Source organism: Candidatus Pelagibacter sp. PS_34, assembly GCF_059417845.1.
The window spans coordinates 1100228-1157898 of record NZ_CM182068.1 but is presented as its reverse complement, the minus strand read 5'-3'; the positions used below and the strand labels follow the sequence as shown (position 1 = coordinate 1157898).

The 57671-nt window shown below is 31.3% G+C and carries 59 protein-coding genes (2 of these 59 running past the window's edge); 41 read left to right on the top strand and 18 right to left on the bottom strand.

What is annotated here, in order from left to right; translation table 11 throughout:
• The 6 genes in view from AC5SL3_RS06200 to AC5SL3_RS06175 are tightly spaced (at most 58 nt apart) and all read left to right on the top strand, a layout consistent with a single transcriptional unit that may run on beyond the window.
• On the top strand, window positions 1-360 hold the 3' portion of the coding sequence (locus AC5SL3_RS06200; protein WP_494578795.1) for a TRAP transporter small permease subunit. 225 nt of this gene lie to the left of the window's left edge; 360 of the gene's 585 nt are visible here — the last part of the coding sequence; its start codon lies beyond the left edge, outside the window; the stop codon is at window positions 358-360.
• A complete protein-coding gene (locus AC5SL3_RS06195) occupies window positions 350-1711 on the top strand; it encodes a TRAP transporter large permease (protein ID WP_027306877.1) in 1362 nt (453 codons plus the stop codon). Before AC5SL3_RS06200 ends, AC5SL3_RS06195 begins: the two co-directional genes overlap by 11 nt.
• A 10-nt stretch (window positions 1712-1721) precedes the next feature.
• Entirely contained in the window at window positions 1722-3059 is a 1338-nt protein-coding gene (locus AC5SL3_RS06190) for an amidase (RefSeq protein ID WP_494577963.1), read from the top strand.
• Window positions 3049-3228 (top strand): hypothetical protein, encoded by a 180-nt coding sequence (locus AC5SL3_RS06185; protein WP_011281579.1) that lies wholly within the window; start codon window positions 3049-3051, stop codon window positions 3226-3228. Before AC5SL3_RS06190 ends, AC5SL3_RS06185 begins: the two co-directional genes overlap by 11 nt.
• A 12-nt stretch (window positions 3229-3240) precedes the next feature.
• Window positions 3241-4134: a DMT family transporter gene (locus AC5SL3_RS06180; protein ID WP_011281578.1), complete on the top strand. Its 894-nt coding sequence runs from the start codon at window positions 3241-3243 to the stop codon at window positions 4132-4134.
• Window positions 4135-4192: 58 nt separating this feature from the next.
• On the top strand, window positions 4193-4756 hold the full coding sequence (locus tag AC5SL3_RS06175; protein WP_006997650.1) for a hypothetical protein: 564 nt from the start codon (window positions 4193-4195) through the stop codon (window positions 4754-4756).
• On the opposite strand, the gene ftsY is transcribed toward AC5SL3_RS06175, so the two are convergent.
• Window positions 4749-5666, bottom strand: a complete 918-nt coding sequence (gene ftsY / locus AC5SL3_RS06170; protein WP_271616582.1) for a signal recognition particle-docking protein FtsY — start codon at window positions 5664-5666, stop codon at window positions 4749-4751. The genes AC5SL3_RS06175 and ftsY overlap by 8 nt on opposite strands.
• On the bottom strand, window positions 5666-6490 hold the full coding sequence (gene dapF / locus AC5SL3_RS06165) for a diaminopimelate epimerase (protein WP_018413629.1): 825 nt from the start codon (window positions 6488-6490) through the stop codon (window positions 5666-5668). The genes ftsY and dapF overlap by 1 nt, the downstream gene beginning before the upstream one ends.
• Window positions 6491-6649: 159 nt before the next feature.
• Here dapF and ffh point away from each other — a divergent pair, with 159 nt between their 5' ends.
• From ffh to AC5SL3_RS06085, 16 genes are read left to right on the top strand one after another with little or no spacing between them, the layout of a single operon-like run.
• Entirely contained in the window at window positions 6650-8008 is a 1359-nt protein-coding gene (gene ffh / locus AC5SL3_RS06160; protein WP_018413628.1) for a signal recognition particle protein, read from the top strand.
• A gap of 14 nt (window positions 8009-8022) precedes the next feature.
• Complete coding sequence (gene rpsP / locus AC5SL3_RS06155; protein ID WP_011281575.1) at window positions 8023-8556, top strand: 30S ribosomal protein S16; 534 nt, start codon at window positions 8023-8025, stop codon at window positions 8554-8556.
• A gap of 8 nt (window positions 8557-8564) precedes the next feature.
• Window positions 8565-9251: a tRNA (guanosine(37)-N1)-methyltransferase TrmD gene (gene trmD, locus AC5SL3_RS06150; RefSeq protein ID WP_271499528.1), complete on the top strand. Its 687-nt coding sequence runs from the start codon at window positions 8565-8567 to the stop codon at window positions 9249-9251.
• Window positions 9252-9267: 16 nt separating this feature from the next.
• Window positions 9268-9792: a 50S ribosomal protein L19 gene (gene rplS, locus AC5SL3_RS06145; protein ID WP_018413625.1), complete on the top strand. Its 525-nt coding sequence runs from the start codon at window positions 9268-9270 to the stop codon at window positions 9790-9792.
• A gap of 11 nt (window positions 9793-9803) precedes the next feature.
• On the top strand, window positions 9804-11207 hold the full coding sequence (leuC, locus tag AC5SL3_RS06140; protein ID WP_494577961.1) for a 3-isopropylmalate dehydratase large subunit: 1404 nt from the start codon (window positions 9804-9806) through the stop codon (window positions 11205-11207).
• Between the two features lies 1 nt (window position 11208).
• Window positions 11209-11820: a 3-isopropylmalate dehydratase small subunit gene (gene leuD, locus AC5SL3_RS06135; protein ID WP_011281572.1), complete on the top strand. Its 612-nt coding sequence runs from the start codon at window positions 11209-11211 to the stop codon at window positions 11818-11820.
• Window positions 11807-12913: a 3-isopropylmalate dehydrogenase gene (gene leuB / locus AC5SL3_RS06130; protein WP_006997659.1), complete on the top strand. Its 1107-nt coding sequence runs from the start codon at window positions 11807-11809 to the stop codon at window positions 12911-12913. The genes leuD and leuB overlap by 14 nt, the downstream gene beginning before the upstream one ends.
• Before the next feature lie 26 nt (window positions 12914-12939).
• Window positions 12940-14703: an acyl-CoA dehydrogenase C-terminal domain-containing protein gene (locus tag AC5SL3_RS06125; RefSeq protein ID WP_018413623.1), complete on the top strand. Its 1764-nt coding sequence runs from the start codon at window positions 12940-12942 to the stop codon at window positions 14701-14703.
• 1 nt (window position 14704) lies between these two features.
• The gene (locus tag AC5SL3_RS06120) at window positions 14705-16333 is read left to right on the top strand and encodes an acyl-CoA synthetase (RefSeq protein WP_271499539.1); all 1629 of its coding nucleotides are present in this window, start codon (window positions 14705-14707) and stop codon (window positions 16331-16333) included.
• Window positions 16330-17106, top strand: a complete 777-nt coding sequence (locus AC5SL3_RS06115; protein WP_494577959.1) for an alpha/beta fold hydrolase — start codon at window positions 16330-16332, stop codon at window positions 17104-17106. Before AC5SL3_RS06120 ends, AC5SL3_RS06115 begins: the two co-directional genes overlap by 4 nt.
• Window positions 17103-18212, top strand: coding sequence for a dimethylsulfoniopropionate demethylase (locus AC5SL3_RS06110; protein WP_006997663.1), 1110 nt, complete (start codon window positions 17103-17105; stop codon window positions 18210-18212). Before AC5SL3_RS06115 ends, AC5SL3_RS06110 begins: the two co-directional genes overlap by 4 nt.
• Before the next feature lie 20 nt (window positions 18213-18232).
• Complete coding sequence (locus AC5SL3_RS06105) at window positions 18233-19234, top strand: aspartate-semialdehyde dehydrogenase (RefSeq protein WP_271564582.1); 1002 nt, start codon at window positions 18233-18235, stop codon at window positions 19232-19234.
• Window positions 19227-19610, top strand: a complete 384-nt coding sequence (gene sdhC, locus AC5SL3_RS06100) for a succinate dehydrogenase, cytochrome b556 subunit (RefSeq protein ID WP_006997665.1) — start codon at window positions 19227-19229, stop codon at window positions 19608-19610. The genes AC5SL3_RS06105 and sdhC overlap by 8 nt, the downstream gene beginning before the upstream one ends.
• Before the next feature lies 1 nt (window position 19611).
• Window positions 19612-19938 (top strand): succinate dehydrogenase, hydrophobic membrane anchor protein, encoded by a 327-nt coding sequence (gene sdhD, locus AC5SL3_RS06095; protein WP_018413620.1) that lies wholly within the window; start codon window positions 19612-19614, stop codon window positions 19936-19938.
• On the top strand, window positions 19938-21710 hold the full coding sequence (gene sdhA, locus AC5SL3_RS06090; protein ID WP_494577957.1) for a succinate dehydrogenase flavoprotein subunit: 1773 nt from the start codon (window positions 19938-19940) through the stop codon (window positions 21708-21710). Before sdhD ends, sdhA begins: the two co-directional genes overlap by 1 nt.
• Complete coding sequence (locus AC5SL3_RS06085) at window positions 21710-22483, top strand: succinate dehydrogenase iron-sulfur subunit (protein WP_494577956.1); 774 nt, start codon at window positions 21710-21712, stop codon at window positions 22481-22483. The genes sdhA and AC5SL3_RS06085 overlap by 1 nt, the downstream gene beginning before the upstream one ends.
• Here AC5SL3_RS06085 and AC5SL3_RS06080 read toward each other — a convergent pair.
• Window positions 22480-23241, bottom strand: a complete 762-nt coding sequence (locus AC5SL3_RS06080; RefSeq protein WP_494577954.1) for an IclR family transcriptional regulator — start codon at window positions 23239-23241, stop codon at window positions 22480-22482. The two genes, AC5SL3_RS06085 and AC5SL3_RS06080, sit on opposite strands and share 4 nt — an antisense overlap.
• Before the next feature lie 27 nt (window positions 23242-23268).
• The gene (locus AC5SL3_RS06075) at window positions 23269-24762 is read right to left on the bottom strand and encodes a CoA-acylating methylmalonate-semialdehyde dehydrogenase (RefSeq protein WP_494577952.1); all 1494 of its coding nucleotides are present in this window, start codon (window positions 24760-24762) and stop codon (window positions 23269-23271) included.
• A gap of 152 nt (window positions 24763-24914) precedes the next feature.
• Between AC5SL3_RS06075 and AC5SL3_RS06070 the strand changes: the two genes are divergently transcribed.
• The 17 genes from AC5SL3_RS06070 to atpC all read left to right on the top strand — a co-directional run bounded on the left by AC5SL3_RS06070 (window position 24915) and on the right by atpC (window position 45294).
• Window positions 24915-26117, top strand: coding sequence for an iron-containing alcohol dehydrogenase (locus AC5SL3_RS06070; protein WP_494577950.1), 1203 nt, complete (start codon window positions 24915-24917; stop codon window positions 26115-26117).
• A 61-nt stretch (window positions 26118-26178) separates the two neighbouring features.
• Entirely contained in the window at window positions 26179-27258 is a 1080-nt protein-coding gene (locus tag AC5SL3_RS06065; protein WP_494577948.1) for a TRAP transporter substrate-binding protein, read from the top strand.
• Window positions 27259-27342: 84 nt separating this feature from the next.
• Window positions 27343-27912: a TRAP transporter small permease subunit gene (locus AC5SL3_RS06060; protein WP_494577946.1), complete on the top strand. Its 570-nt coding sequence runs from the start codon at window positions 27343-27345 to the stop codon at window positions 27910-27912.
• Entirely contained in the window at window positions 27913-29274 is a 1362-nt protein-coding gene (locus AC5SL3_RS06055) for a TRAP transporter large permease (RefSeq protein WP_494577944.1), read from the top strand.
• A gap of 18 nt (window positions 29275-29292) precedes the next feature.
• The gene (locus tag AC5SL3_RS06050) at window positions 29293-29736 is read left to right on the top strand and encodes a hypothetical protein (protein WP_494577942.1); all 444 of its coding nucleotides are present in this window, start codon (window positions 29293-29295) and stop codon (window positions 29734-29736) included.
• Between the two features lie 59 nt (window positions 29737-29795).
• Window positions 29796-30761, top strand: coding sequence for a malate dehydrogenase (mdh, locus tag AC5SL3_RS06045; RefSeq protein ID WP_494577940.1), 966 nt, complete (start codon window positions 29796-29798; stop codon window positions 30759-30761).
• Window positions 30762-30763: 2 nt separating this feature from the next.
• Entirely contained in the window at window positions 30764-31924 is a 1161-nt protein-coding gene (gene sucC, locus AC5SL3_RS06040; protein ID WP_494577938.1) for an ADP-forming succinate--CoA ligase subunit beta, read from the top strand.
• Window position 31925: 1 nt separating this feature from the next.
• Window positions 31926-32801, top strand: a complete 876-nt coding sequence (gene sucD / locus AC5SL3_RS06035; protein ID WP_494577936.1) for a succinate--CoA ligase subunit alpha — start codon at window positions 31926-31928, stop codon at window positions 32799-32801.
• 34 nt (window positions 32802-32835) lie between these two features.
• Window positions 32836-35739, top strand: coding sequence for a 2-oxoglutarate dehydrogenase E1 component (locus AC5SL3_RS06030; protein ID WP_494577935.1), 2904 nt, complete (start codon window positions 32836-32838; stop codon window positions 35737-35739).
• A 2-nt stretch (window positions 35740-35741) separates the two neighbouring features.
• The gene (odhB, locus tag AC5SL3_RS06025; protein ID WP_494577934.1) at window positions 35742-37019 is read left to right on the top strand and encodes a 2-oxoglutarate dehydrogenase complex dihydrolipoyllysine-residue succinyltransferase; all 1278 of its coding nucleotides are present in this window, start codon (window positions 35742-35744) and stop codon (window positions 37017-37019) included.
• Entirely contained in the window at window positions 37020-38420 is a 1401-nt protein-coding gene (lpdA, locus tag AC5SL3_RS06020) for a dihydrolipoyl dehydrogenase (RefSeq protein WP_020168883.1), read from the top strand. It abuts the gene before it with no gap.
• A gap of 22 nt (window positions 38421-38442) precedes the next feature.
• On the top strand, window positions 38443-40398 hold the full coding sequence (priA, locus tag AC5SL3_RS06015; protein WP_494577933.1) for a replication restart helicase PriA: 1956 nt from the start codon (window positions 38443-38445) through the stop codon (window positions 40396-40398).
• A 110-nt stretch (window positions 40399-40508) separates the two neighbouring features.
• Window positions 40509-41066, top strand: coding sequence for an ATP synthase F1 subunit delta (atpH, locus tag AC5SL3_RS06010; RefSeq protein WP_018413614.1), 558 nt, complete (start codon window positions 40509-40511; stop codon window positions 41064-41066).
• The gene (atpA, locus tag AC5SL3_RS06005) at window positions 41067-42602 is read left to right on the top strand and encodes a F0F1 ATP synthase subunit alpha (RefSeq protein ID WP_006997678.1); all 1536 of its coding nucleotides are present in this window, start codon (window positions 41067-41069) and stop codon (window positions 42600-42602) included. It begins immediately after the preceding gene.
• A 3-nt stretch (window positions 42603-42605) separates the two neighbouring features.
• Window positions 42606-43481: a F0F1 ATP synthase subunit gamma gene (locus tag AC5SL3_RS06000; RefSeq protein ID WP_494577931.1), complete on the top strand. Its 876-nt coding sequence runs from the start codon at window positions 42606-42608 to the stop codon at window positions 43479-43481.
• A gap of 2 nt (window positions 43482-43483) precedes the next feature.
• Window positions 43484-44902 carry a F0F1 ATP synthase subunit beta gene (gene atpD / locus AC5SL3_RS05995; RefSeq protein ID WP_494577929.1) on the top strand — a complete coding sequence of 473 codons (1419 nt, stop codon included), beginning with the start codon at window positions 43484-43486 and terminating at the stop codon, window positions 44900-44902.
• Window positions 44902-45294 (top strand): ATP synthase F1 subunit epsilon, encoded by a 393-nt coding sequence (atpC, locus tag AC5SL3_RS05990; RefSeq protein WP_271766757.1) that lies wholly within the window; start codon window positions 44902-44904, stop codon window positions 45292-45294. The genes atpD and atpC overlap by 1 nt, the downstream gene beginning before the upstream one ends.
• Here the strand turns inward: atpC and AC5SL3_RS05985 are convergent.
• The 12 genes from AC5SL3_RS05985 to metX form a co-directional block, all read right to left on the bottom strand.
• The gene (locus tag AC5SL3_RS05985; RefSeq protein ID WP_020168880.1) at window positions 45287-45763 is read right to left on the bottom strand and encodes an RNA pyrophosphohydrolase; all 477 of its coding nucleotides are present in this window, start codon (window positions 45761-45763) and stop codon (window positions 45287-45289) included. The two genes, atpC and AC5SL3_RS05985, sit on opposite strands and share 8 nt — an antisense overlap.
• Window positions 45764-46903, bottom strand: a complete 1140-nt coding sequence (locus AC5SL3_RS05980; protein ID WP_018413611.1) for a S41 family peptidase — start codon at window positions 46901-46903, stop codon at window positions 45764-45766.
• Window positions 46900-47250, bottom strand: a complete 351-nt coding sequence (rsfS, locus tag AC5SL3_RS05975) for a ribosome silencing factor (RefSeq protein ID WP_006997684.1) — start codon at window positions 47248-47250, stop codon at window positions 46900-46902. The genes AC5SL3_RS05980 and rsfS overlap by 4 nt, the downstream gene beginning before the upstream one ends.
• A 17-nt stretch (window positions 47251-47267) precedes the next feature.
• On the bottom strand, window positions 47268-47810 hold the full coding sequence (nadD, locus tag AC5SL3_RS05970) for a nicotinate (nicotinamide) nucleotide adenylyltransferase (protein ID WP_494577927.1): 543 nt from the start codon (window positions 47808-47810) through the stop codon (window positions 47268-47270).
• A complete protein-coding gene (locus tag AC5SL3_RS05965; protein ID WP_494577926.1) occupies window positions 47791-49041 on the bottom strand; it encodes a glutamate-5-semialdehyde dehydrogenase in 1251 nt (416 codons plus the stop codon). Before AC5SL3_RS05965 ends, nadD begins: the two co-directional genes overlap by 20 nt.
• A 1-nt stretch (window position 49042) precedes the next feature.
• The gene (proB, locus tag AC5SL3_RS05960) at window positions 49043-50149 is read right to left on the bottom strand and encodes a glutamate 5-kinase (RefSeq protein ID WP_006997687.1); all 1107 of its coding nucleotides are present in this window, start codon (window positions 50147-50149) and stop codon (window positions 49043-49045) included.
• Window positions 50139-51122 carry an Obg family GTPase CgtA gene (gene cgtA, locus AC5SL3_RS05955; RefSeq protein ID WP_006997688.1) on the bottom strand — a complete coding sequence of 328 codons (984 nt, stop codon included), beginning with the start codon at window positions 51120-51122 and terminating at the stop codon, window positions 50139-50141. The genes proB and cgtA overlap by 11 nt, the downstream gene beginning before the upstream one ends.
• 30 nt (window positions 51123-51152) lie before the next feature.
• Window positions 51153-51407 carry a 50S ribosomal protein L27 gene (gene rpmA, locus AC5SL3_RS05950; RefSeq protein WP_006997689.1) on the bottom strand — a complete coding sequence of 85 codons (255 nt, stop codon included), beginning with the start codon at window positions 51405-51407 and terminating at the stop codon, window positions 51153-51155.
• A 12-nt stretch (window positions 51408-51419) separates the two neighbouring features.
• A complete protein-coding gene (rplU, locus tag AC5SL3_RS05945) occupies window positions 51420-51824 on the bottom strand; it encodes a 50S ribosomal protein L21 (protein WP_006997690.1) in 405 nt (134 codons plus the stop codon).
• A 65-nt stretch (window positions 51825-51889) separates the two neighbouring features.
• Window positions 51890-52609 (bottom strand): hydroxyacylglutathione hydrolase, encoded by a 720-nt coding sequence (gene gloB / locus AC5SL3_RS05940; RefSeq protein ID WP_494577923.1) that lies wholly within the window; start codon window positions 52607-52609, stop codon window positions 51890-51892.
• A complete protein-coding gene (gene metW, locus AC5SL3_RS05935) occupies window positions 52610-53206 on the bottom strand; it encodes a methionine biosynthesis protein MetW (protein WP_018413606.1) in 597 nt (198 codons plus the stop codon).
• Window positions 53207-53208: 2 nt separating this feature from the next.
• The gene (gene metX / locus AC5SL3_RS05930; RefSeq protein WP_020168877.1) at window positions 53209-54327 is read right to left on the bottom strand and encodes a homoserine O-acetyltransferase MetX; all 1119 of its coding nucleotides are present in this window, start codon (window positions 54325-54327) and stop codon (window positions 53209-53211) included.
• A gap of 191 nt (window positions 54328-54518) precedes the next feature.
• Between metX and hisC the strand changes: the two genes are divergently transcribed.
• Together hisC and AC5SL3_RS05920 are read left to right on the top strand one after the other, a co-directional pair.
• On the top strand, window positions 54519-55601 hold the full coding sequence (hisC, locus tag AC5SL3_RS05925; RefSeq protein WP_494577921.1) for a histidinol-phosphate transaminase: 1083 nt from the start codon (window positions 54519-54521) through the stop codon (window positions 55599-55601).
• Window positions 55602-55603: 2 nt separating this feature from the next.
• A complete protein-coding gene (locus AC5SL3_RS05920; RefSeq protein WP_484014002.1) occupies window positions 55604-56500 on the top strand; it encodes a prephenate dehydrogenase in 897 nt (298 codons plus the stop codon).
• Here AC5SL3_RS05920 and AC5SL3_RS05915 read toward each other — a convergent pair.
• On the bottom strand, window positions 56497-57243 hold the full coding sequence (locus AC5SL3_RS05915) for a C40 family peptidase (protein ID WP_494577919.1): 747 nt from the start codon (window positions 57241-57243) through the stop codon (window positions 56497-56499). The two genes, AC5SL3_RS05920 and AC5SL3_RS05915, sit on opposite strands and share 4 nt — an antisense overlap.
• Window positions 57233-57671 carry the end of an AmpG family muropeptide MFS transporter gene (locus tag AC5SL3_RS05910; RefSeq protein ID WP_494577917.1) on the bottom strand. Its footprint extends 938 nt past the window's final position, so 439 of the gene's 1377 nt are visible here — the last part of the coding sequence; its start codon lies beyond the right edge, outside the window; it ends in the stop codon at window positions 57233-57235. The genes AC5SL3_RS05915 and AC5SL3_RS05910 overlap by 11 nt, the downstream gene beginning before the upstream one ends.

The window sequence follows — 57671 nt, the reverse complement described above, 5'->3', positions numbered from 1 at the left end:
GATGTAATTTACAGATTATTTAAACCAAGAACACAAGGTTGGATTGATTTAGTGCTTTATTTTATCTTCTTTTTCCCAGGAGTAATAGCCTTAGCATTTTATGGGTATGAATATGCAGCACTTGCTTGGAAGATAAAAGAAACTAGTTGGAGTAGCCCAGCCCAAATTAATATTTATATGGTAAAATCTTTAATACCAGCTGCGGGAGTTTTTTTGGTTATTCAGGGAATTGCTGAAGTGTTTAGAGCAATTATTTGTATTAAAACTGGACATTGGCCAGCAAGAATGGTTGTTGCAGAAGAAACAGAACAAATCTTAATGAGAACAGCACAAGACGAGGATCAAAAAGATGTTATTTAGTCTAACAAACCCAGAAGTCGCCATCTTAATGATGGGGCTGTTTTTATTTGCAGTGCTATTAGGTTTTCCAATTGCCTTCACCTTGATGGCAATGGGAATAGGTTTTGGATATTATGCTTATTACGATCCTGCTTTAATGGATCACATATTTGATAATAGGATATTTTCATTATTTGTAAAAAATACATACACCGTTATGGACAATAACGTGCTCACCGCCGTCCCGCTATTTTTATTTATGGGATATTTAGTTGAAAGAGCCGGAATTGTATCAAAATTATTTTTTGCAATAAGACTTGCGGCTCACAGATTGCCAGCTTCAATGGCAGTAGCTGCTCTAATAACGTGTACTTTATTTTCAACAGCAACTGGAATTATTGGTGCTGTTGTAACCCTAATGGGTCTCCTTGCTTGGCCTGCGATGGTTAAAGCAGGATATGATAAAAAATTTGCTTCAGGAGTAATTTGTGCGGGTGGATGTTTGGGTATTTTAATACCACCTAGTATTATGTTAATTGTTTATTCGGTAATAGCTCAGCTATCTCCTTTGAGATTATTTGCTGCAGCAATTTTTCCAGGACTTTTACTTGCAGGACTTTATATAGCTTATGCAGTAGGTAGAGCTTGGCTCCAACCATCAATTGCACCTAAGCCAAGAGCAGAAGATATTCCGCCAAGAGCTGAAATTTTAAAAGAAGTATTAGTTTCTTTCGTCCCTCTTTTTGGATTAATTATGTTGGTTCTTGGAACAATCTTAGCAGGTATTGCAACGCCAGCAGAGGCAGCAGCAGCAGGAGCGTTTGGTGCTATATTGTTATCTTGGTTTTACAAAACACTTAAATGGCAAAGCTTTAAAGAGTCTGTTTTTCTAACAGCAAAAACTACAGCAATGATTATGTGGTTATTTATTGGTTCTTGGACTTTTTCTTCTGTATTTTCTTATTTAGGTGGTCATGAAATTTTTGAACATTTTTTTACATCAATTGAAATATCAACATGGCAATTTTTAATTATTACTCAAGTAATAATTTTTCTTTTAGGATGGCCATTAGAATGGACTGAAATTTTAATTATATTTGTTCCAATATTTTTACCCCTACTTGAAGTATTTAATGTTAATCCATATTTCTTTGCAATGTTAATTGCCTTAAATTTACAAACATCATTTTTAACGCCTCCTATGGCAATGTCAGCCTATTACTTAAAGGGCGTTCAAAAGAAGAATGTTGAATTGATGGAAATATTTGCAGGAATTATGCCGTTCCTAGGAATAGTAATATTCGCTATGTTTCTTATGTATATGTTTCCAGGTATTGCTTTGTGGCTGCCAGAAACATTATTTGCAAACTAGATAATTTTAAATGCTAAATATATTTACTCTAACAACTAATAAATTGGTTGATCACCTAAAATCGGGTCAGATTTCATCTGTGGAAGTTTGTAATCAATATATTGAGAGAATTGAAAAATTTGAAAAAGATGTAAAGGCGTGGGAATATTTTGATAAAAAAAAGCTTTTAGAAAAAGCGGCGGAGGCAGATGAATACAGAAAATCAGGAAAACCACTGGGATCTTTGCACGGCCTACCAATTGCAGTTAAAGATATAATAGGTACTTTTGAAATGCCTACTGAATGTGGCTCTCCTGTTAGAAAAAAAATGCCAAGCTCACAAGATTCTGAAGTTGTTAATCTACTTAAGATTGAGGGAGCAATAGTAATGGGAAAAACTGTAACTACTGAACTTGCATATTTTCACCCAGGCAAAACTACTAACCCACATGATAATTCAAGAACACCTGGGGGGTCATCAAGTGGTTCTGCAGCAGCTATAGCAGCACATATGGCGCCACTATCAATTGGATCACAAACTAATGGCTCAATTATTAGACCTGCTTCCTACTGTGGAGTTGTTGGTTATAAGCCATCTTATGGATTGATTTCACGAAGTGGTGTGATGAGACAATCTGATAAATTAGATCACATCGGAGTATTTGGAAAAACAGTAGAAGATGTTGCTCTGTTTGCAAAATCATTAATTAAAAAAGATTTATACGATTCATCAACTATTCATTATGCGGCAGATGAAATGTTAAATGTTTGTAAAAAAGGACCACTATATGAGCCTAAATTTATTTTTTATAAAACTAAAAACTGGAAAAATATTGATAAAGAATCACAAAAATCTTTTGAGTTCTTTTTAAAAACTTTTAAAAAAAATATTGAAGTATTTGATACCCCTTCTTATTTTGATGATATTCCAAAATATCATAAAATAATTCATGAAACAGATATGGCAAATAATTTTCAAGGTTATTATAAAAAATCTAAAAAACACCTTTCTAAAGAAATGGTTAGTGCAATTGAAAGAGGCTTAAAGTATTCAGCCAAAGAATATGCTGAAGCGATAGATTTTATGAAGAGAAGTTATGAATCTTATAAAGAAGTTTTTGAAGATTATCATGGAGTGTTAACTCCATCATCAGCAGGAGTTGCACCGAAGGGTCTTAAGAGTACTGGAAGTCCAGAATTTTGCACTGTTTGGACTTATATGGGTCTACCATCTATTTCATTACCTTTACTTGTTGGAGAAAATAATTTACCATTAGGTATACAGCTAATTGGAGACAGGCTAGATGATTTAAGATTTCTAGGTGTAGCCAACTGGCTAGAAAAAAATTGTAAAAAATATGCTAAATAAAATAACAACTCTAATCGGGTCAGGCCTTGCAACATTATTTCTTATTGGCCTTGCAACAACTTTAACTAGATCTTCGATGATAGGATTTTGGGATATATTGCCAGTGTTTATTTTAATGGCAGTAGCAATTTTTATGATGTTCTACGAAGCTTTTTTCGACAAGAATTAAATCTTCTTTTAAGTGAATAATTCTAAAAATAGCTATTTACCTTTCTTATTATTATTTATTCAACCAATTTTTATGGCTAGCAACTTAATCGTTGCAAGAGGTGGGGTTGAGTATGTTCCTCCAATATCTTTAGCTTTTTGGAGATGGACTGCAGTTTTTTTAATATTACTACCATTCACCTACAGTTCTTTAAAAAAAAATTTTAAGTTTGTAAAACAAGAATATAAAAGAATATTTTTCATTGGATCGATGGGTTGTGGAGTTTGTGGAGCTTTTCCATTTTTAGCTGGTCAAACAACAACGGTTACCAACATGGGAATTATATATTCCTCTTCTCCAATTTTTATAATCATAATCTCAAGTTTATTTTTTAAGGAAAAAATCAATCTTCTTAGGATTATTGGACTAGTTTCATGTTTAATAGGTGTTTTTGCCATTATTATTAAAGGTGATTTATCTTTATTAATTAGTCTTAAATTCACAATTGGTGACCTCTGGATGCTAGCTTCTGCAATAGGTTGGGCTCTTTATTCTATTTATCTATTTTATTGGAAAACTAATCTAAAAATTTTTGATAGATTTACTTTGATTGCATTTTTTGGAGTGGTTAGCTTGCTCCCATTTTATCTAATCGAAGAAGCTTTTTTTGTAAGAACTGTATTTAATTCTGATTTTTTTATGTGGGTTTTATTTGCAGCTATTTCACCGGGAATTATAGCTTTTACCTTGTATACAATGGCACAAAAAAAACTTGGGGCATCTATAACTGGATTTACTCTTTACATTTTTACAGTTTATAGTGCTATTTATGGAGTTTTATTCTTTAATGAGCAACTCGAGTATTATCATTATATAGGGACAGCCCTTGTTTTTGGTGGGGTATATATAGTTAAGAGAAAAGTTTAAATAAATTAAGCCACAATCTAAACAAATAATTTACAAATTTCATATTTATACAATAAGTATGAAAAAAATTGTTAGGACTTTATTTATTATAATCTTTGTAGCTAATTTTACTTATGCGGATGAAAAAGATTATTCTGCGGATAATTTTTTTCATATAGGTCAGATGAATTCACATGATGAAAATTTTAGTCTTTATTTTAAAACTAGAGAAAAACCTATTTTAGCACGAGGGGAAGAATCTAATTATATAACTGATTTTCCTCAGGATCTTTATATCTATAACTATAAAACAAAAACTTCACTTCCTCTAATTTCATACGAGTGGTTTCCTTCAAAGGCTAAATTTTTTTTAGAAGAGTATGATTTTCCAGTGTTCCCTGAAGATTTTGCTTATTATTTATTAAAAGATAATAATACATTAGTTATGATTAGTGCTATTAAAAATATTAATAAAAATTTTCAATTCGATATTACTAATAAAAAGTTAAATCAATATCCTTCTAGTGGAAAATTTGAATTTATAATTTCATCGATCGCAAAAAACTGTGGTCACTCACAATTAAAAGAAAATTATAAATGTAATTATTATAAACCTTTAATTTCGAATAATTTAATCAATTAATTTGAGTAAATGCTTCTGCAAATTTTTCTGCATTAAAAATTTGTAAATCATCCTCTTTTTCACCAAGTCCAAGAGCAATTATTGGAAGCTTATATTTTTTAGCAAGGGCTAATAAAATTCCTCCTTTTGCAGTACCATCTAATTTTGTCATTATCAAACCAGTAAGAGGTATAATTTTGTTAAACTCTTCAACTTGACTGATAACATTTTGGCCAGAGGTTGCGTCAAGCACTAGGATTACATCGTGAGGAGCATCTGGATCTATTTTTTTTGTTACATGGGCAATTTTTTTGTATTCTTCCATTAAATTTTTTTTATTTTGTAATCTCCCTGCCGTATCGATCAAAACATGGTTAAAATCGTTCTTTAATGCCTCTTCTATTGCCTTGTAGGCAACTGATGCCGGGTCGGATCCTTGAGTAGATTTTGTAATTTGCACATCAATTTTATTAGCCCAACTTTCTAATTGTTCTATAGCAGCTGCTCTAAACGTATCACAGGCAGAAAACATAACTTTATTACCATTAGATTTTAAAATTTTACCAACTTTTCCAATAGTTGTTGTTTTTCCAACCCCGTTAACTCCCGATACTAGGACTGCATTAAGTTTTTCTTTTTTATTAAAAAAATTCTCATTTTCCAAAGGTTTCATTAAAGTAACTATATAGTTTCTAAGAATCAAGTTTACCTCATTCATAATATCTTTTTTGGGGTCAATTTTTTCTTGAGCAATAATTTTTTTAATTTCTTCAGCTGCAACAAGACCAACATCTGATTGAATCAAATATTCTTCAATTTGATCTAATGTTTTGTCATCTATTTCTTTTTTTACAATTATATCTCTTAAACCAGATGTAAATGTAGAAGCACTTTTCTTAAAACCAATTTTAAATTTATCAAAAATTCCCATTACAACTTAATGTTGATATTTTTAATATCAGACACAGGTCCTTTCATATGAATGCTATTTCTTTCATCAATAGAAATTGTTAAACTACCTAATGCAAACTCTATATCTGTAGTTTTTTCTACCAGATTATTAATGTTAGCTGCAACAGCTGTTGCACAAGCTGCCGTCCCACAAGCCTTGGTAAGTCCAGCTCCTCTTTCCCAAACTTTTACTTTTATTAAATTTCTATTTATAACTTTGGCCAGGGTCACATTACATTTTTCAGGAAATAGAGGATGATTTTCAATTTTCGGACCAATATTTTTTAAGTCAAATGCTTCAATATCATCTACAAAAAAAATTATGTGCGGATTGCCAACATTTATGGCTATTCCACCAATATGTTTGGTAGTATTTCTATCTATAATTTCAATTTTTAAGTCTTGAGTATCTAGCTGCTTACTTAATGGAATTTCTTGCCAATTAACTTTTGGTATACCAATTTCAGTCTCGACTAAATTATTTCCTAAAATTTTTGATTTTAGTGAGCCAGAAGTTGTTAAGAGCGTTATTTCTTTTTTACCACTTTCTTTTGATAGAAGATCTGCAACACACCTAGTGCCATTTCCACAAGCACCAGATATGCTTCCATCTGAATTAAAAAATTCTACATTTGCATCTATTTCTTTATTTTTCTTAATTAGGATGAGTTGATCGCATCCAATAAAACTACGATCACATATCTTAATTATTTGATCTTTATCTAAATTAAAATCTTGGCTTCTTTGATCAATAATTACAAAATCATTGCCTAAACCATCCATTTTAAATGCTTTAATATCCATATACAGATATTTAACTTATTTATTGACTTTTTGAACCTCTATTATAGGTTGATTTCGTTTCCACAAAAACGTTAAATTTGTGGTGTCTTTGGAAACAAAGAGATCAACACTAGTCAGCGATATTCGCCCACTAGTGCGAAACTGCTGTGCGTAATAAATATGTTTGAAAACTTAACAAATAAATTCGAAGAAATTTTTTCTTCTTTAAAAAAAGCACCTTCACTTGACGAAAAGCAAGTAGATGAGGGTTTAAGGGCTATTAGGCAGGCCCTCTTAGAAGCTGATGTCTCTTTAGATGTAGCTAAAGATTTTATAACAAAAGTTAAACCTAAAGTATTAGGTCAAGAGATAATCAGATCAACTTCACCAGGAGATATGGTTGTTAAAATTGTTTATGATGAACTAGTAAGCCTTTTAGGCGAAAGCAACACAGATATTAATTTAAATGCAGTTCCGCCAGTTCCAATGATGCTAGTTGGTCTTCAAGGTTCTGGTAAAACTACAACAACAGCAAAATTAGCCAAATACTTAGAAAAAAATAAAAAGAAAAAGATAATGATGGTTAGCCTTGATGTTTACAGGCCTGCTGCCCAAGAACAATTAAGGTCTTTAGGAGAACAAAATAATATTTTAACACTTCCTATAATTGAAGGACAATTACCAGCAGACATTTGTAGAAGAGCAGTTAGTGCTGCAAGCTTAAATGGAGCAGAAATTATATTGTTTGATACAGCTGGTAGAACTCAAATTGACCTTCAGATGATGAGCGAAATTAAACAAATAGAGAATATAATCAATCCAACTGAAACATTTTTAGTTGCAGATTCTTTAACAGGGCAAGTTGCTGCAGAAGTTGCAAAAGAATTTAAAAATACGGTAAACTTAACAGGTATTGTTTTAACTAGAGCTGATGGTGATGCAAGAGGTGGTGCAGCTCTTAGTATGAAATATGTTTCTCAAGTACCAATTAAGTTTTTAGGGGTAGGAGAAAAAATAGAAAACTTAGAAGTTTTTCATCCAGATAGAATAGCAAATAGAATACTAGGAATGGGAGATATTGTTTCCCTTGTAGAAAAAGCAGCAGAAGATCTTGGTGAAGAAAATTTAAAAAAAGCTGAAGAAAATTTGAAAAAGGGACAATTTTCTATGGAGGACTATCTATCCCAACTAAGACAAATGAAAAAAATGGGTGGTATAGAAGGAATAATGTCATTTATGCCAGGTGTTTCAAAGATGAAGTCACAGATGGATGCTGCGGGAATTGATGAAAGTATTATTACTCAAAACGAAGCAATAATTTTGTCTATGACCAAAAAAGAAAGAGGGAATCCTAAAATCATAGATGGTTCTAGGAAAAAAAGAATTGCTAATGGCTCTGGAACAGATGCGGCCACTATCAATAAATTGCTTAAGCAATTTAAAATGATGTCTGAAATGATGAAGAAGATGTCAAAAGGAAACCTGAAGGGTATGTCTGATAAAGGAATACCTCCAGAGCTACTAAATCAACTTAAATAAAAAAAGGAAAAAAAATGATAAAAATAAGACTATCAAGAGGTGGAACAAAGAAAAGACCAGTATATAAAGTAGTTATAGCTGACAGTCGTCGTGCAAGAGATGGAAGATTTATTGAGAAGGTAGGATTCTTTAATCCACTTTTACCAAAAGATAAAAAAGAAAGAGTAGGACTAGAAGCAGAAAGAATTAAATATTGGTTAGGTCAAGGTGCTCAACCAACTACTAGAGTTGCAAGAATTTTAGGTGAAAATGGTATTATAGCAATGCCTGCAAACGGTAGTAATCCAAGTAAAGCTATTCCTAAAAAAGAAAGAAAAAAAGAAGGAGACGAAGCAGCACCAGCAGCAGCTCCTAAAGCAGAAGCAGCACCAGCAGCAGAAGCTCCAAAGGAAGAAGCTCCTAAAGCAGAAGCAGCACCAGCAGCAGAAGCTCCAAAGGAAGAAGCTCCTAAAGCAGAAGCAGCACCAGCAGCAGAAGCTCCAAAGGAAGAAGCTCCTAAAGCAGAAGCAGCACCAGCAGCAGAAGCTCCAAAGGAAGAAGCTAAATAGTTGGATTTATGTGGCAAGCTCAGATATTCACACTCTATCCTGATTTTTTTCCTGGCCCTTTAAATAAAGGGCTATATGGAAAAGCTTTAACAAATAAAATTTGGGATTTAAAAGTTGTAAATATTAGAGATGCTGCTGAGGATAAACACAAAACTGTAGACGACACTCCTTTTGGAGGTGGATCTGGAATGTTGTTGAAAGCTGATATTTTAGCAAAATCTCTTGATGAAAATAAAAAAGAAGGAGAAAGAATTTTTTATTTATCACCAAAAGGAAAAAAGCTTGATCAGAAATTAGCACTAGAACTGTCTAAAGAAAAATCTATTAGTTTAATTTGTGGTCATTTTGAAGGTGTTGATGAAAGGTTGTTATCTACAAGGAATATAGAAGAACTTAGCATAGGAGATTTTATTTTATCTGGAGGTGAAACAGCAGCATTTGTTGTACTAGATAGTGTTCTAAGATTGCTTCCAGGTGTCTTGGGAAATGAACAATCAAAGACTGATGAGAGTTTTGAGAACGGACTTTTGGAGTATCCTCAATACACAAAACCTCAAATTTGGGAGGAAAAAAGCGTTCCAGAAGTGCTATTATCAGGAGATCACAACAAAATTAAAGACTGGCGTTTATCACAATCAGAGGCTATAACACGCGTCCGAAGACCAGATTTATGGGAAAAATATAAGAAAAATTAATTTGATAAATACTAATATGAAAACAATTGAAGAAATAAATCAACTAAACGTTAAAAAAATACTATCAGAGAAGAAAATCCCAGATTTTTTTCCAGGAGATGTAATAAAAGTTGGTGTTAGAATTACAGAGGGTAAAAAAGATAGAATTCAATATTTTGAAGGTGTGTGTATAGCTAGAAAAAACAGAGATATAAATTCTTCATTCACAGTTAGAAAAATTTCATTTGGTGAAGGTGTTGAAAGAACATTTCCGCTATATGGTACTGTTATAGATACAATTACAGTTATCCGTCATGGTAAAGTTAGAAGAGCAAAATTATATTACCTAAGAGACAGAACAGGTAAATCAGCTAGAATTGCAGAAAAAATTAGAAAAAAAATTGGTATAGAAGTTGATGTTAAACCAGAAATGGTAACAGAAGAAACTTTAGCACCAGTAGCTGCAGAAGCAGAAAAACAAACAGAAGTTCAAGCAGAACCTGTAAAACAAGCAGAAGTTCAAGCAGAACCAAAAATAGAAAAATCAGAAGAAAAAAAATAATTTTTTTTTCAATGCCTTTAACTCTTTACGATAAAATTTGGAATGATCATTTAGTAGATCAACAAGATGATGGTACAGCACTATTATTTGTTGATCGACATTTAGTACATGAAGTAACAAGCCCACAAGCTTTTGAAGGATTAAGAAACTCTAATAGAAAAGTTAGACAACCTGGCTTAACACTAGCGGTTGCAGACCATAATGTTCCAACTACTGATAGATCTAAAGGAATAGCGGATGCAGAGTCTAAAATTCAAGTAGATACCTTAGAAAGCAATTGTAAGGAATTTGGAGTTCAATATTTAGGAATGAATGACAAGAGACAAGGAATTGTTCACATAATTGGTCCAGAACAAGGTTTTACACAACCTGGTACAGTAATTGTTTGTGGAGATAGCCACACAGCAACACATGGTGCATTTGGTGCTTTGGCATTTGGAATTGGGACCTCAGAAGTAGAACATGTTCTAGCAACACAAACATTAGTTCAAAAAAAAGCAAAAAATTTTAGAATCAATGTTAACGGAAAACTTCCTATTGGAGTTACCTCTAAAGATGTAATCTTACAAATTATAGGAAATATTGGAACTGCAGGAGGAACAGGATCAGTTATTGAATATGCCGGCAGTCTAATTTCATCCTTAAGCGTAGAGCAACGAATGACTATTTGCAATATGACTATTGAAGGAGGAGCAAGAGCAGGGTTAATTGCTCCTGATGAAAAAATATTTGAATATTTAAAGGGTAAACCGATGTCTCCAAAAAATGAAAATTGGGATAAGGCTATGAAATATTGGGAAAGTTTAAAAACTGATGATGGAGCTAAATTTGATAAAGAAATCAACTTAGTTGCAGAAGATATTTTACCGATGATTACTTGGGGAACCTCTCCACAAGATGTAATCACTATAGATGGCAAAGTTCCAAATCCTAAAAATGAACAAGATGAAGATAAAAAGAACTCTTTAGAAAGATCATTAAATTATATGGGCTTAAAAGCTGATACACTAGCTACAGATATTAAGATTGATAAGGTTTTCATAGGAAGTTGTACAAATGGTAGAATTGAAGATTTAAGGGAAGCTGCCAAAATATTAAAAGATAAAAAGAAAGCGTCCCATGTTCATGCAATGGTTGTTCCGGGCTCAGGTTTGGTTAAAGAACAAGCAGAGCAGGAAGGTTTAGATAAAATATTTATAGCTTCAGGTTTTGAATGGAGAGAGCCTGGCTGTTCAATGTGTCTTGCAATGAATGCTGATAAATTAAAACCAGGAGAAAGATGCGCCTCAACTTCAAACAGAAACTTTGAAGGAAGACAAGGTAGAGGTGGAAGAACACATTTAGTAAGTCCTGGAATGGCAGCTGCAGCTGCAATTTCTGGAAACTTAGATGATGTTAGAAAGTATCAAAACTAAAATGCAAAAATTTAATTCACTTACTAGTATCCCAGCATATTTACCAATAGTAAATATTGATACAGATATGATTATTCCAAAACAATTTCTTAAAACGATTAAAAGAACAGGGTTAGGAAAAAACTTATTTTTTGAAATGAGATACGATGATAATGGAAATGAAATTAAAGATTTTATTCTAAATCAAAAACCTCACAATCAATCAAAAATATTAATCGCAGGAAAAAATTTTGGCTGTGGCTCATCAAGAGAACATGCACCTTGGGCACTTCTAGATTTTGGAATAACATGTGTGATAAGCTCTAGTTATGCCGATATTTTTTACAGCAACTGTTTCAAAAATGGAATTTTACCAATTACTCTGCCAGAAGAAAAAATAAAAGAATTATCAGAGTATTCAAAAAGAAAAGAAGAAATTTCAATAGACTTAAATGAAGAAAAAATAATTTTTGGAAATAGTGAAATCAAGTTTGATATTGATCCTTTTAAGAAAAAATGTTTGTTAGAAGGACTTGATGATATTGCACTATCGTTAGCCAAAAAAGAAAAAATTATAACTTTTGAAGAAAATCTAAAAAATAATAAACCATGGATATTTAATGATAAAAATTAAAAAAAGAAAAATTTTACTTCTTCCAGGGGATGGTATTGGACCCGAGGTTATTCAAGAAGTTAAAAAAGTTATTTTATGGTTGAATTCAAATAAATCTCTAGATTTTGAAATTGATGAAGATTTAGCTGGAGGTTGTTCTTATGACAAGCATGGGACACCAATCACGGATGAAGTTTTTTACAAAGCTCTAGAAAGTGAATTTGTTATGTTAGGTGCAGTTGGTGGACCAAAATGGGATAACTTAGAGTTTTCAAAAAAGCCTGAAAGAGCCTTATTAAAATTAAGAAAAGAATTAAAACTATTTGCAAATTTAAGACCTGCAATTTGTTTTGAACAATTAGTTGATGCCTCAACCTTAAAACCAGAAATCGTGTCTGGATTAGATATTATGATAGTTAGAGAATTAACAGGTGGAATTTATTTTGGTGAACCAAGAGGAATTAAGCCGATAGAAAATGGTGAAAGAAAAGGGATTAATACCCATTCCTACACAACTAGCGAAATAGTTAGAGTTGCAAAAGTAGCTTTTGATTTAGCAAGAAAGAGATCAAATAGAGTTACTTCATGTGAAAAGTCAAATGTAATGGAAGCAGGACAACTTTGGAAAGAAGAAGTTCAAGAACTACACGACAAAGAATATAAAGATGTAGAATTAAGTCATATGCTTGCTGATAATTGTGCAATGCAATTATTAAAAAACCCAAAGCAGTTTGATGTAATTGTTACGGACAATTTATTTGGAGACATGCTTTCCGATCAAGCCTCAATGTTAACGGGATCTCTAGGTTTATTACCATCTGCTTCTTTAGGTGCAAAAAATAAAGATGGAGAAATGAGAGCTATGTATGAGCCTATTCATGGTTCTGCACCAGATATTGCTGGAAAAGAAATTGCAAACCCAATAGCCTCAATTTTAAGTTTTGCAATGGCTTTAAGATACTCTTTAGATTTAGATAGTGAAGCTGATGCTTTAGAAAAAGCTGTACAAGATGTCTTAAATGATGGTCTTAGAACAAAAGATATTCTTTCTCAGGGAAAAAAAGAAGTATCAACATCAGCTATGGGTGATGCAATCATTTCAAAATTGCAATAATTAAATAATTATTCTAGAGTTCTGGAATGCCAAATTATACTGCTCCAGTCGAAGACATGATGTTTCTTTTTGATAAATTAAGAAATAATAAAAATTATAATGATCTTGAAAAGTATAAAGAGGTTAATTCAGAATTAGTAAAAGATATTTTAGAAGAAGCAGCCAAGATTAATCAAAACTTAATATTACCATTAGCAAAATCAGGTGATGAAAATCCAACAGTTCTAGAGAATGGTGTGGTTAGAACACCGCCAGGCTACAAAGAAGCTTATTCTAAATATATAGAAGATGGTTGGACTTCACTTTCTTGTGATCCAAAATATGGAGGACAAGGAATGCCAAAAACCGTAAGTGCTTTTTTTGACGAAATGTTATCATCTGCAAGTTTATCATTTAAACTTTATAGTGAGTTAAGTATTGGTGCATATAATTGTATTTCTCATCACGCTACAGATGAAATAAAAGAAAAATACCTTCCAAAAATGGTTGAAGGAAAATGGAGTGGCACGATGTGCCTTACTGAACCAGTTTGTGGAACTGATTTAGGTCTTTTAAAAACCAAAGCTATTGAGCAATCTGATGGAACTTTTAAGTTAAGTGGACAGAAAATTTTTATTACATCAGGTGATCAAGATTTAACTGAAAATATTATCCACTTAGTTATTGCAAGAGCAGCTGACTCACCAGCAGGCACAAAAGGAATAAGTTTATTCTTAGTACCTAAATTTTTAGTAAATGAAGATGGATCTATTGGAGCTAGAAATGGAGTTTCTACAGGGTCTATAGAAAGTAAAATGGGAATTAAAGGTTCTGCTACATGTGTATTAAATTTTGATGATGCAACTGGTTATATGATCGGATTGAAGAATAAAGGCTTAAACGCAATGTTTACTATGATGAATTTAGAGAGAATTGTTGTAGGAATTCAAGGCTTGGGGATTTCCGAAATTGCCTATCAAAACTCTTTGAGTTACGCAAAAGAACGAAAACAAGGAAAAACAAATAATACAAAATCAACTAATGGAGCAGATTTTATAATTGAACATGCAGATATTAGAAAATCTTTGCTTAATATGAAATCTATTATTGAAGGCGAAAGAGCTTTATGTTTTTGGCTGTCTCAACAAACAGAAGTTAGCCTTTATCACCCAGATGAAAAAATTAAACAAGAAGCTTCAGATCTTGTGTCGTTAATGACACCTGTGGTTAAAACGATGTTTAGTGATATGGGAATGGAAATAACCAGTGAGGCTATGCAGGTTCATGGTGGTTATGGCTATACGAAAGATCAAGGTATAGAACAGTTGTATAGAGATAATAGAATCACCCCAATTTATGAAGGAACAAATTCTATCCAAGCAGCTGATTTAGTTTTTAGAAAATTGGTAAATAAAAATGGTGATATAATTGACAAATATTTGGAACTGATCAAGAATGATTGCAGTACTGAAAATGAAAAATTAAAACCTTTTATAAAAGAATTAAAAACGCATCTAGAGGTATTATCTACTTTTACTGATTGGATTAAAGAAAAAGTGCAAAACTCAAAAGACGATGCAAGCGCAGCATGCAATGACTATTTAAAAGCATTGGGGTTTGTGTCCATAGCACATGCGTGGATAAAAGTTTTAGAGGTAAGTTTTAAAGATTATGAACAAAACAAAGACTTTTATGAAGATAAAATACAGACTGCAAATTTTTATTTTAAAAGAGTTTTACCAAGAGCCGAAAGTCATTTTAAAACAGCCACATCAGGAAGTGACTATATAATGAATTTTAAATTTAGTTAATATGAGTCATTACGATACAAATTTAGATAAAAATGAGGCTAATTATGTTCCTCTTTCTCCTTTAACATTCTTAGAAAGAACTAAAGATATATATCCAAATTATGAAGCCTTAGTTTATGAAAGTAGGTCGTATACTTGGGAAGAAGTTTATAAAAGATGTGTTAAGTTTGCTAGCGCATTAGATAAATTGGGTGTGAAAACTGGAGATACAGTTTCTATAATGGCCTTCAATACACCAGAAATTTTTGAAGCACATTATTCAATACCTATGGTGGGGGCAGTAATTAATGCAATCAATACAAGACTAGACCCCAATACTATAAGTTATATTTTACAACATAGTGATGCAAAGGTTTTAATTGTAGATAGACAATTTCATGATGTAATTGAGAAGGCTTTAAAAAATGTTAAAAATAAGATTACAATTATTGATATTGACGACCAGGACATAGACACAAGTTCTTTTAAAAAAATAGGTGAACTTGAATATGAAAGTTTCTTAAACACAGGTAATGAAAATTATGAATGGAAAAAACCAAAAGATGAATGGGAAGCGATTTCATTAGGGTACACTTCAGGAACTACTGGAAACCCAAAAGGAGTAGTTTATCATCACAGAGGCTCATATTTGATGGCAACAGGTAGTGTTACAGCTTGGAATATGCCTAACAAATTAAATTTTTTATGTGTTGTTCCAATGTTTCATTGCAATGGTTGGTGTTATCCTTGGACATTAGCAATGCTGCACGCAAGAGTAATTTGTTTAAGAAATATTGATGTTAAAAAGATGTTTGAACTAATTGATAAATATGAAGTAACACATTTTGGTGGAGCTCCAATAGTTTTAAATATGATTGTTAATGCTCCTAAGGAAGATCAAAAAGCCTTAAAAAGAAAAGTCAATGTTTTAACTGCAGGTGCACCTCCACCAAGTATTATTTTTGAAAAAATGGAAAATCTTGGCTTTGAGGTTATGCATGTTTATGGATTAACAGAAACTTATGGCCATATGTTGCAGTGTGCGTGGAATGATGATTGGAATTCTTTAGAAAAAGATAAAAAGAATGAAATCAAAGCAAGGCAAGGTGTACGTTACCCAAACACAGAGGGTGCTATTGTAATGGATCCAGAAACAATGAAGCCAGTACCTAAAGATGGAAAGACTATGGGTGAAATTATGATTAGAGGGAATATTGTAATGAAGGGATATTACAAGGATAAAGAAGCAACAGATAAATCAATGGCAGGTGGATGGTTTCATTCAGGAGATTTAGCTGTGACCCATCCTGATGGATATATAAAAATTCAAGATAGATCTAAAGATATTATTATCTCTGGAGGAGAAAATATTTCTTCAATAGAAATTGAAAATGCAATTGCAAAACACCCTTCAGTTTCTTTAGCAGCTGTAGTTGCTAAACCAGATGAAAAATGGGGAGAAACACCTTGTGCTTTTGTTGAATTAATTAAAGATAAGCCAGCAACAGAAAAAGAAATAATAGATTTTTGTAGAGAAACATTGGCAGGATTTAAACTTCCTAAGAGTGTTATTTTTTGTGATTTACCAAAAACTTCAACAGGAAAAATTCAAAAATTTGAACTTAGAAAGAAAGTTAAGGAATTAAGTTGATCTTTCAAGTAGACAACAAAAAAGTCTTTGCATCGGATTCAGGCCAAGGTATTGATAAAAAAAAATCCACAATAGTTTTGCTGCATGGAAGTGGTCTCTCACATATTGTTTGGTCCTTAACAGAACAGTATTTATCAAATCAAAATTATAATGTTTTAGCAATAGATTTACCTGGACATGGAAATTCTGAAGGTGATTGTTTAAAATCAATAGAAGAAATTTCAGATTGGTTAGAAAAAGTTTTTAAAAAACTTAATGTTTCTGAATTAACAATAATAGGTCATTCCCAAGGGTGTTTGGAAGCATTGGAATATTCATTAAGGTATTCTAAAAGAGTTAAAAATTTAATATTTATAGGTGGTTCTTACAGAATGCCTGTTAATCAAGATTTAATTGATCTTGCTGAAAATGGAGATGATAAAGCAGTTCAGTTAATGATGAAATGGAGCTATGAGAATTATAAAAAATTCATTGGAGGTAATCCTGTGGAAAAAATTATTAATTCTCCAAGAAATATTAGAGAAGTTTTAGCTATCGATCTTATAGCATGTAATAATTATAAAAATGGATCTGAGACGTTAAAGTCAATCAAGTGTCCGACATTATTTATCTTTGGTGAGCTAGATAAGATGGTTAATATTGAAAAAGGTAAGAAATTTGCAGAGCTCGTTCTTAATTCAAAAACTCATATAATTAAAAATTGTGGACATATGATTATGTTTGAAAAAGCTTTTGAAATGAGAGAAAAGATCTCTGAATTTTTAAAAAAATGAAAAATTTTTCAATAGCAAAATCAAGAAGATTAAGAAGTACTCCTTATACCTCAAGAATAGAGAAACAAGGAGTTACAGCATACACAATATATAATCATATGTTGTTACCTGCTGCATTTGGATCAATAGAGGATAGCTACAAACATTTAAAAGAACATGTTCAGATATGGGATGTCGCTGCAGAAAGACAAGTAGAAATATCAGGAAAAGACTCGGCAGAGTTAGTACAATTGATGACATGTCGGGATCTATCAAAATCTAAAATAGGCAGATGTTATTATTGTCCAATAATAGACGAAAATGGAAATTTAATTAATGACCCAGTTGTTTTAAAACTTGATGAAAATAAATGGTGGATATCAATAGCAGATTCGGATGTAATCTTTTTTGCCAAAGGCTTAGCATCAGGACACAAATTTGATGTTAAAATTGTAGAACCAGTAGTTGATATTATGGCAATACAAGGTCCAAAATCCTTTGCGTTAATGGAAAAAGTTTTTGGAAAAAAAATTACTGAGCTAAAATTCTTTGGGTTTGATTATTTTGATTTTGAAGGCACAAAGCACCTTATAGCTAGGTCAGGATGGTCTAAACAAGGAGGATATGAAGTATACGTTGAAAACACACAGTCAGGACAAAAATTGTATGACCATCTTTTTGAAGTTGGAAAAGAATTTAATGTAGGGCCAGGATGTCCGAATTTAATAGAGAGAATTGAGAGTGCACTGTTATCTTATGGTAATGACTTTGATAATAACGACAATCCATTTGAATGTGGTTTTGATCAATATGTTAGCTTAGATAGTGATATAAATTTTTTAGGAAAAGAAAAATTGAAAGAAATAAAATTAAAAGGACCCCAAAAAAAATTAAGGGGAGTTAAAATTGATATAAAAGAAATTAGTCTTACTGGATCAAAAAACATATATGATGAAAATAATAATGTAATTGGTGAATTAAGATCGGCTTGTTATTCACCTCATTTTCAAAAGGTTATAGGCATAGCAATGATAAAGAAATCCCACTGGGAAGCATCTCAAGGCTTTAAAATTCAAATAAACGATAATACCATTAATGGAAACGTTTGTGATTTACCCTTCATCTAGTATAAAAGTAAAATAATATCATGAATATAGCAATTGTAGGAGCCACAGGTAATGTTGGAAGAAAAATGCTCGAAGTATTAGAGCAGAAAAAAATTTCAATAGACCAATTATTTTTAGTTGCCTCTCCAAGGAGTGCTGGTCAAAAAGTAAATTTTAATGGTAAGGAGCATGAGATTTTTAACTTAGAGACTTATGATTTCTCAAAAGCTGAAATTACCTTTTTTGCAGCTGGTGGAAAAATATCAGAAAAATATGCAGAAAAAGCAGCAAAACATACTACAGTAATTGATAATTCTAGCTTTTTCAGAATGGATCAAGATGTACCTTTAATTGTTCCACAAGTGAATCCAGAAGCAATTAATGTTTTAAAAAAAAATATTATTGCTAATCCAAACTGTTCTACAGCACAATTAGTAATAGCTCTAAAACCCTTACATGATGAATTTAATATAAAAAGAGTAGTTATATCAACTTATCAATCCGTATCTGGTGGTGGTAAAGCATCAATGGATGAATTGATTGAACAAACTAAATTATCATTAGATAAAAAGAAAATAAATTCTAAAAATTTTACTAAACAAATTGCATTTAATGCAATTCCTCACATAGATGTTTTTGCAGATGATGGTTACACAAAAGAAGAATTAAAGATGGTTAACGAAACAAAAAAGATTTTAGATGACAAAATTGAGCTAACTGCAACATGCGTAAGAATTCCAGTGCTAGTTTCTCATGCTGAATCTGTAAATATTGAATTTGAAAAACCATTTAGCTTACAAACAATACACTCTTTATTAGATAGTGCAGAGGGATGTGAGGTGTATGATAAAAGAGAAGATGGAGGCTACATTACTCCTTTAGAGGCAGAAGGTAAAAATGAAACTTATATTTCCAGGATTAGAGAAGATAAAACAAAAAAAAATACACTCAATATGTGGATAGTATCAGATAATTTATTAAGAGGTGCTGCACTGAATGCAGTAGAAATAGCTGAGCTTTTAATTAGGAAGAATAATGGATAATAACAACCCTTTATCACCACACATTCAAATTTATAGATGGCACATATCTTCTTTGGTTTCTATTTCTCATAGGATTACAGGAATAGTTAATATATTTGCAATAACAGTAATTTGTTTGTGGATATTTTCTTTGTTGTTAGGAGAATCTAGCTACGATCTAACAAAATTATTTTTGCAATCTATTTTTGGAAAATTTATTATTATTTGTTTAACTTGGTCTTTTAGCTTTCAGGTATTGAGTGAAATAAGACATTTAGTAATGGATCTTGGTTATGGTTTTGAACTAAAGACCACAAAGATTACAGGTTTATTGGTAATTTTTGGATCTATTTTTTTTACAATTCTATTTTATCTATTAGGAAGGAATTTTATTTAAAATGAACTCTGTAACAAAAAAATGGCTGTTCATGAAAATTAGTTCAGTAATTTTAGTACCTTTAATGATTTGGTTTATTCTAAATTTAGTTTCAATTTTTGATAAAGATTATATTGAGGTTGTTAATTTCTTTACCACTCAACCATCTAAAATTTTAGTTTCTTTAACACTAGTATTTGCTTACTTTTTTTCTGCCCTAAGTATTAGCGAGGTATTTGAAGATTATATTCAGAATGAAAAAATCAAAAATGCCGCAAACAAAGTACTTAATATTTTTGCTATAATAATGCCAATTATAACAATAACTGTAATATTGAATTTAAACTAATGAGCTCATATAAAATAATAGACCATGAATACGATGTCATCGTACTTGGTGCCGGAGGATCAGGTCTAAGAGCTGCTGTTGGTTTAAGTGAAGCTGGTTTAAAGACAGCCTGCATTTCAAAAGTATTTCCAACAAGAAGTCATACCTCAGCTGCTCAAGGAGGAATTTCTGCATCTTTAGGGAATATGGGTGAAGATGATTGGCGTTGGCATATGTATGATACTGTTAAAGGTGCTGACTGGTTAGGTGACCAAGATAGTATTGAGTATCTTTGTAAAGAAGCTCCAGCTGCTGTTATAGAGTTAGAAAAATATGGAGTTCCATTTAGCAGAACTGATGATGGCAAAATTTACCAAAGACCTTTTGGTGGAATGACAAAAAATTATGGTAATGGAATTGTTCAAAGAACATGTGCAGCTGCAGATAGAACTGGACACGCAATACTTCATACTCTTTATGGACAAGCTTTAAAACATAACACTGAATTTTTTATTGAATATTTTGCTTTAGATTTATTAATGAAGGATGGTGAATGCAAAGGTCTTATTGCTTGGAATTTAAATGATGGAACAATTCATAGATTTAGAGCGCACAGCACAATAATTGCAACAGGGGGTTATGGAAAAGCTTATTATTCTGCAACTTCAGCACACACTTGTACCGGAGATGGAAATGCAATGGTTTTAAGAGCAGGCTTACCATTACAAGATATGGAATTTGTACAATTTCATCCAACAGGAATTTATGGACATGGAACTTTAATTTCTGAAGGTGTTAGAGGTGAAGGTGGCTATTTAGTTAATTCAAAAGGTGAAAGATTTATGGAGCGTTATGCACCAAAAGCTAAAGACTTAGCATCTAGAGATGTAGTAAGTAGATCTATGTCAATTGAGATTAATGAAGGAAGAGGTGTGGGTAAAGAACAGGATCATGTTCATTTACACTTAAGTCATTTAGACAAAAGTATTATTGAAAGTAGACTTCCAGGAATAACTGAAGCAGCAAGATTATTTGCTAATGTTGATGTAACCAAAGAGCCAATACCCGTAGTGCCCACTGTTCATTATAATATGGGAGGTATCCCAACAAACTATAAAGCTGAAGTATTAACAGGAAATGATTCTGAAACAGTTCCAGGATTAATGGCAATTGGTGAGGCTGCTTGTGTTTCTGTTCATGGAGCAAATAGATTGGGATCTAATTCTTTAATTGATTTAGTCGTATTTGGAAGAGCTGCAGCCAAGAGAGCTGCAGAACTTGTAAAACCAGGAACTCCACATGAAGATATAGGAGAGACTGAAACAGAAAAATGCATAGAAAGATTTGATAAATTAAGAAACTCTAATGGTGAAAATAGTACTGCAGAACTTAGACTTTCAATGCAAAAAACTATGCAATCAAAGTGTGCTGTTTTTAGAACAGAAAAAACTCTTAAAGAGGGCGTTGATAATATTAGAAAAGCATACGATGGAATGCAATCAATTTCTGTAAAAGATAAGTCACTTGTTTTTAACACTGATTTAGTAGAAACATTGGAGTTTGATAACTTGATAAGACAGGCAATTACAACAGTAGATTCTGCTTATAATAGACAAGAGAGTAGAGGTGCGCATGCAAGAGAAGATTTCCCAAAAAGAGATGATGAAAAATTTATGCAACACACTATTGCTTGGTGTAATGGAAAAGATACAAAAATTGGTTACAGACCAGTTACCAAAACAACTTTAACAAATGAAGTTCAATACTTTCCACCCCAAGAAAGAGTTTACTAGTGGTTCAAATAAACTTACCTAAAAATTCAGAAGTTCAAAAAGGTAATTATTACCAAGATAAAACTGGATCAAAAAATATTAGAAAAGTAAATGTTTACAGATGGGATCCTTCAAATGGAGAAAACCCAAGAGTAGATACTTATGAAGTAGATATGGATAATTGTCCTTCAAAAGTATTGGATATTTTAAATAAGATAAAAAATGAAATTGACCCATCTTTAGCTTATCGTAGATCTTGTGCACATGGTGTTTGTGGATCTTGTGCAATGAATATGGATGGTAAAAATGGTTTGGCATGCACAAAACCTCATTCAGAAATTGAAGGTGATATAAATATTTATCCATTACCTCATTTAAAAGTTAAAAAAGATTTAATTGGTGATTTAAGTGGATTATACAAACAGTATGAATCAATTGAGCCATGGTTGAAAACAAATACAAAAGTCGAAACTACAGAAATTATACAATCTAAAAAGGATAGGGAAAAATTAGATGGTGCATATGAATGTATAATGTGTGCGTGCTGCTCTACTTCTTGTCCAAGTTATTGGTGGAACGGTGATAAGTATTTAGGCCCTGCTGTTTTGCTTCAAGCTTATAGATGGATAGTTGATAGTAGAGACGATGAAAGAAAAGAGAGATTAAAAAAAGTAGCTGATGAGCTTAAACTTTATAGATGCCATACTATTATGAATTGTACTAATGCTTGCCCAAAGGGATTAAATCCAGCAAAAGCTATAGCTGAATTGAAAAAAATGTTAGCCACCGGCTAATTTTTAAATAAAGCCTTTTTCAAATTTTTTGATGCAGAAAGCATTAAAGGTAGAATCTTCTTTAAATCATCAATATTTTTTCGACTTTTTGCTGTGTGTGTAGATAAACAAAAACATAACTCATTTTTTGCATTCGTTATAGGTAAAGATAAGCCCACCATTCCATTAAACCATTCCTCATCATCAAATGCATAACCCTGTTTTTTTATTTTATTTAATTCTTTTTTAAATTGAGAAATTTCAGTAATAGTATTTTTTGCAGATGCAGGAGTTTTAATATTATTAAAAATTTCTAATGCATCTTCTTTTTTAATAGACGAAAGATAAAGTTTTCCAGAAGCTGAAGCATGTAAGGGTAAATGATCTCCAGCTTCCAGATTTAATTGCATTGGCCAATGAAACTCAATTCTATCAAAATATACAAGTTTGGTTCCAATAGGTACCGATAAGCTGACTGTTTCTTTTATATCTGCTGTAAGTTTTCTTAAATATGATCTTCTAAGAGTAAAGTTTGGTTCATAAGGTAAACTATGTAGGATTATATTTCTAATTTTAGGTCCAGGAATATATTTTTTTGAATTGCTGGCAATCAAAAATCTTTCATCACACAGAGTTCCTATATGTCTATAAATTGTTGCTAGAGGTATATCTAATTTATGAGCTATTTTTTTAGCAGTAAAATTTTCTGGATCTAGTAAAATTTCTTCTAAAATATTTAATATTCGCCTAGGCGAAGTTCTGCTGTTTATTTCACTCACAATTCTTAAATTTTTTTATTAAAAAAATTATGACAAGACAGGAATTGTAAACTCAGGACCACTATTGTCCTCAGACCAGGTTACAGTAGCAGTCTTTAATTTAGTATAAAATCTTACTCCTTCAGGGCCATGCATTGAATGATCTCCGAATAGTGACCGTTTCCAGCCCCCAAAACTATGGTAAGCAACTGGTACTGGGATTGGAACATTTACTCCTATCATTCCAATTTTTGCATTTTCAGTAAAATGTTTTGCTATCATTCCACTTTTGGTAAATACAGCAGCACCATTTCCTAACTCATGATCATTAACCAACTTTAAAGCTTCTTCATAAGTGTCAGTTGTCATCATACTTAAAACTGGACCAAAAATTTCTTCTTTATATATCTTCATATCTGGCTTTACATCTTCAAAAATAGTTGGACCCACAAAGTATCCATTTTCATAACCTTGAAGTTTCATATTTCTTCCATCAGAAAGTAATTTTGCACCTTCTTTTTCACCTGTATCGATGTATCCCATAACTTTTTCGTAATGAGCCTTGTTGTTTAATGGTCCAAAATCACTTTTTTCATCTGTGTAAGGGCCAACATTTAACTTTAAAGTTTCTTCTAATAATTTAGTTTTTAAATTTTCGGCTGTCTTCTTTCCAACACATACAGCAACAGAAATGGCCATACATCTTTCACCTGCAGATCCAAAAGCTGAACCTATAAGGGCATCAGTTGTTTTATTAACATCTGCATCAGGCATAACAACCATATGGTTTTTTGCACCACCAAGTGCTTGAACTCTTTTATTATTTTTTGTTCCTGTGTGGTAAACATATTCTGCAATTGGAGTTGAACCTACAAAACTAATCGCCTGAACATCTTTGTTTTCTAATAATGTATCAACAGATTCTTTATCACCGTTAACAACATTTAAAACTCCCACTGGTAAACCAGCTTCAATTGCTAACTCAGCAAGTCTCATTGGGCAACTTGGGTCTTTTTCAGACGGTTTTAATATAAAAGTATTTCCACACGCTATAGAAACTGGATACATCCACATGGGAACCATAGCTGGAAAATTAAATGGAGTAATACCAGCACAAACACCAAGAGGTTGACGCAAATTATATGAATCAACATTAGTACCAACATTTGCAGAATGATCTCCTTTTAAAGATTCTGTAATACCTGTAGCATACTCAACAACTTCAATTCCTCTTTGAATAGAACCTTTGGCATCAGGAATAGTTTTTCCGTGTTCTTTAGAAACCATTACAGCTATTTCTTCCATATTCTTAATTAATAAATCTTTGTATTTTGATAAAATTCTTGATCTAGTAATTGGAGTAGTTTTTGACCATTTTATAAATGCTTTAGCAGAACTTTCTATTGCCATTTCAACAGTAGCTTTGCTTGCCAATTCAACTTCTGCTATCTGCTCACCAATTGCAGGGTTAAAAATTGGACCTATTCTAGATTTACTATCGCTATATATTTTTCCGTCTATAAAATGACTTATTTTTTTCATGGAACTCCTTTTATATTTAATGCCAAGTTATACTAGCTTTTTTTTCTTTGCAATCACTTATTCCTTAAATGAGAAAAATATTATCATTTAAAAGCTTTGAGTTGTTGACTCTTAAAATTACATAGGTTTAGATTGCAACTTAAACCAATTAGATGGAAAGAGAGAGAGGCCGTTTGATTAAAAGAGAAAATGTTCGTGTTTGTATACCAAGATATCTACAAATTGGAAAAGGTAGTTTAAATGAACTACCTGAAATTATAAAAATTCTAGGATCTATTAAATCATTATTAATTGTAACTGATAAACAAATGGTGGCATTTGGTTATGTTAAAAAGTTACAAGAAGTTCTTAGTAAAGCTGGATTAAAGTCAGATGTATTTGATGATACAGTTCCTGACCCAACTGACACAGTAGTTCTAAAGGGCATTGAATTTTTAGAAAAATGTAAAAATGATGCGGTAATAGGATTTGGTGGAGGAAGCCCAATGGATACAGCAAAAGCAATAGCTGCAATGGCAAAATATAGCAAAAATATTCAAGATTATAAACCACCCTCAATGTTTGATAAAAAAGGCTTACCAATAATTGCTATACCAACAACGGCTGGAACAGGATCGGAAGTAACACATCATGCGGTAATTATTGACTCAAATAATAGTGAAAAAATTTCATGTAGAGGAGAAGGATTTGTTCCAATTGTTGCAATAGTTGATTACGATTTAACATTATCAAAACCTAGAAGGTTAACTATTGATAGTGCAATTGATACTTTAACTCACGGTATAGAAGCTTATGTGAGTAAAAAAGCTACATTATTTTCAGATAGAATGGCTCTAGACACGATAAGACTTGTTATGAAAAATATATATGCTGTGGATAAAGATCCTAAGGATTTGAAAGCCAGAGAAGGACTAATGCTTGCAGCAACATTAGGAGGTTTGGCATTTTCTAATGCATCCATATGTTTAGTGCATGGAATGAGCAGACCATTAGGCAGTAATTTTAAAGTTCCGCATGGATTAAGTAATGCAATGCTATTACCAGATATAACAAAATTTTCAATCAACCAAGCTAAAAGTAGATATGCAGATTGTAGTCGTGCAGGTGAATTTGCCTTACCTGAAGATAGTGATGATGTTGCTTGTGAAAAATTAATTAAAGGTTTGTATAAAATTAATAAAGATTTTGAAGTCCCATCAATGAAAGACTTTGGAATTAATGAAAAAAATTTTGAGGATGAGTTAAAAAATATGGCAACTGATGCAGAAAATTCAGGAGCTCCAAACCTCAATCCAAGAGTGCCTTCTGTAAATGAGATGATCGATCTTTACAGACAAGCATGGAGAGCATCTTAATATGAGTTGGAGATGCTGTTCGTTAAGAAGAAACAACTTAAAAAATAACAGAGAGGGAAATATGAAAAACAATAAATCAAAATCTCTAATAAATTCGTTTATTAGTGTTTTTGCTGTTTTTGCTCTAATGATGACTTTTTCATTTCAGCAAGTTAGTGCAGCAGAAAAAATTAGATGGAAAGTACAGTCTACTTTCAATACTGGTTGGCCAGCACTTGGAGATCCAATTGCTCGTCTAGCAGATACTTTGGATAAAGCTACAGACGGAAGAATACAGCTAAAGGTTTATGAGCCTGGAAAAATTCTTCCTCCTTTAGAAATTTCACCGTCAATTAGTAAAGGTGATTTGCCTGCAGCTTACAACTATATGGCTTATGACCAAGGTAGAATTCCAGCAGCCGTTTTATTTGCAGCGGTACCGTTTGGAATGGAACCATGGGAATATGCTGCGTGGTGGTTTGAAGGAGAAGGTTCAAAACTAGCAAATGATATTTATAATAAGCAAAATATCAAAGTGTTGCTATGTAGTACAATTGGACCCGAAACTGCTGGTTGGTATAGAAACCCAATTACAAGTCTAGATGATCTTAAAGGTTTAAAGATTCGTTTCTCAGGTTTAGGGGGAATGGTTTTAAATGAAATAGGAGCATCTGCAACATTGATGGCTGGTGGTGAAATTTTTGCTGCTCTAGAAAAAGGAACTCTAGATGCAACAGAATATTCAATGCCTGCAATTGATGAAGTGCTTGGTTTTCACAAGATTACTAAGTTCAACCTATTTCCAGGTTGGCACCAAGTATCAACATCTACTCACTTTATGGTCAATTTAGACTTATGGAATAAAATAGGTCCAGCTGACCAAGCATTGTTTGAGATGGCTTGTACAGCAGCGGCTATGAGAGCCATTACTACTGGTGAATTTTTACAAGGAAAACAAATTGCAAGTTTCCCTTCTAAAGGTGTAACAGCTGCTAGATTACCTGATAGCGTATTGAGAGAACTTCAAAAAGTTAGTGCAAAAGTTATGGCAGAACAATCTGCTAAAGATGCTGACTTCAAAAAAGTTTGGAACTCTCAACAAGCATTTATGAAAGAGTATGATGTTTGGCAAAAATGGGGTTATTTACCTAGAAACTTTTAGTATTTAATACTTTAAAAGTTTATAATAAAGTTAAAAAGCAGTCGGTTTACCGGCTGCTTTTCTTTTTAATAAAAACAGATTTTTATGGCAAATGATTTCACAAAAATAGAAAATAGCTTAGACAAAAAGCTTCAACTAAAACATTTGCCTATTACAAAAAAAATAGATGGGTTTATAAATAGTGTAGGTGAAATATTTAATTGGATATGGGTTGTTTTAGTTGCTGTAATTATTCTTAATGTAATTCTTAGATATGTATTTAAGAGTGGCATGATTGAGTTAGAAGAACTGCAATGGCACCTTTATGCTGTGGGTTGGTTAGTTGGCCTGTCATCTACATACGTGGTAGATTTACATGTTAGAGTGGACGTTTTGACTGACAAAATGGCTTATAAAAGAAGGTTATGGTTTGAATTTTTTGGAATACTTTTATTGTTTTTACCGTTTATCATTTTAGTACTTATTTATTCAGTTCCATTTTTTGAGCTATCATGGGAAACAAATGAGAGATCTACTTCCGCAAATGGATTACCTGCAAGATGGATTGTAAAAGGCTTTCTGGTATTTAGTTTCTTTTTATTATTATTAGCTGGATTATCAAGAATAACTAGGGTTCTAGCAACTATACGATCAGGGTTTGAAAAATTAAAATAGATGGAATTAATTTCAGAATACTACATGTCCATATTGCTCTTTTTGAGTTTCATAATTTTAATTTTTATTGGTTTTCCTGTTGCGTGGACTATGGGAGGTCTAGCGGTATTATTTACTTTAATTGCAATGCTGTCTGATAATTATTTGGATACTTTTTTTGGAGTTGATTGGAAATTTTCTTCAATGGTAGTTTATAGATTGTATGGTGTTATGGCAAACTGGGTACTAGTTGCCCTTCCGATGTTTATTTTTATGGGAATAATGATGGATAAATCCGGAATTGCAGAAGACCTCATGACAGACTTAGCAAAATTATTTGGTCGTATGAGAGGTGGACTGGCGATAGCAGTTGTTTTTATTGGAGTATTATTAGCAGCCTCAACAGGAATTATAGGAGCATCTGTTGTTTTACTTACAATTTTAGGAGTTCCTTTAATGTTAAAAAATAATTATAACCCAGATCTTGCATGTGGAGTTGTTTGTGCAACTGGGACACTTGGAATTTTAATACCTCCTAGCATTATGCTTGTAATTATGGGTGATCAGGTAAGAATTTCTGTAGGTGATTTATTTATGGGAGCTGTATTTCCTGGTTTGATGCTTGGTTTATTATATACAATTTTTATTGTTGCTTATGCTTACTTAAAGCCAAAAGTTGCACCAGCTCCTAAAAGTGCAGAGCCTGTTTCTTTAGATATAATTTTAAGAGTATTTAAATCAATTATACCACCAGCTTTATTAATAATAGCAGTTTTAGGAAGTATTTTTATGGGGATAGCAACCCCAACAGAGGCATCAGGAGTAGGTGCGCTAGGTGCATCTATTTTAGCTCTAATAAGAGGAAGACTTTCTTTAAAGGATTTAAAAAGTGTAATTAGAAAAACTACTCATACAACATCATATATATTTGCATTATTTGTGGGAGCAACAATGTTTGCTTTAGTTTTAAGAGGACTGGGTGGAGATGAATTAATAGAAGGTGCCTTAAAAGGATTGCCTTATGGTCCAAATGGAGTTGTGATAGTTGTATTGTGTATTGCTTTTATACTAGGCTTCTTTTTAGACTGGATAGAGATTACATTAATTCTATTACCTTTTTTAGCCCCAGTTATGGTTGACCTTGGTGTTGATATGGTATGGTTTATAGTTATGTTTGCAGTTGTTCTACAAACTTCTTTTATAACTCCACCAGTTGGCTTTGCTTTATTTTATATGAAAGGTGTAGCTCCTCAAGGAATAACAATACAAAACATCTATAGAGGAATAATTCCATTTGTTATTTTACAAGCAATAGCAGTGGTAATTGTTTTTAATTTCCCTCAAATCGTTACATGGCTTCCAAAAGTAGCCTATGGTCCATAAAAGTTTAATATATAATTTATGAAAAAGATAATTTTATTAATCACTATATCATTTTTAGTAAGCTCTTTTAGTTTCGCCAGTGCTAATTCTAATACTTCTTTAAAAGATTATTTAGATAAAAAAGATATAGAAAATACCACAACCCAAATTTATTTATTGAATAGATGTAGTGCAATTTATGCTTATGCATCTGGTATTATTTTAAAAACAGATGCTCTAAGCTCTAAAAATTTTATTGAGATATCAAATAGTCTTTTATTTAAGTCGGTAGAATTAATGGTCATCGATGAAGAAAAAAAATTAGAAGAAGCTCAAAAAAAAGCTGAAGAAAATAGAAAACAGATATTCAATAATTACATAACTGATGGTAAAAAAAATTGGGAAAAGAATAAATCACATTTTAAAGGGTCATATATCGCTGATGACATGGCTATCTGTTCTAAACTTACTGAAGATAAATAGATAATAATTTAAAATTCTGTTGAATATTCATTAATTATCAATAAAAGATACTCGTATATATGAAAAAAAAGATTTCTTTAATAGGTGCGGGTCAAATTGGTGGCACTTTAGCACATTTAATTGGTACTAAAGAAGTAGCTGATGAGGTGGTACTTTTTGATGTTGCAAGTGGCGTAGCTAAAGGAAAAGCTTTAGATATAGCGCAATCTTCTTCTGTTGATGGTTTTAATGTAAAATTTTCAGGTACAGATAATTATGAAGATATAAAAGATTCAGATGTAATAATAATCACTGCGGGTGTACCAAGAAAACCAGGAATGAGCAGAGATGATTTATTAGGTATTAATTTAAAAATTATTAAACAAGTAGCAGAAGGTATTAAAAAAAATGCACCTAATGCATTTGTAATATGTATTACAAATCCACTAGACGTTATGGTGATGGCCTTTCAAAAATTTTCAGGGTTACCAGCAAACAAAGTAGTTGGAATGGCAGGAATTTTAGACAGCTCAAGATTTAAATTATTTTTATCTCTAGAGTTAAATGTTCCTGTAAAAGAAATTGAAGCAATGGTTATGGGAGGTCATGGAGATACAATGGTTCCTTTACCAAGATTTACAAAAGTTTTAGGTAAACCATTATTAGACTTAGTCAAAGAAGGAAAAATATCCTCAGAAAGACTAGAAGAAATTAATCAAAGAACTAGAGATGGAGGCGCTGAGATCGTTAAATATCTAGAAAAAGGTTCTGCATTTTATGCACCAGCAGCTTCAGGAGTGCAAATGGCAGAAGCATATTTAAAAGATGAAAAAAAATTACTTCCATGTGCAGTTCATTTAAATGGTGAATATGGAGTTAGCAATGTTTATGCTGGTGTACCAGTAATAATTGGTAAAGATGGTGTTGAAAAAATAGAGCAAATAGATTTGGATGAAAAAGAAAAAAAAGAATTTATGCACTCAATAGATGCTGTGAAAGCATTATGGGAAGCTGCATCTAAAATAGATCCAGATCTTTCTAAATAATAATGAATATCCACGAGCATCAAGCCAAAAAAATTTTAAAAAAATATGGAGCGGTAGTTCCTGAAGGAGTTTTTGCTTTTACAGTTGATGAGTTGATTGAAAAAGCAAAATCATTAAAAACAGAAAAGTTTGTATTAAAAGCACAAATCCATGCTGGTGGAAGAGGTAAAGCGGGAGGTGTAAAAATTTTAGATACTATTGAAGAATTAAGCGTTGCTGCAAAAGAATTATTGGGAAAAACACTTGTAACACACCAAACTGGCCCTGAAGGCAGAGAGGTAAAAAGATTATATGTGGAGGTATCTTCCAATATAGATAAAGAATTTTATTTATCCTGCTTAATTGACAGAGCAAGTTCAAAAATTGTATTTATTTCCAGCGATCAAGGTGGAATGGACATTGAAGAAGTTGCAGAAAAAACTCCAGAAAAAATTATAACAACTAAAATAGATATTACTGATGAAATTTCTGATGCTGACTGTGAAAAAATAATTAAAATTTATAGTTTAACTGATGATGCTAAAAAACAAGCAATAGCGCTAATTAAATCAGTATATAAGATGTTTCTAGGCACGGATGCTAATATGGTTGAAGTTAACCCGCTAATATTAACTAAAGAAAAAAATATAATCTGCTTAGACGCAAAGGTTAATTTTGATTCTAATGCATTATTTAGACATCCTGAAATAATCGAGCTTAGGGATTTAAATGAAGAAGATCCAGCAGAAATAGAAGCGAGCAAACATGATCTTGCTTATATAAAATTAGATGGCAGTATTGGTTGTATGGTTAATGGAGCAGGTCTTGCAATGGCAACAATGGATATAATTAAATTATATGGTGAAGAGCCAGCAAATTTTCTAGATGTTGGTGGTGGAGCTTCAAAAGAAAAAGTTTCTGCTGCGTTAAAAATAATTCTTTCAGATAAAAACGTTAAAGGCATATTAATAAACATTTTTGGCGGAATAATGAGATGTGATGTTCTTGCTCAAGGTGTTGTTGATGCTGCTAAAGAGATAAATATAAGTGTTCCATTAGTAGTTAGACTTGCGGGAACAAACTTTAAAGAAGGAAAAGAAATTTTAGATAACTCGGGACTAAAATTAATTTCAGCAGAAAATTTGGATGATGCTGCAAAAAAAATAGTTAAGGCTATAAAATAGAATGTCAGTTTTAATTAATAAAAACACCAAAGTTATATGCCAAGGTTTTACAGGTACACATGGTACTTTTCATTCTGAACAAGCATTAAAATACGGGACAAATCTTGTGGGTGGAGTTACTCCAAAAAAGGGAGGGCAAAAACATCTTGACCGTCCAGTATTTAATACTGTTGCTGAAGCAAAACAAGAAGTTGGTGCTGATGCAACTATGATTTATGTGCCAGCAAAATTTGCAGCAGCAGCTATTATAGAAGCAATTGATGCATCCATTGAGCTTATAGTTTGTATTACCGAAGGTGTACCAATTCAAGATATGCTTCGTGTAAAACAAAAGCTAAATAATTCAAAAAGCAGATTGATAGGACCTAATTGTCCTGGAATAATTACTCCTGATGAATGTAAGATTGGAATTATGCCTGGAAACATTCACAAGAAAGGTTCTGTTGGAATTGTTTCAAGATCTGGAACTTTAACTTATGAGGCAGTTGCACAAACAACTGAAAACGGATTAGGACAATCTACTTGTATAGGTATTGGTGGAGATCCAATAAATGGAACAAACTTTATTGATTGTTTAGATTTATTTTTAAATGATGATGAGACAGAATCTATTCTTATGATAGGAGAAATTGGTGGGTCTGCAGAGGAAGAAGCAGCTGAATTTGTTAAAAACCACAAAATAAAAAAGCCTATGGTTGGATTTGTAGCTGGAATAACAGCACCTCCTGGAAGAACTATGGGGCATGCTGGAGCCATCATCTCAGGTGGTAAGGGTGGAGCAGAGGATAAGATTAAAAAAATGGAAGAATGTGGGATTACAATTGCAAAATCACCATCTGAATTAGGCAAAACATTATTTAATAAATTATCTAATTGAAAATTATTTATCTGATATTATATCAATAAAATAGATGTCATCATCAAAAAATCTCGAATTCGAAAAAACGTCGTTTCTCAGCAAGTCTAACAGTGCATTTATAGAGCAAATGTATTTAAAGTTTATAAATAAAGACAAAGATCTCCCTGAAAGTTGGCAGCATTACTTTGAGGGTATAGGTGAAGATTTAAGTATGATTGCCAAGGAAATTAATGGACCATCATGGGGTATAAAACAAAAAATTGATATTGATGAAATTGAAAAAAAAATTGAAGAAGATGAAAAAAAACTTTCTAATGGAAGCAATGATGCAAAAGTTAATTCAAAAGATTTAATCAAAAGCAATCTTAATTCAATTAGAGCTGTTGCATTAATTAGAGCCTATAGACAAAGGGGACATTTATTAGCAAAACTTGACCCACTTGGAATGATGAAAACGGAATATTTAGAAGAATTACATCCTGAATATTATGGGTTCAAAAAAGAAAATTATAATGAGAAAATTTATTTAGATGGTGTAATAAATAAAGAGCATTCTACTGTAAAAGAAATATTAAGTTTTTTAAACAAAACTTATTGTGGGCCAATTGGTTATGAATATATGCATATATCAAACCCAACTGAAAGAAAATGGCTTAGAGATAGAATTGAGCAGGATGAAAACTCTCTTCAATTTACAAAGAATGGTAAAGAAGCTATTTTAAATAAACTTATTCAAGCTGAAGGATTTGAAAAATTTTTACATAAAAAATATGTTGGTACAAAAAGATTTGGACTAGATGGAGGAGAAAGCTTAATCCCTGCTTTAGAGCAAATTATTAAAATTGCCGGTCAATCAGAAGCTAAAGAAGTTAAAATTGGAATGTCTCACAGAGGTAGGCTCAATGTGTTAGCAAACGTTTTACAAAAATCATACAAAAGAATATTTAATGAATTTGCTGGAGACGTTCAAACAACAGGAGAAGAAGGAGCGGGAGACGTAAAATATCATTTAGGAGCATCATCAAATAGAGAGTTTGATGGCAATTCTGTGCATGTTAGTCTTACAGATAACCCTTCACATTTAGAAGCAGTCAACCCTGTGGTACTTGGACAAACTAGAGGAAAACAATTTTTTCATGAAGATAAAGAAAGAAATAAAGTTTTGCCTATTTTAATACATGGTGATGCAGCATTTGCAGGCCAAGGTGTTGTGGCTGAATGTTTTGCCATGTCTGGCTTACCAGGCCATAATACAGGTGGAACAATTCATTTCATTGTTAATAATCAAATAGGTTTTACTACAAGCCCAAGGTTTGCAAGATCATCACCATATCCATCAGATGTTGCAAAAATGGTAGATGCCCCAATACTTCATGTAAACGGTGATGACCCAGAAGCAGTTGTTTATGCGACTAGAATTGCAACGGAATTTAGATTAAAATTTAACAGAGACGTTGTTGTTGATATAATCTGTTACAGAAGGTTTGGCCATAATGAAGGAGATGAACCTTCATTTACTCAGCCACTAATGTATAAAAAAATTAGATCACACCCTACACCAGTAGAAGTGTATGGAAGCAAATTAGTAAATGAAAATACACTTTCAGAAGATGAGCTTAAAAATTTTAAATCTGACTTTAAAAATTTGCTTGATGATCAATACAAAAATGCGAAAGATTATAAACCAAAAATTGAATGGTATGAGGGAAGTTGGTCAAGATATAAACCAGAAAAAGGAAAAGATAAAAGAGGCGTAAGTGGTTTTGACCAAAAAAAACTTTTAGAAATTTCAGAAAAGATTAACTCAACACCAGAGGAATTAAACTTACACAAAACTATAATTAAAATTTTAAATACTAGAAGAGCATCAGTATCAAATGGAAAAGGTATAGATTGGTCAACAGCTGAAGCTTTGGCATTTGGCTCATTACTAGAAGAAGGTTATCCAGTAAGATTAGTTGGACAAGATTCAGGAAGAGGAACGTTTAGTCAAAGACACTCAGTTCTAAGAAATCAAGAAGATAACTCCAGATATATACCTTTAAATAATATTTCAAAAAATCAAATGAGATACGAAATAGTAGATAGTTTTTTATCAGAATTAGCAGTTTTAGGTTTTGAATATGGTTATAGTTTAGTTCAGCCAAACACTCTAACAATGTGGGAAGCACAATTTGGTGATTTTGCAAATGGCGCACAAGTAGTAATAGATCAATTTATTGCATCAGGAGAAAGAAAATGGACAAGGGCATCTGGGTTAGTAATGCTTCTGCCTCATGGTTATGAAGGTCAAGGACCAGAACACTCTTCAGCAAGACTAGAAAGGTTTTTACAACTATGTGCTAATGATAATATGCAGATAGTAAATTGCACAACACCAGCAAACTACTTTCATGCTTTGAGACGTCAAATGCATAGAGAGTTTAGAAAACCTCTAATAATTATGACACCAAAATCTTTATTAAGAAACAAGCATTGTGTTTCAAATATAGAAGACTTTGGTAAAGATACATTTTTCCACAGAATTTTATGGGATCATGCACTAGATGAAGAAAATGGATTTATAAAATTAAAAGAAAGCTCAAAAATTAAAAAAGTAATTCTATGTTCAGGAAAAGTTTATTTTGATCTACTAGAAGCGAGAGAAAAACTTAAGAAAGATGATGTAGTGTTGTACAGAGTTGAACAGCTTTATCCTTTTCCAGTAAAAAGTTTAGTTAGAGAAATCAAAAAGTATGCAAAAAATGCTAAATTTTATTGGTGCCAGGAAGAACCAAAAAATATGGGAGCATGGTTTTCCGTAAGGGACTATATACAATGGACATTAGAAACTATTAACGCTAATAATAAGGAAATTTCTTATATAGGAAGAAGTCCAGACGCATCTCCTGCAACAGGGTTTGCAAAAAGACATATTTCACAACAGCAAGAAATTATTAACAAGGTTTTTGAATAAAAATGAGTGAAAAAATTTTAGTACCGGTCTTGGGTGAGAGCATAACAGAAGCGACTGTTGCAAAATGGCTTAAGAAAGAGGGTGATTCAGTTGCAGCAGATGAGGCAATTGTAGAGCTAGAAACTGACAAAGTTAATTTAGAAGTTCCATCTCCGATAGATGGAGTTTTATCTGCAATAAATTCAAAAGATGGTGAAACAGTAGAAGTAGGAGCTCTTCTTGGTACAATAAGTCAAAATGGAACTCAACCATCTGAAAAAAAAATAATTACAAAAATTGAACCTAAAAGAACTGAAAATAATGTAGTTAATTTAGAAATTAAAAAAGAAGTTCCTAAAATTTTTAAAGAACCTGAAGAGGAAGAACCTTTAATATTAACCAATGAGGTTAAAGAAGAGAAAGCTGATTCTTCAAATCAAAACAATGAAGTACTTTCACCAGCAGTAAGAAAAATTGTAGTTGAAAATAAAATTGATTTAAAAAAAGTTAGTGGCTCTGGTAAAGAGGGTAGAATCCTTAAAGGTGACTTAATTAGTATGATGGGAGAAAATCCACAGCCGTCAGAAAGAAAAATTAAATATGGTCAAGAAGAGAGAATTAAGATGTCCAGGCTTAGACAGACAATTGCAAAAAGATTAAAACAAGCACAAGAAAATGCAGCATTATTAACTACCTTTAATGAAGTTGATATGACTGGCATAATGGAAATGAGAAAAGAGAACCAGGAAGATTTTCAAAGTAGATATGGCATTAAATTAGGGTTCATGTCATTTTTTGTAAAAGCATGTGTTGCTGCACTAAAAATGTATCCATCAGTTAATGCTGAAATTGATGGAGATGAAATTATTTATAAAAACTATTATAACATGAGTTTTGCAGTAGGAACGGAAAAGGGATTAGTAGTACCAGTATTAAGAGATGCTGATCAATTATCATTTGCTGATATTGAAAAAAATATTAAAACTATTTCTGAAAAAGCAAGAGATGGAAAAATAACCATAGAAGACCTTCAAGGTGGAACCTTTACAATTAGTAATGGTGGAGTTTATGGCTCAATGTTGTCTACCCCAATATTAAATTTACCTCAATCTGGTGTGTTAGGTATGCATAATATAGTCGAAAGACCAATAGTAGTTGATGGTGAGATTAAAATTAGACCCATTATGTATCTTGCCTTATCTTATGATCACAGAATTATAGATGGAAAAGAGTCAGTATCGTTCTTAAAAATGGTTAAAGAAAACTTAGAGGATCCAAGAAGGTTATTTTTAAATATTTAAATGTCAGATAAATTTCAAGCAGTTGTAATAGGTGGTGGTCCAGGAGGTTATGTGTGTGCAATAAGATTAGCACAATTGGGGCTTAAAACTGCATGTATAGAATCAAGAGGTTCATTAGGTGGAACCTGTTTAAATGTTGGGTGTATACCTTCTAAAAACTTATTAAACATTTCTGAAAATTATCATAAGGCGCAAAATTTTTCTAAACTTGGCATAGAGGTGGGTGAAGTGAAACTTAATCTTCAAAAAATGATGCAAAATAAGGATAAAGCAGTAACAATTTTGACTAAAGGTGTAGAATTTTTATTTAAGAAAAATAAAGTCACTTACTTTAAGGGTACAGGAAGCTTTAAATCTGCAAATAAAATTTCAATATTAGATGATCAAAAAAAAGAAACTATAATTGAAACAGATAAAACAGTTATTAGCACTGGGTCAGTTCCAGTTGCATTACCAGGTATTGAATTTGATGAAAAAATAATTGTATCTTCAACAGGAGCATTAACTTTAGAAACTGTGCCAAAAAAAATGGTTGTAGTTGGTGGTGGTTATATAGGGTTGGAGATGGGATCTGTTTGGTCTAGATTAGGTGCTGAGGTTCATGTGGTTGAATTTTTAGAGCATATTACTCCTGGTATGGATAGAGAAATATCTACAGAGTTTATGAAAATATTAAAGAAACAAGGAATTAATTTTCATATGCAGACAAAAGTAGAAGGAATTAAAAAAAATGCTAATGGTGCTATAGTTTCAACATCAGATAAAGATGGAAAAAAAGCAGATTTTGATTGTGATGTAGTTCTTATATCTGTTGGTAGAAAACCTAATACAACTAACTTAAATTTAGAAGCAATTGGTGTTGAATTAGATGAAAAGAAAAGAATTAAAACTGACAAAACATTTCAAACAAATGTTGAGAATGTATATGCTATTGGAGATGTAATTGATGGACCGATGCTTGCTCACAAAGCTGAGGACGAAGGTATTGCAGTTGCAGAAAATATTGCAGGACAATCAGGACATGTTAATTATGATATTATTCCTGGAGTTGTTTATACAACACCAGAGGTTGCTTCAATTGGAAAAACAGAAGAACAATTAAAAGAAGCAAATACTAAATATAAAATTGGTAAATTTTCATTTATGGCAAATTCAAGAGCTAAAGCAATTGATGAAGCAGAAGGTTTTGTGAAAATCTTAGCTGATGAAAAAACAGATAGAGTTTTAGGAGCACATATTATTGGACCTCATGCAGGTGAATTAATTGGAGAAATTGGAGTAGCAATGGAGTTTGGTGCTAGCGCTGAGGATATTGCAAGAACGTGTCATGCGCATCCAACATTCTCAGAAGCTGTAAAAGAAGCAGCTTTATCAGTAGATAAAAGAGCAATACACTCTTAAAGTATTTTCATATTATAAAAATATGAAAGTACCGATTCTTATACCAAATATTTTTAATCATCCATTTACCTATAATTCAGATTTAAATTTAAAAGTTGGAGACTACGTGGCAGTGCCTTTTGGAAAGTCAGAGGTGACTGGAGTTGTATGGGATGATTTTGAAAAAAAAACAAACAAAAATTTTGCTATTAAAAAAGTTTTAAGAAAATTAGATGTTCCACCCTTAAAGAAAAATACAATTAAATTCTTAAATTGGTTTTCTGAATACAATATGACCCCTAAAGGTATGGCATTAAAATTGTTATTATTAAGTAGTGGCGCCATAGAAAAGTTACCAATTGAAGCTTATGAGCCATTCAAAATTGATATCAAAGAAAATGAAATAAAACTTTCTAAAGAGCAAAGAGATTCATTAAAAAAAATGAATGTATTAAATCAAAAATTTAGAGTTCATGTTTTACAAGGTACTACAGGCTCAGGTAAAACAATGGTCTATTTTGAAGCTTTAAAAGAGATAATTAATAAGGGTTTTCAGGGGTTAATTCTATTACCAGAAATCGGATTAACAGGACAATTTCAAAATAAATTTATAGAATTTTTTGGTTTCAAGCCTGCTGTGTGGCACTCAGGTATTACAAAAAAAAATAAAGAAATTATTTGGAGTGGAATAGCAAATGATAAAATTAAAGTTGTAATTGGTGCTCGATCTTCATTATTTTTACCTTTTAAAAAACTAGGATTAATCATTGTTGATGAAGAACATGATCAATCTTATAAGCAAGATGAGGGAGTAACTTATAACGCAAGAGATATGGCAATTTCTAGAGCATCCTTTGAAAATATTCCAATCAATTTAATAACAGCCGTACCCTCTATTGAAACTTATGACAATATTAAAAAAGGCAAATATAGTTTATCAAAACTTGATCAAAGATATTTAAATGCATCTTTACCAAAATATGAAATAATTAATCTAAATAATTCCAAACTCGAATCTCAATCTTGGATAGCTAAAGAAACAATCGAGAAAGTAAAATTTCATCTTGAAAAAAAAGATCAAGTATTATTTTTTTTAAATAGAAGAGGATTTTCACCCCATGTTTTATGTAAAAAATGTTTTACTAGTTATTCATGTCCAAATTGTTCAATAAATTTAGTTTATCACAAAAACAAACAAAATTTATTATGTCACTACTGTGGATACAAAACTTTACTAAATAGGGACTGCTCAAAAGAAGGAAAATGTGATTTTATTTTTAGTGGGCCTGGAGTTGAAAGGATATCAGAAGAAGTAAAAAAAATTTTTCCCACCAAGGAAACAACTATATTTTCTAGCGATACAATGAATAAAAAAAGTTCAGCAGATGTTTTAGAAAAAATTATAGATAATAAAATTCAAATTTTAATTGGAACTCAATTAATTTCTAAAGGATTTCACTTTCCAAGTTTAAATTGTATTGTTGTTGTTGATATCGATTTATCATCACAAGGTCACGACCTAAGAGGTGCTGAAAAGAATTTACAATTATATCATCAACTTTCAGGTAGAGCAGGAAGAACAGGAAAGCCAGCAACTGTTTATTTTCAAACTTATAATTTAGATACCAAAATGATAACAGACATTACCAATAAAGATCCTGATATTTTTTTAGATAAAGAACTTGAAATTAGAAGGGAAAATAACCTTCCACCGTTTCAAAGATTTATTGCCTTAATAATTACCGGTAATAATGAAAGAGAACTTGAAAAAGAGGCTTATAAATTTAAAAGTTTTATAGAAAGTGCTGTTGATGGTAGAGTGCTTGGTCCTGTAAATGCACCTATATTTAGATTAAAAAGAAGGTTTAGAGTAAGACTTTTGATCAGGGGTCGAAAATCTCTCAAGGTTCAAAATTCCCTTTCAAAAGTCATTGAAAAATTCAAATTTCCAGCTGGAATGAAACTAACGGTTGATGTTGACCCAATAAACTTCAATTAACAAAGAAAAAACAAGACTTTTAGACAATGTGTGACTTGAAGAGCTAGGAGTCATATGTTAATTAAAACAAAATTTTAATAAATCTTCTAATATTTATAAGGAACAATAAATTGAGCAAAAATAAAGGTTTTTCTGAAACATCAGCAGGTAGATATTCCCTGGCACTTTATGAATTAGCTGTAGAAGCTAATAATTTGAGTGAGATCGAGGTTCATTCTGCTTCAATTATTAATTTAATTACTTCAAGTGAAGATTTTAAATCTTTAATCAAGGATCCAACGAATAACAAAGAAGACCAATTAAATGCTCTAAGTAAAATTTCAGAACAATATAAATTGAATGAATTATTAACTAAATTTTTAAGCTTTCTAATATCTAAAAGAAGATTCTTTTATGTGGATAAAATTCTAAAAAGCTTTGTTGAGACATGTTCAGTCAAAAGAGGTGAATTAAAAGCAGAATTAACTTCTGCAAAAGATCTTACTGAAAATGAAATTAACAATATAAAAGAAGAATTGACTAAAAACTTTAGTTCAAAAATAAAATTAAACTACAAACACGATGCAAGTTTAATTGGGGGTTTGATTGTGCAAGTCGGAAGCACAATGGTGGACACTTCCATTAAAAATAAATTACAACAAATCGAAAATAGGATGATAGAGGCATAAATGGATATAAACCCATCAGAAGTAACAAAGATATTAAAAGAGCAAATTAAAAAATTTGGCGATAAAGCAGAAGTGACTGAGGTTGGTCAAGTTTTGTCAGTAGGAGATGGTATTGCTAGAGTGTACGGATTAGACAATGTTCAAGCTGGAGAGATGGTAGAATTTTCTGATGGATCAAAAGGAATGGCTCTAAACTTAGAAAGTGAAAATGTTGGAGTTGTAATTTTCGGAGACGATAGAAAAATTAAAGAAGGTGACGTTGTTAAAAGAACAGGAAGTATTGTTGATACACCTGTTGGAAAAGAATTATTAGGAAGAGTTGTTGATGGATTAGGAAATCCAATTGATGGCAAAGGTGCTTTAGATAAAGCAACTAAAAGAAGTAGAGTTGAAGTAAAAGCTCCTGGAATTATTCCAAGACAATCTGTTAGTGAACCAATGCAAACAGGCTTAAAATCAATTGACAGTCTAGTTCCAGTTGGAAGAGGACAGCGTGAATTAATTATTGGGGATAGACAAACTGGAAAAACTGCAGTTGCTATCGATGCGATCATTAACCAGAAAAAAATAAATGAATCTGGTGATGAGAAGCAAAAACTTTATTGTATCTATGTTGCTATAGGTCAAAAAAGATCTACCGTTAGACAAATTCAAAAAACTTTAGAAGAAGCTGGTGCAATGGAATATACAACAATTGTTGCTGCTACTGCTTCAGATGCAGCGCCGCTTCAGTTTTTAGCACCATATACAGGCTGTACTATGGGTGAATATTATAGAGATAATGGTATGCATGCATTAATCATTTATGACGATTTATCTAAACAGGCTGTAGCTTATAGACAAATGTCACTTTTATTAAGAAGACCTCCAGGAAGAGAAGCTTATCCGGGAGATGTATTTTATTTACACAGCAGATTACTTGAGAGAGCAGCCAAGCTTAGTGATGAGCATGGTGGAGGTTCGTTAACCGCTCTTCCTATAATTGAAACGCAAGGTGGAGACGTATCTGCTTTTATTCCAACTAACGTTATTTCAATTACGGATGGTCAAATATTTCTTGAAACAGAATTATTTAACCAAGGAATTAGACCAGCGATTAACGTAGGTCTATCAGTTTCTAGAGTTGGATCTGCAGCACAAACAAAAGCAATGAAAAAAGTTTCTGGTTCAATGAAGCTAGAGCTTGCTCAATATAGAGAGATGGCTGCCTTTGCACAATTTGGATCTGATTTAGATGCATCTACACAAAAACTTTTAAATAGAGGTTCAAAACTAACTGAACTTTTAAAACAAAAACAATATTCCCCTATGACAGTTGCTGAACAAGTAATTTCAGTTTTCTGTGGAGTTAAAGGTTATTTGGATGATGTGGAACTTAAAGATATTGCTGAGTTCGAATCTAAGATTATTGAAAAATGTAAATCTGAAAAACCAGAAATTTTAGAATCTGTTTTAAGTTCAGGTAAGCTTGAAGAAGATACTGAAAAATCATTAGTTGATACTATCATGGAACTTAAGAAGAACTTTAATTCTTAAAATATGGCAACACTAGACGACTTAAAAAAAAGAATAGCGAGTGTAAAGTCTACACAAAAAATTACCAAAGCCATGAAAATGGTTGCGGCCGCTAAACTTAGAAGAGCGCAGGAAAATGCTGAAAAGGGAAGACCTTATTCTGAAAAAATGAATAACATTATTCTTAATTTATCTAGTGGCATTTCTGATAAGGAAAATGCTCCTAAGCTTCTTTCAGGAACAGGAGAAGATAAAGTGCATTTATGTATTGTGTTAACATCTGATCGTGGTCTATGTGGTGGTTTTAATACAAATATTATTAAAAAAGCCAAAACATATTTTCAAAAAATATCTGATGAGGGAAAAGCTTTAAAAATTATAACTGTTGGATCTAAAGGTTATGATCAATTAAAAAGAGTTTATAAAGATGCTATCGTAGAGAGAATATCTTTTAAAGATTCAAAAACTATCAATTATCTAGATGCTGAAAAAGTGGGAAAAATGATAATTGAAAACTTTGAAAAAGAAGAATTTGATGTGTGTACAATTTTTTATAATAAATTTAAAAATGTAATCACTCAGATACCTCAAGAACAACAAATAATTCCTTTAAAAACATCTGAAGCAGAAGAAAATTCTTCTGAGGATAATTATGAATTTGAACCAGACGAAGATGAAATTTTAAGCAACTTACTGCCTAAAAATATATCTACTCAGATTTTTAAAGCGATGTTAGAAAATTCAGCTAGCGAACAGGGCTCAAGAATGAGTGCAATGGACAATGCAACCCGTAACGCAGGTGAAATGGTTGACAAGCTAACTATTGAGTATAATAGAAGTCGTCAAGCAGCTATTACAAAAGAACTAATTGAAATCATATCAGGAGCGGAAAGTTTATAATTATGAGCAAAGGAAAAATCACACAGATCATTGGAGCAGTAGTAGACGTAAAATTTGATGGAGAACTACCAGAAATTTTATCAGCATTAGAATGTAAAAATGGAGACAACAGATTAGTTTTAGAAGTTGCTCAGCACCTTGGTGAGTCAAGTGTTAGAACAATTGCAATGGATGCTACTGAAGGATTAAAAAGAGGAGACGAAGTAACCGCAACAGGTGCTCCTATACAAGTTCCAGTTGGTCCGGAAACTTTAGGAAGAATTATAAATGTAATAGGTGAACCTATCGATGAAAAGGGTGAAGTTAAAACAAAAGAAAAATGGCCAATTCATAGAGCTGCACCTGAATTTAGTGATCAGTCAACAGAGACAGAAATTCTAGTTACAGGAATTAAAGTAGTTGATCTATTAGCACCATACGCCAAAGGAGGAAAAATTGGTTTATTTGGAGGTGCAGGTGTTGGTAAGACAGTACTTATTATGGAATTAATTAACAACGTAGCAAAAGCTCATGGTGGATTTTCTGTGTTTGCTGGTGTTGGAGAAAGAACTAGAGAAGGAAATGACCTTTATCACGAAATGATAGATTCAGGCGTTATTAAGCCAGAAGGTCCAGGATCAAAAGCTGCATTAGTGTATGGTCAAATGAATGAACCCCCAGGAGCTAGAGCAAGAGTTGCCTTAACAGGTTTAACTGTGGCTGAATATTTTAGAGATCAAGAAGGACAAGACGTATTATTCTTCGTTGATAATATCTTTAGATTTACTCAAGCAGGTTCAGAAGTTTCTGCACTATTAGGAAGAATTCCATCAGCAGTGGGATATCAGCCTACACTTGCAACAGACATGGGTAATCTTCAAGAAAGAATTACGACTACTAACAAGGGTTCTATTACATCTGTACAGGCGATTTATGTACCAGCAGATGACTTAACTGACCCGGCACCTGCTACATCTTTTGCTCACTTAGATGCAACAACTGTATTATCGAGACAGATAGCTGAAATTGGAATTTATCCAGCAGTTGATCCTCTAGATTCCACTTCTAGAATTTTAGATCCTAGAATAGTTGGTGATGAGCACTACAGAGTTGCAAGAGAAGTGCAAAAAATTCTTCAAACTTACAAATCTCTGCAGGATATTATAGCGATTTTAGGAATGGATGAATTATCTGAAGAAGATAAATTAACAGTAGCTAGAGCGCGTAAAATACAAAGATTTTTATCACAACCTTTCTTTGTTGCTGAAGTCTTTACTGGTTCTACAGGAAAATTAGTAGATTTAGAATCTACAATTAAGGGTTTTGCTGCAATATGTAATGGTGAGTATGATCATTTACCAGAAGCTGCATTTTATATGGTGGGCACAATTGAAGAAGCTGTAGAAAAAGCAGAAAAAATGGCGAAAGATGCTGCTGCATAATGAGTGAAGAGTTCAAAATAGAAATTGTAAACCCAGAAAAATCTTTTCTTTCAAAAGAAGATGTAACAGAAGTTGTTGTACCTGCTTTTGAGGGAGAAATGGGGATTTTAAAGGACCATATCTCAATTATTTCATTTCTAAAGCCAGGGATTATTAAAATCTTTTCTAAATCAGGCGAGGATAATTACTATGTTGAGGATGGAATTGTTGAATTTAAGAATAATAATTTATCAGTTCTAACAAGTTCTATTTTTAACATTAAAGATATTGATAAAGATAAAATTAGTGAACTACTTGCTCAAGCAGAAGAAAATTCAAAAAATAGCAACATTACAGATCAAAATAAATACTTGGTTGATCAAAAAATTGATGTGCTAAAAACTCTTAATTAAGAATTTCTTTTACTTTTTCTTTAACATCTTTGTACACATGTAGTTTAAAGTCTACAACTAGGTCAGTTATATTTTCTAGATCAATCCATTTCCATTCACAAAATTCAGGGTGTTTAGTTTTAATATCAATCTCATTATCTTGTCCTAAAAATCTCATTATAAACCACTTTTGTTCCTGACCTCTATATTTACCTTTCCAAATTATACCTAGTAAGTTTTTTGGTAATTCATAAGAGATTAATCCATCACATTCTTTGATTAGTTCAACATTTTTTATACTAGTTTCTTCTTCTAGCTCTCTGTAAGCAGCAGTTAAATAGTCCTCACCCTTATCAACACCACCTTGGGGCATCTGCCAAAAATTTTTTTGATTATCAATCCTTTTTGCAACAAAAACTTTATTATCTTTGTTCAGGACAACAATTCCAACCCCGCTTCTAAGGGGTAAATTCACTTTACTGTCTGGCATTTATCCGTTGAATAGTTTTATTGCAAAATTCAATTGATTATCAGTTTCAGAGTTAAATTTAAAATCATCCGAACCTTCTGCAACTTCTATATCGGGTGTTACACCTACTTCAGAAATAGATTTTCCTGAAGGGAGATAATATTTTGCAATTGTTAATCTAATAGCACCTCTATTTTTCAAAGGGATTATTGATTGCACAGAACCTTTTCCATAACTATTTTCTCCAAGTATAATAGCTCTTTTATGATCTTTTAATGCACCAGCTACTATTTCTGATGCTGAAGCTGATCCATAGTTAATAAGTATAATTAGTGTTTTACCATTTGTTAGATCACCTTTTTTAGCAAACCATTTTCTATTCTCTGAAGCTTGTCGACTTCTTGTTGATACAATCTCACCATTTTCTAAAAAAAAGTCTGAAATTTTAATTGCCTGAGAAAGCAAGCCACCTGGGTTGTTTCTTAAATCTAAGATATAACCCTTTAGATCTTTGTTTTTATTTAATTTATTAATTTTATCTTTAATTTGTTCACTGCTATTTTCGTTAAAGGAAGTTAATCTTATATAGCCAATGTTATTATCTATAAGTTCAGATTTTACAGACTGAACCTGAATAACTTCTCTCGTTATATTAAAAATTAATGCTTTTTTTACACCTCTTCTTCTAACTGTTATTTCAATACTCGATCCAACAGGTCCCCTCATTAAGTCTACTGCTTGCATTAATGTTTTGCCTTGGACCTGGGTATTATTAATTTTTACAATATAATCACCAGCTTTTAATCCTGCTTTTGATGCTGGAGTATTATCTATTGGTGATATTACTTTTACAACACCTGCTTCCATGCCAACTTCAATACCAAGCCCACCAAACTCTCCACTAGTTTCAGTTTGCATACCCTCAAAACTTTCAGGTGTCATATATGCGGAATAGGGATCAAGAGATTGCAATAAACCATTTATGGCTGAGTCCATACTTTTTGATTGATCAACTTCATCAACGTATTCTTTGCTAATTTTCTCAAGAACCTCACCAAACAAATCAATTTTTTTATATAAGTCGGTGTTTTCAGAAAAACTTTTTTGAAAAGTAAATAATAGTATTATAAAAAAAAGAAAAAATCTTTTAGTCAAAATCATATCATCACTTTTTCTTTAGGAATGATTTCTGACCATATTTTTTCTAATTCATAAAATTTTCTTTTATCAGGATGAAATATATGAACAATCAAATCTATACCATCAACTAATTTCCAATCACCACTTTCTTTTCCTTCAATCTTAGAATTTTTTATTCCATTGGTCTTTAATTTTTCTAGCACCATTTCAGATAAAGCTTGAATATGTCTAGAAGAGGTTCCGCTTGCTATAATCATATAGTCAGCCATTGAACTTTTATTTTTAAGATCTATCGAAATAATATCTAGGGCTTTATTAGAATCTAGGGTTTTTAGGATTAAATCTTTAAGGTCTATGTTTTTTTCCATTAATTCATTTAACCTTATCAAATTTTTCTTAATTGAGAAGATGAAATATTAACCTTTTTAAAATTAATAAAAGATAATCTATTTTTATTTACACCGTTATAGGTCACAGACTTTAGCGATTTAGCTTTATATCCCTGTCGATCAAATACAAGTAGATTGCATTTTTTTATAATGGATTTCCATTTATACCATTTATGAAAATTGATTAGATTGTCAGCACCCATAATAAAATAGATCTCAAATTTTTTATCTTTATTTAAGTAATTGATAAGGTCAATTGTTTTATTGGAGAGAACTTTTTCCTCATAAAATTTTACTTTAATAAAATTATTTTTACCAATAATTTTTTTTGCAAATTTTATTCTATTTTTTAGATCTGTTTCACTTGTATTTTTAAATGGGTTTTGTTTAGTAATTGCCCATATAATATTTTTTAATTCTAATATTTTTTTAGCCTGTTTAGAAATTTCTAAATGACCTTTGTGAGCAGGATCAAAAGTTCCCCCCAAGATTCCAATTTTTGTCTTTTTTTGTTTTAAGTTATTTTCTGGTTTTACCATTACTAATAATTTCGTATTTGTATGAAACGAGCTGCCCTAATCCAACAGGTCCTCTTGGAGGCAAAGTATTTGTCGAAATGCCAACCTCACCACCAAAACCGAATTCACCACCATCAGCAAATTGAGTAGATGTGTTATGCATTGCTATTGAACTTTTAACATTTTTTAAGAATTTATTTGCAGTTTTTTTATTTTTAGTAATGATAGAGTCAGTATGCATAGTCCCATATTTGTTAATATGGCTAATAGCGTCGTCACAATCTTTAACTGTTTTTACTGACACTGTTGATGATAAATATTCAGTAGACCAATCCTTTTCTTTTGCTGGATAAATCTTTCCCTTGTAATATTTTTTCAAAAAACGATCTCCATAAATTTTGCAGTTATTTTCTTCTAACTTTTTTAAAATTGGGTTACAGAATTTCTTAACAATTTTTTCATGCATCAAAATTGTTTCAGTAGCGCCACAAATACTAGTGTTTCTTAGCTTCGCATTATAGGTAATGTTTGTAGCCATCTTTAGATTGGCATCCTTATCAATAAAGGTATGACAAAGACCTTCCAAGTGACCGATAATAGGGACGTTAGAAAATTGTTGAACTCTTTTTACTAAATTTTTTCCACCACGAGGTATTATTACATCAATATAATCTTTCATTTTTGAAAGCATAAAGTCGACCATTTTTCTGTCTTTAGAGTCTATAAATTGAATAAAGTTTTCATTCACTCTAGTTTCCTTAAGCGACTTTCGAAATAGTTTTGCTAAAATTTTATTAGTATTTATAGCTTCAGAGCCACCCTTTAAAATTACAGCATTTCCAGATTTAAAGCATAAACTTGCAACATCAGATGTAACGTTGGGTCTGCTTTCATAAACAACACCTATAACACCAATAGGTATAGATACTCTGCTAATTGTTAAACCATTTGGTCTGCTCCATTTTTCTAAAGTAGTATCAACAGTATCTTTCAATTTAGCAATTTTATTTATAGAATTTTTTATGCCTATTAGCTTTTTTTCATCAATAGTTAATCTTTCTATCAGATTGCTTTTTAGGCCCTTGTTTAGAGCAAATTGAATATCTTTTTGATTAGCTTTAAATATAGATTTTTTTTCTTTGCCTAATAAGAAAGCATATTTTTTTAAAACTTTATTTTTAGTTTTTGAATTAACTTTATCAAGTGATGCCTTTCTTGCATTTTGACCTATTAATCTCATATATCTGCTCATTCTATACCTCTACTATATCATCTTTATGAATTACTTCTGATTTGGAAATATATCCTAGTAATTTTTCTATTTCTTTTGAGTGGTGACCCATTATTTTTTCTATTTCATTAGATGAAAAAGAGCTAAGTCCTCTTGCACATTCATAATTATTTTTATCTAAAACTTTAATATGATCTCCCTTACTAAATCGCCCAGATACTTTTTTTATTCCTGCTGCTAATAAACTTTTACCATTTGAAAGTGCTTGTTTCGCACCATCATCAATAATCAGCGCACCTTTTGGTGAAACAGAGCTGATAATCCATTTTTTTCTAGCATCTAATTTTGAAACCTTAGGTAAAAACCATGTACATTTATTCTCTTCAGTTATTTTTTTAATAGGTCGGTTAACCAAGCCATTTGCTATTACCATCTGGCATCCTGATAATTGACAGATTTTAGCAGCATCTATTTTAGTTTTCATGCCACCTGTTCCATGCTCACTAATACTTTTGGTCGCTATTTTTTCTATATCTTTATCTATATTTCTTATTTCTTTTATTAATTTTGCATTTTTATATATTTTTGGATTGTGTGTATAAAGACCATCTACATCAGAAAGCAAAATAAGGGAGTCTGCACCTGATATTTGTGCAACACGAGATGCTAATCTGTCATTATCACCATACTTAATCTCTGAAGTAGCGATAGTATCATTTTCATTTACTATTGGTACAAAGCCCAGTTTAAATAAATTATCAAAAGTTCTTTTTGCGTTAAGGGCTCTTCTTCTTTGTTCTGTATCTTCTAGAGTGAGAAGAATTTGAGAAATATTAATTTTTAATTTAACAAATGTTTCTGAAAATAAGTTCATTAGTTCAATTTGCCCAATAGAAGCAACAGCCTGACTTTTATCAATCTTAAGGTTTTTTTTGCTAATATTTAGTTTTTTGCAACCCATTGCTATTGCTCCAGAGCTTACAATAATAACCTTTTTATTCTGTTTTATTAATTCCTGAATATCTTTAGCAAATTCAGTAAGCCATTTTCTCCTTACTTTTTTTTTGTCGTCTATTAACAAGGATGAACCAATCTTAATTACAATTATTTTAGAATCTTTAAGATACATAAGAGAGCAATTTAGCTTTAATTCTAGATATTGAGCCTTTTTCTAATGTTGAGAGTGTAACCACCTCAGAATCTTTATTTTTAGAAAAATTTTTTAAAATTTCTTTCACTTCTTCTTCTTCTAATAAGTCTGTCTTATTTAATACAATTATCTCTTTTTTTTCTAGTAAATCTTTACTGTAACTCCCCAGCTCATTTCGAACTTGTTTATACGTATTTTCAAGGTCCTCATCAGTAATATCTATTAAATGCATTAAAGTTTTGCATCTTTCTATGTGTTTTAAAAATTGAATACCAAGACCTACACCCTCGTGCGCACCTTCAACCAATCCAGGAATATCAGCTAGAGTTATTTCTTTATCATCATAACTTGCAACACCAAGATTTGGATTTAATGTTGTAAATTTATAGTTAGCAATTTTAGGCATCGCATTTGTAATGGAAGCTAGTAAGCTTGATTTACCTGCATTAGGTAGTCCAACAATACCAACATCAGCAATAGTTTTTAACTGAAGCCAGATTACATACTCTTCACCAGGCGCACCTTTAGTAAATTTTTTGGGAGCTCTATTAGTGGAACTTTTAAATCGAGTATTTCCTAGACCACCTTTACCACCATTAGCTACAATAAATTCTTCACCTTCTTTTTTAAAATCATAAATTAAGGTTTTATTATCTTCTTCAAAAACTTGCGTACCTATTGGAACTTTTAAAATTAAATCTTCTCCACTGTGACCTGTACGATTTTGTCCAGAGCCATTAACTCCTCTTCCTGCTTTATGGTGTTGTTGAAATCTATAATCGATAAGAGTATTTAAATTTCTTTCTGACCTAAGATATATGGTGCCACCTTTACCTCCATCGCCACCATCAGGTCCGCCGTATTCAATAAATTTTTCTCTACGGAAGCTAGGAGATCCATGTCCTCCATTGCCTGCTTTTACATAAATTTTAACTTGATCTAGAAACTTCATAATACAACTCTTAGTTTTTTAGTTGTACTACTAATTGGGCTTTACTGAAACGAATGTTCTATCTGATTTACCCTTTTTGAAAACAACTTTTCCTTCAACAACAGAAAAAATTGAATGATCTTTACCCATCCCCACGTTTTCACCAGGAAAAATTTTTGTGCCTCTTTGTCTTACAATTATGTTTCCAGGAATTACTACTTCACCACCATACTTTTTAACGCCAAGTCTACGACCGGCACTATCTCGTCCGTTTCTCGATGATCCACCTGCTTTTTTTGTTGCCATAATTTACCTAATTTATTTGCTTGCTACTTCAGTCTCAACTTTTTCAACTTTTTTAGTTGGTTTTACCATTTTCTCAGCTTCTGATAAAACTTTACCATCTTTTGAAAAAATTTTGCTAATTCTAATTAATGAATACTGTTGTCTATGACCATTTTTTCTTCTTGAATTCTGTCTTCTTCTTTTTTTAAATATTAAAATAGTTCTATTTTTACCATTTTCTACAAGGTCGGCTTCAACTTTTGCACCTTCAACTACTGGAGAACCAACTTCAATAGTTTTATCATCTCCATAAGCTAGGATTTCTTTAAATTCGATTTTAGTTTCAGGTTTAGAATCTTCTAATCTTTCAATTTTAAGGATTTCACCAGCTTTAACTTTGTACTGTTTTCCACCTGTTTGTATTATTGCGTATGACATTGTTTAATCTGTTTTTTATAATCAGCAATATAGTCTTGACCAAATTATAGTCAAGCGCGAATAAGCTAAAAATTGTCCTTTAAATCTCTCAATTTTGAAAAGTTTTCCTCTGTACCCGATCTAAGAAAAATATTGCACTCTAATTCTTCTTTAATCGTAGATGGAATAGTAGGTAGGTTTTTTTCTAATTTTTCATCTATAAGTTTAATCTTAACTTTAAGGCTTTCATTGTCTTGGTCATGAGCAATACAAAATTTAGAGTTTTGTTTGGTATACTCATGTCCACAATAGATCTTAGTTTTTTCTGGTAGAGCTTTTATTTTCATTAATGAATTATACATCTGTGAGTATGTTCCTTCAAAAATTTTACCACAACCAAGTGAAAAGAGGGTGTCTCCAGTAAAAACAGACTCTTCATTATAAAAATAAAAACATATATGGCCAACGGTATGACCAGGTATATGAAATATTTTAGCCTCGAAATTTTCTTCGTGCCAAATGTCCTGATCACCAACAAGTATATCTATTTCTGGAATTCTATCTTTGTCTCCTTTGTATCCAATAACACTAGCTCCATATTTTTCTTTTAATTCTTTATTTCCCCCAACATGGTCATAATGATGATGTGTATTTAATATATATTTTAAATGTATATTTTTATCTTCCAAATATTTGATAACAGGTTTTGCTTCACTAGGGTCAATCACACATGCAATATTTTTAGCTTTATCAATAATTAGATAAGAATAATTATCCTGTAGACAACGTATTATTTGAATTTCCATTTAACTTTCAATTAAAAAAATACCCAATTCTGCAGACAAATTTTTAGTATTTAGATTAAGTCTATTAATAGAAGATATCTTTTCGTTATGTAGAGCTAATGATTTATCTAATTTAATTTTTCTATTTTCACAAAAATTATAAAAATCTTTTATAGTACACATATGAAGGTTGGGAGTATTGTACCACTCATCAGGTAAATTTTTTGTAATTGGCATTGTTCCTTTAATTAATAGGTGAAGTCTAACCTTCCAAAAACCAAAATTAGGTATTGTAACAATAGCTTTTTTGCCAACTCTTAATAGTTCTTTGATAACTATTTCAGGATTTAAAAATGCTTGTAATGTTTGACTTAAAATAACGAAATCAAAGGAACTGTCAGGAAATTGTAAAAGATCTTTTTCTGCATCACCTTCGATAACAGTTAGTCCTTTTGATAAACATTTTTGAACATTATCTTTTGAGATTTCTATTCCTCTTATGTCTATTTCTTTATTATACTTAAGATATTCCATTAATATGCCATCTCCACACCCCACATCTAAAACTCTAGTATTTTTTTCAATTAAATCGGAGATTATTTTAAATTCTTGTTTCATGTTTAGTTTTTAGAATAAGCTGTTTTAATATAGTCACCTAGAGTATTTAAAAATTTAGGAACTTTTAAAAGGAATGAATCGTGCCCTTTGTCAGATTCAATTTCAACAAATCCGACCTCAGCACCTATAGCATTTAAGGCTATAACAATTTCTTTATTTTCAGAGGTTGGGTAAAGCCAATCAGAAGTAAAAGATATAATAAGAAACTTAGTTTTAGTTTTTTCAAATGCTTTAGATAAATTACCATGATGTTCTTTTACTAGATCAAAATAGTCCATTGCTCTTGTTATGTATAGGTAGCTATTGGCGTCAAATCTATCAACAAATACAGATCCTTGATATCTTAAGTAGCTTTCAATTTGAAAGTCAGCATCAAAACCAAATTTCAGATCATCTCTTTCTTGTAACTTCCTTCCAAATTTTTCCTGAAGACCATTTTTAGACAAATAAGTTATATGCGCAGCCATTCTTGCAACAGATAATCCTTTATTAGGATTTTTATTTTGATTGGAATAATCACCGTTCTCCCAATTAGCATCAGCCATAATTGATTGTCTACCAAGTTCATTAAAAGCAATGTTCTGTGCCGAATGACTAGCTGTACAGGCTATTGGAATAGCAACTTTTGCTTTATCAGGGAAGTTATTAACGAATTGAAGTGTCTGCATACCACCCATTGATCCACCCATAACAGCAAATAATTTTTCAATATTAAAAAAATTTAAGAGATTAAATTGCGCGTTAACCATGTCATTAATAGTAATAACAGGAAAAGTAGTGCCATATTTTTTATTGGTATCAGGGTTAATATCACTAGGACCAAATGAACCCATGCACCCACCAATAACATTAGCACAAATTACAAAGTATTTATCAGTATCAATAGCTTTACCAGACCCAACAGCATAAGACCACCAACCTTCTTTTTTAGTAATTGGATTTATTCCAGATACAAATTGATCACCAGTCAAGGCATGAAAAATAAGAATAGCATTATCTTTATTCTCATTTAGAGAGCCATAAGTCTCATAAGCAAGAGAATAATTATTGATAGTTTGGCCACAATCTAATTTTAATGGTTTATCAATTATAATATTTTTTATGTTCACATTTATATTCATAAGTATTAGCCAAATTTGAATTGTGAGACAAAAAAACTTATTTAGCGGTTTTTTTTAAGCGCTCGCAATTCAGTTAAATCAGCGCATATTTTTTGTACTAGATAGCATTTCTTATGTCAATTTTTTTAAAAAATGACTTATTCTATATGAAAGGATAATATTTTATTTATAAGGTAAATTAAATTAATATAATGACAGTTCCAAAATTTAAAAAATTCAAAATAGAGGCTTATAAACCAGGTAAGTCAAATATAGCAAAAATACGAAATATTATAAAATTATCAGCAAATGAGTCAGCTCTTGGTGTAAGCCCGAAAGTAAAGAAAATTTTACAGAATAAAAAATTGTTAATATCGAGGTATCCAGATGGTAAAGCAAAAAACTTAAGAAAAGAAATTTCAAAGAAATTTAAGTGTGATTTTGAGAGAATAATTTGTGGTGCAGGGTCAGATGAAATTATTCAAATGATTTGTCAGTTATACTTAAAACCTTCTGATGAAGTGATTGTTCCTCAATATAGCTTTTTAATGTACAGGATATATGCACAAATAGTGGGGGCAAAAGTTGTTTTTTCTAAGGAAAAAAATTTTAAAGTTTCGATAAATGAAATTATTAAGAAAGTAACAAGAAAAACCAAGCTTGTTTTTATTGCTAATCCAAATAACCCAACAGGAACATACTTAACTAGAGCAGAATTAATAGACTTAAGAAAGAAATTAAATAAAAACATTTTACTAGTTTTAGATGATGCGTATTTTGAATATATGAAAAATAAAGATTATAAATCTGGTTTAGATTTATTTAAAAATAAAGATAATGTTGTTGTGATAAGAACTTTTTCAAAAATATATGGACTGGCCTCCTTAAGAGTTGGCTGGGGTCATGGGCCAAAAAAAATTATATCTGCAATGAACTTAATTAGACCGCCATTTAATGTAAATCAAGTTGCACAGATGGCAGCAATAGAAGCTTTAAAAGATAGAAAATTTATTAATAATTCTGTGAAACACAATATTAGAGAAGCAAATAAAGTTAGAAATGTTTTACAAAAACTAAAAATTTTCTCAAATGAAGTAACGGCTAATTTTTTACTATTAAATTTTGATAGATGTAAATTTTCAGCTAACTATATTTTTAACAAACTGCAGTCAAAAGGAATTATATTAAGATCTACAGAGGATGGGTATAATATTAAAAATAAATTAAGATTAACAATTGGATCAACAAAAGAGAATATGAGATTCATAACAACAATTAAGGCTATCTTTAATTGATTATGAAAAATGTTTTAATTATAGGCTGTGGTTTAATTGGTTCTTCATTATTAAGAGCAATTTCTGAAAAAAAAATAGCTAAAAAAATATTTGTCTATGAAAAATCAAAATCAAATATTTTAAAAATCAAAAAATTAAAATTACCATGTGAAATTACAAATGATTTAAAGCAAATTATCCCAAACTTAGATTTGATAATATTTTGTACTCCACTAGGAGAATATGAAAAAATAATTTTAAAGATAAACAGATATTTATTACCCAAAACTATTATTACAGATGTTGGATCATCTAAAGAAAAGTCTATGGATTTGATTAAAAGAAAATTAAAAAAAGGAATTTTTTGGACATCCAGTCACCCTATTGCAGGTTCAGAAGTTAGTGGCCCAGAAAATGGAGTAAAAAATTTATTCCTTAATAAATGGTGCATATTAATAAAAGAAAAAAATACCAACAGAAAACATCTTCTGATACTTACCAAGTTCTGGAAAAAAATTGGTTCAAAAGTTGCAATTATGGACTCAAAAAAACATGATACGGTTTTTTCTATGACCAGTCATTTGCCTCATTTAATTGCATATAATTTGGTTAAAACAGCTACAGACTTTGAAAAACAACAAAGATATGAATTAATAAAATTTAGTGCTGGTGGTTTGAGAGATTTTTCAAGAATTGCTGCATCTAATGAAATTATGTGGAGAGATATTTTTTTTAATAATCAAAAAAATATTTCAAAAGTTATTGATCTGTTTATTAAAAATTTACGTTCATTTAAAAGAGATATACAATTTAAAAATAATAAATCTATTATTAAAAAATTAGTTAATACTAAGAAGGTTAGGAAAAAAATAATTAAATTAAAACAAGATATTAATAAACCAGATTTTGGAAGAAATTAGTATTTTATAGAGGATATTTTTTTTACAGTTAATTTTGCTGTTCTTTCAATTCTATTTATTGTCTCTTTTATATTCATAATCAAAACTTTCTTTTCAGGACCATATGCATGAATTAATTTTTGAGCGTTAATACAGACAGCAACATGACCTTTCCAAAAAATAATATCACCTTTTTTAAAAACTTTACTTCTATTTTTTTTTGCTGAATATTTTATTTGGTCTTTTGTGTCTCGTGGATAAAATTTATTATTATAGTAAAAAAATAATTGTAAAATAGCAGAGCAGTCTATACCTCTATAAGTTTTACCACCCCATATATATTTAATTTTTAAAAACATTTTTAATACTTTTAAATAATCTTTTTCAATATGATTAATTTTTTTTATATTATCTTTTTTAATCCATTTATTTTTTTCAAACTCTATGAATTTTTTATTTTCATGAATCATTGAAATTCTTGATGCAAAGGGCAAAAAATTTTTTGTTTTATTTTTTTGTTTATTATAAATATTTGCTTTTAGAGTAAATATTTTATGGGTTGATTGGTGATCTTTTGTGTAATCTTTATTTTTTATGTATCCAGTATAATTATCGAATAAAGTCTTTATTTTTATCCAATTTTTATTCTTAGATAAAATTTTAAATTTTTCTCCGTACAAAATTTGAGAGGTAACCTCAGAAAATGCATTGGGCTTTTTATAGATATTTGATAATGGTTTTTTATAAAAATAACTATCTTTCATGAAGTTTTAATTTATCTTTTATAAGCCATAAACAAATCAAAGAAGGTATTACCATGATGGCTGTAATGATAAAAAATACTCCCCAATCTCCATTAAGCCAATCTACTAACGCTCCAGATGATGATGCAAGTGTAGTTCTACCTGCAGTTCCAATTGATGCAAGTAACGCGTATTGGGTTGCAGTATATGTTCGGTCTACTAGTAATGAAATAAATGCTACAAATGCAACTGTTGCAAATGCTGCTGCTATATCATCAAATATGACAGCTACTGCGAATAATAACTCGGATTTATCACTCCACGCTAAGACTGTGAATAATAAGTTAGTTGAAGCCATTAATATTCCTGCAACAAACATTGCTTTTAAAACACCAGATCTAATTACAAAAAGTCCACCCAGCAATGTAAACATAACTGTAGTAATCCAA

Bases quoted from the DNA above. Each gene is read 5' to 3' on its own strand.
- AC5SL3_RS06195 (WP_027306877.1), top strand. From the start codon at position 350: ATGTTATTTAGTCTAACAAACCCAGAAGTCGCCATCTTAATGATGGGG.
- AC5SL3_RS06190 (WP_494577963.1), top strand. From the start codon at position 1,722: ATGCTAAATATATTTACTCTAACAACTAATAAATTGGTTGATCACCTA.
- AC5SL3_RS06185 (WP_011281579.1), top strand. From the start codon at position 3,049: ATGCTAAATAAAATAACAACTCTAATCGGGTCAGGCCTTGCAACATTA.
- AC5SL3_RS06175 (WP_006997650.1), top strand. From the start codon at position 4,193: ATGAAAAAAATTGTTAGGACTTTATTTATTATAATCTTTGTAGCTAAT.
- ftsY (WP_271616582.1), bottom strand. From the start codon at position 5,666: ATGGGAATTTTTGATAAATTTAAAATTGGTTTTAAGAAAAGTGCTTCT.
- dapF (WP_018413629.1), bottom strand. From the start codon at position 6,490: ATGGATATTAAAGCATTTAAAATGGATGGTTTAGGCAATGATTTTGTA.
- ffh (WP_018413628.1), top strand. From the start codon at position 6,650: ATGTTTGAAAACTTAACAAATAAATTCGAAGAAATTTTTTCTTCTTTA.
- rpsP (WP_011281575.1), top strand. From the start codon at position 8,023: ATGATAAAAATAAGACTATCAAGAGGTGGAACAAAGAAAAGACCAGTA.
- trmD (WP_271499528.1), top strand. From the start codon at position 8,565: ATGTGGCAAGCTCAGATATTCACACTCTATCCTGATTTTTTTCCTGGC.
- rplS (WP_018413625.1), top strand. From the start codon at position 9,268: ATGAAAACAATTGAAGAAATAAATCAACTAAACGTTAAAAAAATACTA.
- leuC (WP_494577961.1), top strand. From the start codon at position 9,804: ATGCCTTTAACTCTTTACGATAAAATTTGGAATGATCATTTAGTAGAT.
- leuD (WP_011281572.1), top strand. From the start codon at position 11,209: ATGCAAAAATTTAATTCACTTACTAGTATCCCAGCATATTTACCAATA.
- leuB (WP_006997659.1), top strand. From the start codon at position 11,807: ATGATAAAAATTAAAAAAAGAAAAATTTTACTTCTTCCAGGGGATGGT.
- AC5SL3_RS06125 (WP_018413623.1), top strand. From the start codon at position 12,940: ATGCCAAATTATACTGCTCCAGTCGAAGACATGATGTTTCTTTTTGAT.
- AC5SL3_RS06120 (WP_271499539.1), top strand. From the start codon at position 14,705: ATGAGTCATTACGATACAAATTTAGATAAAAATGAGGCTAATTATGTT.
- AC5SL3_RS06110 (WP_006997663.1), top strand. From the start codon at position 17,103: ATGAAAAATTTTTCAATAGCAAAATCAAGAAGATTAAGAAGTACTCCT.
- AC5SL3_RS06105 (WP_271564582.1), top strand. From the start codon at position 18,233: ATGAATATAGCAATTGTAGGAGCCACAGGTAATGTTGGAAGAAAAATG.
- sdhC (WP_006997665.1), top strand. From the start codon at position 19,227: ATGGATAATAACAACCCTTTATCACCACACATTCAAATTTATAGATGG.
- sdhD (WP_018413620.1), top strand. From the start codon at position 19,612: ATGAACTCTGTAACAAAAAAATGGCTGTTCATGAAAATTAGTTCAGTA.
- sdhA (WP_494577957.1), top strand. From the start codon at position 19,938: ATGAGCTCATATAAAATAATAGACCATGAATACGATGTCATCGTACTT.
- AC5SL3_RS06075 (WP_494577952.1), bottom strand. From the start codon at position 24,762: ATGAAAAAAATAAGTCATTTTATAGACGGAAAAATATATAGCGATAGT.
- AC5SL3_RS06070 (WP_494577950.1), top strand. From the start codon at position 24,915: ATGGAAAGAGAGAGAGGCCGTTTGATTAAAAGAGAAAATGTTCGTGTT.
- AC5SL3_RS06065 (WP_494577948.1), top strand. From the start codon at position 26,179: ATGAAAAACAATAAATCAAAATCTCTAATAAATTCGTTTATTAGTGTT.
- AC5SL3_RS06060 (WP_494577946.1), top strand. From the start codon at position 27,343: ATGGCAAATGATTTCACAAAAATAGAAAATAGCTTAGACAAAAAGCTT.
- AC5SL3_RS06055 (WP_494577944.1), top strand. From the start codon at position 27,913: ATGGAATTAATTTCAGAATACTACATGTCCATATTGCTCTTTTTGAGT.
- AC5SL3_RS06050 (WP_494577942.1), top strand. From the start codon at position 29,293: ATGAAAAAGATAATTTTATTAATCACTATATCATTTTTAGTAAGCTCT.
- mdh (WP_494577940.1), top strand. From the start codon at position 29,796: ATGAAAAAAAAGATTTCTTTAATAGGTGCGGGTCAAATTGGTGGCACT.
- sucC (WP_494577938.1), top strand. From the start codon at position 30,764: ATGAATATCCACGAGCATCAAGCCAAAAAAATTTTAAAAAAATATGGA.
- sucD (WP_494577936.1), top strand. From the start codon at position 31,926: ATGTCAGTTTTAATTAATAAAAACACCAAAGTTATATGCCAAGGTTTT.
- AC5SL3_RS06030 (WP_494577935.1), top strand. From the start codon at position 32,836: ATGTCATCATCAAAAAATCTCGAATTCGAAAAAACGTCGTTTCTCAGC.
- odhB (WP_494577934.1), top strand. From the start codon at position 35,742: ATGAGTGAAAAAATTTTAGTACCGGTCTTGGGTGAGAGCATAACAGAA.
- lpdA (WP_020168883.1), top strand. From the start codon at position 37,020: ATGTCAGATAAATTTCAAGCAGTTGTAATAGGTGGTGGTCCAGGAGGT.
- priA (WP_494577933.1), top strand. From the start codon at position 38,443: ATGAAAGTACCGATTCTTATACCAAATATTTTTAATCATCCATTTACC.
- atpA (WP_006997678.1), top strand. From the start codon at position 41,067: ATGGATATAAACCCATCAGAAGTAACAAAGATATTAAAAGAGCAAATT.
- AC5SL3_RS06000 (WP_494577931.1), top strand. From the start codon at position 42,606: ATGGCAACACTAGACGACTTAAAAAAAAGAATAGCGAGTGTAAAGTCT.
- atpD (WP_494577929.1), top strand. From the start codon at position 43,484: ATGAGCAAAGGAAAAATCACACAGATCATTGGAGCAGTAGTAGACGTA.
- atpC (WP_271766757.1), top strand. From the start codon at position 44,902: ATGAGTGAAGAGTTCAAAATAGAAATTGTAAACCCAGAAAAATCTTTT.
- AC5SL3_RS05985 (WP_020168880.1), bottom strand. From the start codon at position 45,763: ATGCCAGACAGTAAAGTGAATTTACCCCTTAGAAGCGGGGTTGGAATT.
- AC5SL3_RS05980 (WP_018413611.1), bottom strand. From the start codon at position 46,903: ATGATTTTGACTAAAAGATTTTTTCTTTTTTTTATAATACTATTATTT.
- rsfS (WP_006997684.1), bottom strand. From the start codon at position 47,250: ATGGAAAAAAACATAGACCTTAAAGATTTAATCCTAAAAACCCTAGAT.
- nadD (WP_494577927.1), bottom strand. From the start codon at position 47,810: ATGGTAAAACCAGAAAATAACTTAAAACAAAAAAAGACAAAAATTGGA.
- AC5SL3_RS05965 (WP_494577926.1), bottom strand. From the start codon at position 49,041: ATGAGCAGATATATGAGATTAATAGGTCAAAATGCAAGAAAGGCATCA.
- proB (WP_006997687.1), bottom strand. From the start codon at position 50,149: ATGTATCTTAAAGATTCTAAAATAATTGTAATTAAGATTGGTTCATCC.
- cgtA (WP_006997688.1), bottom strand. From the start codon at position 51,122: ATGAAGTTTCTAGATCAAGTTAAAATTTATGTAAAAGCAGGCAATGGA.
- rpmA (WP_006997689.1), bottom strand. From the start codon at position 51,407: ATGGCAACAAAAAAAGCAGGTGGATCATCGAGAAACGGACGAGATAGT.
- rplU (WP_006997690.1), bottom strand. From the start codon at position 51,824: ATGTCATACGCAATAATACAAACAGGTGGAAAACAGTACAAAGTTAAA.
- gloB (WP_494577923.1), bottom strand. From the start codon at position 52,609: ATGGAAATTCAAATAATACGTTGTCTACAGGATAATTATTCTTATCTA.
- metW (WP_018413606.1), bottom strand. From the start codon at position 53,206: ATGAAACAAGAATTTAAAATAATCTCCGATTTAATTGAAAAAAATACT.
- metX (WP_020168877.1), bottom strand. From the start codon at position 54,327: ATGAATATAAATGTGAACATAAAAAATATTATAATTGATAAACCATTA.
- hisC (WP_494577921.1), top strand. From the start codon at position 54,519: ATGACAGTTCCAAAATTTAAAAAATTCAAAATAGAGGCTTATAAACCA.
- AC5SL3_RS05920 (WP_484014002.1), top strand. From the start codon at position 55,604: ATGAAAAATGTTTTAATTATAGGCTGTGGTTTAATTGGTTCTTCATTA.
- AC5SL3_RS05915 (WP_494577919.1), bottom strand. From the start codon at position 57,243: ATGAAAGATAGTTATTTTTATAAAAAACCATTATCAAATATCTATAAA.